The organism is Herbaspirillum sp. YR522, assembly GCF_000282575.1.
Classification (GTDB): Bacteria; Pseudomonadota; Gammaproteobacteria; order Burkholderiales; family Burkholderiaceae_D; genus Herbaspirillum.
The window spans coordinates 57,409-112,224 of the sequence record NZ_AKJA01000132.1; the positions used below are offsets into that span (position 1 = coordinate 57,409).

General features: G+C 63.5%; 57 protein-coding genes (2 of these 57 cut by a window edge). 22 read left to right on the forward strand and 35 right to left on the reverse strand.

Annotated features, from left to right (window positions below):
* The 8 genes from PMI40_RS18475 to PMI40_RS18505 all read right to left on the reverse strand — a co-directional run.
* Nucleotides 1-277 carry the beginning of a methyl-accepting chemotaxis protein gene (locus tag PMI40_RS18475; RefSeq protein WP_008118484.1) on the reverse strand. It extends 1,295 nt beyond the left edge of the window, so the window shows 277 of its 1,572 coding nt (coding positions 1-277); it begins with the start codon at nucleotides 275-277; its stop codon lies off the left edge, out of view.
* 238 nt (nucleotides 278-515) lie between these two features.
* A complete protein-coding gene (locus PMI40_RS18480) occupies nucleotides 516-5,468 on the reverse strand; it encodes a membrane-targeted effector domain-containing toxin (protein WP_008118486.1) in 4,953 nt (1,650 codons plus the stop codon).
* Between the two features lie 136 nt (nucleotides 5,469-5,604).
* Nucleotides 5,605-6,741, reverse strand: a complete 1,137-nt coding sequence (locus PMI40_RS24635; RefSeq protein WP_369770851.1) for a methyl-accepting chemotaxis protein — start codon at nucleotides 6,739-6,741, stop codon at nucleotides 5,605-5,607.
* Nucleotides 6,723-7,364, reverse strand: a complete 642-nt coding sequence (locus tag PMI40_RS24640; protein ID WP_008118488.1) for an MCP four helix bundle domain-containing protein — start codon at nucleotides 7,362-7,364, stop codon at nucleotides 6,723-6,725. Before PMI40_RS24640 ends, PMI40_RS24635 begins: the two co-directional genes overlap by 19 nt.
* Nucleotides 7,365-7,618: 254 nt before the next feature.
* Entirely contained in the window at nucleotides 7,619-9,661 is a 2,043-nt protein-coding gene (locus PMI40_RS18490) for a sodium:solute symporter family protein (RefSeq protein ID WP_008118489.1), read from the reverse strand.
* Entirely contained in the window at nucleotides 9,651-9,941 is a 291-nt protein-coding gene (locus tag PMI40_RS18495; protein WP_008118490.1) for a DUF4212 domain-containing protein, read from the reverse strand. The genes PMI40_RS18490 and PMI40_RS18495 overlap by 11 nt, the downstream gene beginning before the upstream one ends.
* Nucleotides 9,942-9,943: 2 nt before the next feature.
* Complete coding sequence (locus tag PMI40_RS18500) at nucleotides 9,944-11,512, reverse strand: sensor histidine kinase (RefSeq protein ID WP_008118492.1); 1,569 nt, start codon at nucleotides 11,510-11,512, stop codon at nucleotides 9,944-9,946.
* A 29-nt stretch (nucleotides 11,513-11,541) separates the two neighbouring features.
* Nucleotides 11,542-12,261 carry a response regulator transcription factor gene (locus PMI40_RS18505; RefSeq protein ID WP_008118493.1) on the reverse strand — a complete coding sequence of 240 codons (720 nt, stop codon included), beginning with the start codon at nucleotides 12,259-12,261 and terminating at the stop codon, nucleotides 11,542-11,544.
* A 374-nt stretch (nucleotides 12,262-12,635) separates the two neighbouring features.
* Between PMI40_RS18505 and PMI40_RS18510 the strand changes: the two genes are divergently transcribed.
* The 3 genes from PMI40_RS18510 to PMI40_RS18520 all read left to right on the forward strand — a co-directional run bounded on the left by PMI40_RS18510 (nucleotide 12,636) and on the right by PMI40_RS18520 (nucleotide 14,981).
* Entirely contained in the window at nucleotides 12,636-13,049 is a 414-nt protein-coding gene (locus PMI40_RS18510; protein WP_008118495.1) for a hypothetical protein, read from the forward strand.
* Nucleotides 13,050-13,256: 207 nt separating this feature from the next.
* Entirely contained in the window at nucleotides 13,257-14,210 is a 954-nt protein-coding gene (locus PMI40_RS18515; protein WP_008118498.1) for a Tim44 domain-containing protein, read from the forward strand.
* Between the two features lie 348 nt (nucleotides 14,211-14,558).
* Nucleotides 14,559-14,981, forward strand: a complete 423-nt coding sequence (locus PMI40_RS18520) for an OsmC family protein (protein ID WP_008118499.1) — start codon at nucleotides 14,559-14,561, stop codon at nucleotides 14,979-14,981.
* Between the two features lie 11 nt (nucleotides 14,982-14,992).
* Here PMI40_RS18520 and PMI40_RS24550 read toward each other — a convergent pair whose 3' ends face one another.
* The 6 genes from PMI40_RS24550 to PMI40_RS18545 form a co-directional block, all read right to left on the reverse strand.
* On the reverse strand, nucleotides 14,993-15,118 hold the full coding sequence (locus PMI40_RS24550; protein WP_008118500.1) for a hypothetical protein: 126 nt from the start codon (nucleotides 15,116-15,118) through the stop codon (nucleotides 14,993-14,995).
* A gap of 2 nt (nucleotides 15,119-15,120) precedes the next feature.
* Nucleotides 15,121-16,110: an aliphatic sulfonate ABC transporter substrate-binding protein gene (locus PMI40_RS18525; protein WP_008118501.1), complete on the reverse strand. Its 990-nt coding sequence runs from the start codon at nucleotides 16,108-16,110 to the stop codon at nucleotides 15,121-15,123.
* Complete coding sequence (locus PMI40_RS18530) at nucleotides 16,107-16,976, reverse strand: ABC transporter permease (RefSeq protein ID WP_008118502.1); 870 nt, start codon at nucleotides 16,974-16,976, stop codon at nucleotides 16,107-16,109. Before PMI40_RS18530 ends, PMI40_RS18525 begins: the two co-directional genes overlap by 4 nt.
* Nucleotides 16,969-17,955 carry an aliphatic sulfonate ABC transporter substrate-binding protein gene (locus PMI40_RS18535; RefSeq protein ID WP_008118503.1) on the reverse strand — a complete coding sequence of 329 codons (987 nt, stop codon included), beginning with the start codon at nucleotides 17,953-17,955 and terminating at the stop codon, nucleotides 16,969-16,971. Before PMI40_RS18535 ends, PMI40_RS18530 begins: the two co-directional genes overlap by 8 nt.
* Nucleotides 17,956-18,103: 148 nt before the next feature.
* Nucleotides 18,104-18,712 (reverse strand): sensor histidine kinase KdpD, encoded by a 609-nt coding sequence (locus tag PMI40_RS18540; protein ID WP_008118504.1) that lies wholly within the window; start codon nucleotides 18,710-18,712, stop codon nucleotides 18,104-18,106.
* 2 nt (nucleotides 18,713-18,714) lie between these two features.
* Complete coding sequence (locus tag PMI40_RS18545) at nucleotides 18,715-20,343, reverse strand: tetratricopeptide repeat-containing response regulator (protein ID WP_008118505.1); 1,629 nt, start codon at nucleotides 20,341-20,343, stop codon at nucleotides 18,715-18,717.
* A gap of 398 nt (nucleotides 20,344-20,741) precedes the next feature.
* Here PMI40_RS18545 and recA point away from each other — a divergent pair, with 398 nt between their 5' ends.
* The 6 genes from recA (at nucleotide 20,742) to PMI40_RS18575 (ending at nucleotide 26,688) form a co-directional block, all read left to right on the forward strand.
* On the forward strand, nucleotides 20,742-21,857 hold the full coding sequence (recA, locus tag PMI40_RS18550) for a recombinase RecA (protein ID WP_008118506.1): 1,116 nt from the start codon (nucleotides 20,742-20,744) through the stop codon (nucleotides 21,855-21,857).
* A 256-nt stretch (nucleotides 21,858-22,113) separates the two neighbouring features.
* Complete coding sequence (gene recX, locus PMI40_RS18555) at nucleotides 22,114-22,575, forward strand: recombination regulator RecX (RefSeq protein ID WP_008118508.1); 462 nt, start codon at nucleotides 22,114-22,116, stop codon at nucleotides 22,573-22,575.
* Nucleotides 22,576-23,093: 518 nt separating this feature from the next.
* Nucleotides 23,094-24,260, forward strand: coding sequence for an ADP-forming succinate--CoA ligase subunit beta (gene sucC, locus PMI40_RS18560; protein ID WP_008118510.1), 1,167 nt, complete (start codon nucleotides 23,094-23,096; stop codon nucleotides 24,258-24,260).
* A gap of 99 nt (nucleotides 24,261-24,359) precedes the next feature.
* Nucleotides 24,360-25,241 carry a succinate--CoA ligase subunit alpha gene (gene sucD, locus PMI40_RS18565; protein WP_008118512.1) on the forward strand — a complete coding sequence of 294 codons (882 nt, stop codon included), beginning with the start codon at nucleotides 24,360-24,362 and terminating at the stop codon, nucleotides 25,239-25,241.
* 99 nt (nucleotides 25,242-25,340) lie between these two features.
* Nucleotides 25,341-26,066: a TerC family protein gene (locus tag PMI40_RS18570; protein WP_008118515.1), complete on the forward strand. Its 726-nt coding sequence runs from the start codon at nucleotides 25,341-25,343 to the stop codon at nucleotides 26,064-26,066.
* A 118-nt stretch (nucleotides 26,067-26,184) separates the two neighbouring features.
* Nucleotides 26,185-26,688, forward strand: coding sequence for a pilin (locus PMI40_RS18575; protein WP_008118516.1), 504 nt, complete (start codon nucleotides 26,185-26,187; stop codon nucleotides 26,686-26,688).
* 357 nt (nucleotides 26,689-27,045) lie between these two features.
* Here the strand turns inward: PMI40_RS18575 and moaC are convergent, their stop codons facing one another.
* Nucleotides 27,046-27,555, reverse strand: coding sequence for a cyclic pyranopterin monophosphate synthase MoaC (gene moaC, locus PMI40_RS18580; RefSeq protein ID WP_040502395.1), 510 nt, complete (start codon nucleotides 27,553-27,555; stop codon nucleotides 27,046-27,048).
* A gap of 105 nt (nucleotides 27,556-27,660) precedes the next feature.
* Here moaC and PMI40_RS18585 point away from each other — a divergent pair, with 105 nt between their 5' ends.
* Nucleotides 27,661-29,223, forward strand: a complete 1,563-nt coding sequence (locus PMI40_RS18585) for a M48 family metalloprotease (protein WP_008118520.1) — start codon at nucleotides 27,661-27,663, stop codon at nucleotides 29,221-29,223.
* On the opposite strand, the gene PMI40_RS18590 is transcribed toward PMI40_RS18585, so the two are convergent.
* Genes PMI40_RS18590 through PMI40_RS18605 form a run of 4 tightly spaced genes read right to left on the reverse strand, consistent with a single transcriptional unit; the run spans nucleotide 29,220 to nucleotide 31,529 of the window.
* Nucleotides 29,220-29,819: a DUF2946 family protein gene (locus PMI40_RS18590; RefSeq protein WP_008118523.1), complete on the reverse strand. Its 600-nt coding sequence runs from the start codon at nucleotides 29,817-29,819 to the stop codon at nucleotides 29,220-29,222. The genes PMI40_RS18585 and PMI40_RS18590 overlap by 4 nt on opposite strands.
* On the reverse strand, nucleotides 29,812-30,825 hold the full coding sequence (locus PMI40_RS18595) for a YheT family hydrolase (RefSeq protein WP_008118525.1): 1,014 nt from the start codon (nucleotides 30,823-30,825) through the stop codon (nucleotides 29,812-29,814). Before PMI40_RS18595 ends, PMI40_RS18590 begins: the two co-directional genes overlap by 8 nt.
* 25 nt (nucleotides 30,826-30,850) lie before the next feature.
* Entirely contained in the window at nucleotides 30,851-31,288 is a 438-nt protein-coding gene (locus PMI40_RS18600) for a nuclear transport factor 2 family protein (protein WP_008118527.1), read from the reverse strand.
* A gap of 40 nt (nucleotides 31,289-31,328) precedes the next feature.
* Nucleotides 31,329-31,529: a zinc-finger domain-containing protein gene (locus PMI40_RS18605; RefSeq protein ID WP_008118529.1), complete on the reverse strand. Its 201-nt coding sequence runs from the start codon at nucleotides 31,527-31,529 to the stop codon at nucleotides 31,329-31,331.
* A 158-nt stretch (nucleotides 31,530-31,687) separates the two neighbouring features.
* Here PMI40_RS18605 and PMI40_RS18610 point away from each other — a divergent pair, with 158 nt between their 5' ends.
* From PMI40_RS18610 to PMI40_RS18655, 10 genes are all read left to right on the forward strand, one after another.
* Entirely contained in the window at nucleotides 31,688-32,446 is a 759-nt protein-coding gene (locus tag PMI40_RS18610) for an AzlC family ABC transporter permease (RefSeq protein ID WP_008118531.1), read from the forward strand.
* Nucleotides 32,443-32,769, forward strand: coding sequence for an AzlD domain-containing protein (locus PMI40_RS18615; protein WP_008118533.1), 327 nt, complete (start codon nucleotides 32,443-32,445; stop codon nucleotides 32,767-32,769). The genes PMI40_RS18610 and PMI40_RS18615 overlap by 4 nt, the downstream gene beginning before the upstream one ends.
* A gap of 172 nt (nucleotides 32,770-32,941) precedes the next feature.
* Entirely contained in the window at nucleotides 32,942-34,132 is a 1,191-nt protein-coding gene (locus PMI40_RS18620; protein ID WP_008118534.1) for a phosphoglycerate kinase, read from the forward strand.
* A 120-nt stretch (nucleotides 34,133-34,252) separates the two neighbouring features.
* Nucleotides 34,253-35,686, forward strand: a complete 1,434-nt coding sequence (pyk, locus tag PMI40_RS18625; RefSeq protein ID WP_008118537.1) for a pyruvate kinase — start codon at nucleotides 34,253-34,255, stop codon at nucleotides 35,684-35,686.
* Between the two features lie 25 nt (nucleotides 35,687-35,711).
* Entirely contained in the window at nucleotides 35,712-36,776 is a 1,065-nt protein-coding gene (fba, locus tag PMI40_RS18630) for a class II fructose-bisphosphate aldolase (protein ID WP_008118538.1), read from the forward strand.
* Nucleotides 36,777-36,855: 79 nt separating this feature from the next.
* On the forward strand, nucleotides 36,856-37,752 hold the full coding sequence (locus tag PMI40_RS18635) for a phosphoribosylaminoimidazolesuccinocarboxamide synthase (protein ID WP_008118540.1): 897 nt from the start codon (nucleotides 36,856-36,858) through the stop codon (nucleotides 37,750-37,752).
* Between the two features lie 4 nt (nucleotides 37,753-37,756).
* Nucleotides 37,757-38,254 (forward strand): 5-(carboxyamino)imidazole ribonucleotide mutase, encoded by a 498-nt coding sequence (purE, locus tag PMI40_RS18640; protein WP_008118542.1) that lies wholly within the window; start codon nucleotides 37,757-37,759, stop codon nucleotides 38,252-38,254.
* The gene (locus PMI40_RS18645; protein ID WP_008118544.1) at nucleotides 38,251-39,453 is read left to right on the forward strand and encodes a 5-(carboxyamino)imidazole ribonucleotide synthase; all 1,203 of its coding nucleotides are present in this window, start codon (nucleotides 38,251-38,253) and stop codon (nucleotides 39,451-39,453) included. Before purE ends, PMI40_RS18645 begins: the two co-directional genes overlap by 4 nt.
* Nucleotides 39,454-39,469: 16 nt before the next feature.
* Nucleotides 39,470-40,513, forward strand: coding sequence for an L-threonylcarbamoyladenylate synthase (locus PMI40_RS18650; protein WP_008118547.1), 1,044 nt, complete (start codon nucleotides 39,470-39,472; stop codon nucleotides 40,511-40,513).
* 259 nt (nucleotides 40,514-40,772) lie between these two features.
* A complete protein-coding gene (locus PMI40_RS18655; protein WP_008118548.1) occupies nucleotides 40,773-41,540 on the forward strand; it encodes an OmpW family protein in 768 nt (255 codons plus the stop codon).
* Nucleotides 41,541-41,613: 73 nt separating this feature from the next.
* Here PMI40_RS18655 and PMI40_RS18660 read toward each other — a convergent pair whose 3' ends face one another.
* Nucleotides 41,614-42,123: a flavin reductase family protein gene (locus tag PMI40_RS18660; RefSeq protein WP_008118550.1), complete on the reverse strand. Its 510-nt coding sequence runs from the start codon at nucleotides 42,121-42,123 to the stop codon at nucleotides 41,614-41,616.
* A gap of 155 nt (nucleotides 42,124-42,278) precedes the next feature.
* Here PMI40_RS18660 and msrA point away from each other — a divergent pair, with 155 nt between their 5' ends.
* Nucleotides 42,279-42,812, forward strand: a complete 534-nt coding sequence (gene msrA, locus PMI40_RS18665; protein WP_008118552.1) for a peptide-methionine (S)-S-oxide reductase MsrA — start codon at nucleotides 42,279-42,281, stop codon at nucleotides 42,810-42,812.
* Between the two features lie 76 nt (nucleotides 42,813-42,888).
* Here the strand turns inward: msrA and PMI40_RS18670 are convergent, their stop codons facing one another.
* The 6 genes from PMI40_RS18670 to purB all read right to left on the reverse strand — a co-directional run bounded on the left by PMI40_RS18670 (nucleotide 42,889) and on the right by purB (nucleotide 48,593).
* On the reverse strand, nucleotides 42,889-44,094 hold the full coding sequence (locus PMI40_RS18670; RefSeq protein WP_008118555.1) for a cyclopropane-fatty-acyl-phospholipid synthase family protein: 1,206 nt from the start codon (nucleotides 44,092-44,094) through the stop codon (nucleotides 42,889-42,891).
* Nucleotides 44,095-44,189: 95 nt separating this feature from the next.
* A complete protein-coding gene (gene pdxH / locus PMI40_RS18675) occupies nucleotides 44,190-44,825 on the reverse strand; it encodes a pyridoxamine 5'-phosphate oxidase (protein ID WP_008118557.1) in 636 nt (211 codons plus the stop codon).
* Between the two features lie 233 nt (nucleotides 44,826-45,058).
* The gene (locus PMI40_RS18680) at nucleotides 45,059-45,634 is read right to left on the reverse strand and encodes a YceI family protein (RefSeq protein ID WP_008118559.1); all 576 of its coding nucleotides are present in this window, start codon (nucleotides 45,632-45,634) and stop codon (nucleotides 45,059-45,061) included.
* A 72-nt stretch (nucleotides 45,635-45,706) separates the two neighbouring features.
* On the reverse strand, nucleotides 45,707-46,279 hold the full coding sequence (locus PMI40_RS18685; protein WP_008118561.1) for a YceI family protein: 573 nt from the start codon (nucleotides 46,277-46,279) through the stop codon (nucleotides 45,707-45,709).
* Between the two features lie 59 nt (nucleotides 46,280-46,338).
* The gene (locus PMI40_RS18690) at nucleotides 46,339-46,863 is read right to left on the reverse strand and encodes a cytochrome b (RefSeq protein WP_008118563.1); all 525 of its coding nucleotides are present in this window, start codon (nucleotides 46,861-46,863) and stop codon (nucleotides 46,339-46,341) included.
* Nucleotides 46,864-47,225: 362 nt separating this feature from the next.
* Nucleotides 47,226-48,593, reverse strand: a complete 1,368-nt coding sequence (gene purB, locus PMI40_RS18695; RefSeq protein WP_040502425.1) for an adenylosuccinate lyase — start codon at nucleotides 48,591-48,593, stop codon at nucleotides 47,226-47,228.
* A gap of 233 nt (nucleotides 48,594-48,826) precedes the next feature.
* Between purB and PMI40_RS18700 the strand changes: the two genes are divergently transcribed.
* Nucleotides 48,827-49,441: a glutathione S-transferase C-terminal domain-containing protein gene (locus PMI40_RS18700; protein ID WP_008118569.1), complete on the forward strand. Its 615-nt coding sequence runs from the start codon at nucleotides 48,827-48,829 to the stop codon at nucleotides 49,439-49,441.
* 90 nt (nucleotides 49,442-49,531) lie between these two features.
* Here the strand turns inward: PMI40_RS18700 and bfr are convergent, their stop codons facing one another.
* From bfr to PMI40_RS18740, 9 genes are all read right to left on the reverse strand, one after another.
* Nucleotides 49,532-50,011 (reverse strand): bacterioferritin, encoded by a 480-nt coding sequence (gene bfr / locus PMI40_RS18705; RefSeq protein ID WP_008118571.1) that lies wholly within the window; start codon nucleotides 50,009-50,011, stop codon nucleotides 49,532-49,534.
* Nucleotides 50,012-50,295: 284 nt separating this feature from the next.
* A complete protein-coding gene (locus PMI40_RS18710; RefSeq protein WP_008118573.1) occupies nucleotides 50,296-50,712 on the reverse strand; it encodes a biopolymer transporter ExbD in 417 nt (138 codons plus the stop codon).
* Nucleotides 50,712-51,443 (reverse strand): MotA/TolQ/ExbB proton channel family protein, encoded by a 732-nt coding sequence (locus tag PMI40_RS18715; protein WP_008118575.1) that lies wholly within the window; start codon nucleotides 51,441-51,443, stop codon nucleotides 50,712-50,714. Before PMI40_RS18715 ends, PMI40_RS18710 begins: the two co-directional genes overlap by 1 nt.
* 33 nt (nucleotides 51,444-51,476) lie before the next feature.
* Nucleotides 51,477-52,175, reverse strand: a complete 699-nt coding sequence (locus PMI40_RS18720; protein WP_040502398.1) for an energy transducer TonB — start codon at nucleotides 52,173-52,175, stop codon at nucleotides 51,477-51,479.
* A 9-nt stretch (nucleotides 52,176-52,184) separates the two neighbouring features.
* Complete coding sequence (locus PMI40_RS23430) at nucleotides 52,185-52,412, reverse strand: bacterioferritin-associated ferredoxin (protein ID WP_081496492.1); 228 nt, start codon at nucleotides 52,410-52,412, stop codon at nucleotides 52,185-52,187.
* A gap of 30 nt (nucleotides 52,413-52,442) precedes the next feature.
* Nucleotides 52,443-52,766 (reverse strand): hypothetical protein, encoded by a 324-nt coding sequence (locus PMI40_RS18725; RefSeq protein ID WP_008118578.1) that lies wholly within the window; start codon nucleotides 52,764-52,766, stop codon nucleotides 52,443-52,445.
* A gap of 97 nt (nucleotides 52,767-52,863) precedes the next feature.
* Nucleotides 52,864-53,052: a hemin uptake protein HemP gene (gene hemP / locus PMI40_RS18730; RefSeq protein WP_008118581.1), complete on the reverse strand. Its 189-nt coding sequence runs from the start codon at nucleotides 53,050-53,052 to the stop codon at nucleotides 52,864-52,866.
* A 202-nt stretch (nucleotides 53,053-53,254) separates the two neighbouring features.
* Nucleotides 53,255-54,361 carry a tRNA 2-thiouridine(34) synthase MnmA gene (gene mnmA, locus PMI40_RS18735; protein ID WP_008118582.1) on the reverse strand — a complete coding sequence of 369 codons (1,107 nt, stop codon included), beginning with the start codon at nucleotides 54,359-54,361 and terminating at the stop codon, nucleotides 53,255-53,257.
* Between the two features lie 36 nt (nucleotides 54,362-54,397).
* Nucleotides 54,398-54,816: the 3' portion of an NUDIX hydrolase gene (locus PMI40_RS18740; RefSeq protein ID WP_008118583.1), read on the reverse strand. 73 nt of this gene lie beyond the right edge of the window; 419 of the gene's 492 nt are visible here — the last part of the coding sequence; its start codon lies off the right edge, out of view; it ends in the stop codon at nucleotides 54,398-54,400.

Below are 54,816 nucleotides of genomic sequence, written 5' to 3' on the forward strand. Positions count from 1 at the left end.
CGAGTTCCTTCTTCAGGCGCTCGGTAATCGGCTTGCGCGTGGTCGCATCCGGCGCCAGCAGCAGATCGCGCACGGCCAGCGATTGCTCATAGAGCGAAGCATGCAGGGCCACGGCCAGCCGCGCTTCGACATTGTTGACATTGCTGATCGAGTTGAGCCGGTTGTTGACCTCGGCCATGCGATTGATGCCGATGGCGATGACCAGCACCAGCAGCACGAGCAGCACACCGAAGCCCAGGTTCAGGCGATGGACCACTTTCATCTTGGATAACGTCATCGTTGAATCCTTTTCGGTGTTGGCAGTTGGCAAGAGGTACTGGTGGCAGAAGATCGCGCTGCTGTCGCCCGACTGCTACCGGCAGCAGATGATCGCCTGATTCTAAAACCTTGCACTGCAGGGATGTAACGTAGAGGAGGCCCGGTTTTACCTCGTTGTTTGCTACACAGCCGCGACCAGCCTGGTTTTGTTTCCATCGCGCATCTTTCCGCGCAAGGCAGTCGATATGCCGATGCAGTTAGTCTTGCCGCTGCCAGCTCGGTATCGCGCCTGCATCGTCGACGGCCAGGTGGTAGTCGCCCAGGGCCAGCGGCGCGGGGGTGCCGGTCGAATGCACGAACAGGGACGGCGTTGCGGTGATCTCGTTGATGCCGGGAAAACCGTGATCCCTGACCCCGTGGCCAGCGCCCACGTGCGCCACCCATGGATGTGTTCTGTAATGGGCCTGGTCATGGCGGATGATCTGGTAGGCAACATAATTCATCGACGACGTGCGCGGGTGCGGTGAGACGAACTTGCGTGCCAGGTAGTCCGGTGCCGCGGCCGGGATATTGTCGATGGCACGAATTTCGATGCCATGCCGGCGCGCACGATCGAACAGTGCCAGCAGGCTGGCGCTGGGATGCCCATCGGCAAATTCGGCCACGGTGCGTGGCGTGGCATTGGCGTCGAGCCGGCGCAGTCGATCCAGCACATGGCCGGGGAAGTCGCCGCCACGATTGAACATGCGCAGCAGGTCACCATCGGCGTCGCGCTTGAAGACTTCGGTGTAGAGCGTTTTCACGCCGCTCGCTGCAAGCCGTTCGAGGTTGTCGTCGAGAAACCGGCGCGCCGCCGTGGTGGCATGGTTTTCGCCGACGACCAGTCCCCGCCCCAGGGCGCCATGACCGGTCTCGGGCGCACGGCGATAGGCCAGCTCGAACACGTCGTCGACACTGTGCAGTGCACCCAGGTAGGTGCGCGGCGGTGGCACGAAGCGGGCGAAGAATCCGGTCGCCGCCCGATCCAGCCTGACGGCCTGCGTCGCGACCGTATACCACCGGGGCGAATGGGGTGGCGCTGCGCTATGGGCGATGGCCTGGGCGTCGTAGGCGGTGGCATTGAAGACGCGCATGTCCAGCAGCACCGACAGCATCTTGTGTTCCGTGCGTTGCCAGGACGGCGGGCGCGAAGGACCGAGCGGGTAGCCGATCTTGCCATTGATGCGTTGCGCCGGCCTGAACCAGCGCGCCATGCGCGCGATCGGTTCGTTGCGCGATGTGCTGCGCACCAGGGCCTGGGCACTGCGGCTGCCGGCGGTCGCGATCACCGGATTGGCCGTGCGACGGATCTTGATTGGTGTCGGCAACAGCGTCAGGACCAGGTCTGCTCCCAGGCGCAGGCGGGCCGCCCGTAGCTCGCCTGCGGTCTTTCCCAGCGCCAGTTGGGCCAGGCCCTCGACGAAATCGACCGGCACGATGCGGGCATATTCCATCCAGCTTTCGCGGGCGCGGTCGGTTGCCGAGCGGATGAAATAGGCGGCATCGGCCATGGCACCCTGGCGGGCGATCTCCACCAGCGCCATGAACGGGTCACCGCCGATCTGGAGTTGCTGGTCCAGCAGGCCATGCAGCCGCTCCTGGCTGCGTCGCCGCACGATCGCATCGTGACGGCTCACGGGCCGCTGCCGTGCGCGTTGCGGATCGGCATTGAGCATCGCGGCGTCGTCGATGGTGCGCAGTATGTTGATGACGCCCGGGCTCAAGGTCAATCGCAGGCCGCCCGACGCGCGGCGCTCGTCGGCGTCCTCCCGTGCGAAGTGGGTGTGGGCGAAGTCGTCCAGGGCCGGCCCGTCGCGTCCCAGGTCGAGCAGGAATTTCCTGGCTGCCGCCAAGCCATCGAAGCAGCGGTACGGGAGCTCGTCACCGGCCAGGTAGAGCACGCGCCGATCGCTCGATGTACAGCGCAGGTGCAGGCAATCGCGGGCTGCATGGCCGGCCACCCGCAACGGATAGGCGAGCACCCCGGCGTCGGTGGCGACGGCCGGATCGAAGGCCGACATGACGAGCCGGTAATCGCGCTGGTCGAGTTGTCCTTCATGCAGCATCAACTGCGCCGCCAGCTGCGCGTGCTCGCGCGCCAGCCTGGCCAGCGTGGCGCCGTGCGCGGCGAAGTAGAGGGCGATCTGCCGCTGGTGGTGGGTGGCAAAGTCGAATTGCGTGCCGTCGATCAAGGCCGCCACCAGTACTTGCGGATCGACCACGTTATCGAATTGCTCGTCGTAGTATTGCGGCACGGCGTGCCCGTGCGACACCGTGAAGTAGCGCTGGCCGCCGTTGACCAGGCTGTGCCATGCATTGACGATGTCGATATTGCGATAGCTCAGCTGCGCCAACGGGATCGACGCCTTGCGCCGACGCAGCAGGCCGATATCGTTGAACATGTAGAAGGCCACATGCGATTGCGGCGGATGGTACTCGTTGAGCACCAGGTTATCGACGTCGGGTTCGCGCCCGGCAAACCGGTCGGGGAAGGTCTCGAGCAGGAAATCGCGCATGTATCGCGCACCGTCGGTGGCGATGTCCGGCGCGCGCTGGTGCCACAGCCCCTGCTCTTGTTCCTGGCGGCATGCCGCGCCCAGCAGGTGCTGCTGCACGTCCACCGGCAGCGCCAGCAGGCCCGTGGCCGGGGTGACGACGATATCGCTATCGCGATGCCAGGGCTGGTCCGCCTGGCCATGGGCGCGCAGTGCGGCCACCAGCGCATCCGGCCAGGCTCCGGACACGGGGTGCGCGGGCGGGTCGAGATCATCGTCGAAGAAACGATCGGCATCGTTCCAGGGCGACTCGAGAGGCGCCTGGGCGGTGTCCGGCGAGCGCCCGGCTGCGTCTTGCTGGCGCTGCGCCACACGGTGGAATATATCGCCGACGATACGCACCCGGCCATCGGCCAATGCCACCTGGCCGATCGCTTCGCCTTGGCCCAGCCTTAACAACAGGCTGTCGACACCTGCCTTGAACGAATCGGGCCGCGTTTGCCCATCGAAATGCGATGCCCACTGTCGACGCGCGATGGCGCTGGCGCAATCCTGTGCCATGGCCTGTCGCAGCGCGCGCATGTCGATGTATTGCTGCCACAGCGGCCACTGTCCGGGCCGGTACAGCAGGACCGTGCCGGTGCCATCCCGTATCGTGACCAGGTCGATCGACACCACGCCGCCCAGGTCGAGCAGGTGACATTGGATGTCGTGCAGGCCGGGCATGCCGAAGCCAGCCGCGGCGGTGACCAGGCGCAAGCCGGCCGCTGACAGGTGGCCGGTGTTGCACAGGTCATGCGCCGCCAGGCAGGCCTGGGCCGACAGGGCCAGGGCGTGGGCGCCATCGCCGCCAGACTGGGTCGTGCCATGCTCCGCCCAGTAGCGTTCGAGGGCGGAGCGGTGCAGCTGCGTGGCGTGGTGGTCGGCCTGCGCCAGCATCCGGGTCAGGTCGGGCCGGCTCAAGGGCACGGCTTGCCATGCCAGCTGCTCGGATTGCGTGCGGACCTGGTACACGCCGGCATCCGGAGCGACGCCGTCAAGCTCGTGCGGCAGCAGCGTATCGAGAAAGCACAACCGCAGCGGCCAGGCGGCCTGGTGTTGGTCAGCCGGCTCGAACTCGACCAACGCCAGGGCATGCAGGCTGGCCTGCACGCCTGCGCTGCGCAGCAGGTGCTTGAATTGCTCACGCCGCAACTGGTCATGATCGGGATAGCGCGACGCCAGTTGCCAGCGCCGCTGGCTGAAGTGTCGATAAAGCGTCGCATCGGCCGATGTCGATGGCGGCGATTGCACGGCCTGCTTGACGATGGCGCTCCAGGCCAGTTCGTTGCAGGGCATGGCGGCAGGCGTGTCGGGGTCCGGCTCGATCCAGTCGATGATCACCGCGCCGCGCTCGGCCATGGCCTGGCGTAGCGCGGAGCACCGCAACACCGGGTGGCGCCGGATGGCCGGAGCGAGCTGCCGCGACGGCGACATCAACCAGGCGTGGCGTAGGCGATGGCAGGCCCGCATGACCTGGGCGTGATCCAATGCCGAAAACGGAACCTGCAGCTGGCGCAGCAGCGGGGGCACCGTCTTCAGGTAGCCTGCGGGATCCTGGCCGGCGTTGTCGATGATGCGATTGAAGGCCTCCAGCGCCAGCCGTGGCAGGCCATGTCGCAGGAACCAGTCGTTACAGAATTGATGGATGCGCTGGGTGGCAATGGCCTCCCCACAGAGCCTGGTCCATTCGTGCGCAGCGCTGTCGGGGCCAGGATAGACCAGGCTGCGCGGCACCTGGCGGCGCTCCAGCACATGTGACCAGGCGTGGTCGGTGATGGTCCCGGCGACCTCGGGCGGGTACGCGTGCAGTGCATGGTGCCGTAGCCTGGCGATGGCCAGTTGCAGCTCCGGGCGACTCAATTGGCAGGCTGCGATCGGCAGCTGTACCTGGTCCGCAGCGGTGTCGTGGTGACCTGCCGCATCCAGCATGTACTGGTGGAAGTTGGAAGCGGCACGCGATCCGATCTCGACCACCAGGGTGGTCGTCACGCCGGTGTGCCAGGTGAGCAGATAGCGTGCATGTCCGGCCCGGGTGGCGGCGATATCGATGGCGATGGCCGGGCGGCCGGCGCCACCCCAGGCGGTGGCAGGGCCGAACATGTCGACGATCTGCTGCGGCTGGGCCGGCCTGGCGAAGACGATATCGATCATGCCCGGGGCCGTGCGCTGGCGTAGCCGGTCAAGATCGACGCGGATCTCGGGGTCGACATGCACTGTCATCGATGGCGGTGCCGGCATGGTCGCAAGCGCGACGTCGATGCGCGACTGGCGCAGCGCGCGGGCGCGTTGCGGCAGCGCGTGGAGTCGCCGCAGCAGCGCGACCAGGGGCGCACGGTGGCGCGAAACGAAATGGTAGTGCGCGCGCCCATGCGCTGTGCTCACCTCGACTTCGCAGTGGTTGCTTCCCCGTTCGCGATGAAGCGGCCGTGTCACATTGGCCAGGCTGAATCCTTCGGGCGAGATCAATTGCGCGGTCGGCACGGCAATGTCGATGTCGCTATCGTTCCATGCGCGCATCAGGTGCACCGTATAGCGTTCGAAAGGCGGACGTTCGGTGGTCGGGATCACCAGGCTCTGGTGCGCGCGCAGTTCGATCAGGTCACGATCGAGGGCAATCCTGGTACGGTCCGGCATGACAAGTCCCCCCACATGTTGGCAGGGGGGCGAGTGTCATGCAATCGACGGCAGCGAGCGGTTTCTCACCGTGCACGCAAGTCGAAAGTAAAAATAATGTCAGGCTTGCATCCACCGGGTTACCGTCTGGCCAAGCTCAGAACTGTTCCCAATCGTCTTCGCCCGCCGGTAGCGCCGAGCGTGTTGCCGGGCGCCGGCCGGCCCCCGGCGTGGCGGCTTGGACCTGGTGCGACGGCGCCGGCCTGGAGGACGGCACCGGCCTGGCCGGCGCGGTCGCCGATGCCGGCGCGGGCCGCGCCGGGGACTTCGCCGTGGCGGCCGACGGGTTGCCATCGAGGCGGAAGATGCTGACGATTTCCTGCAGCGTTGCCGCCTGGTCCTGCAGCGATTGCGCTGCCGCCGCCGCTTCTTCGACCAGCGCCGCATTCTGTTGCGTGACCTGGTCCATCTGCACCACGGCCTGGTTGATCTGCTCGATGCCCTCGGTCTGTTCACGGCTGGCCGAGCTGATCTCGGCCACGATGTCGGTTACCCGCTGGACGCTGTCGACCACCTGGTCCATGGTGTTACCGGCCTGCACGACCAGCTTGCTGCCGACGTCGACCTGGGCCACGGAGTCATCGATGAGTTGCTTGATTTCCTTGGCGGCCGCCGCCGAGCGCTGCGCCAGCGTGCGCACCTCCGAGGCCACCACCGCAAAGCCTCGTCCCTGCTCGCCGGCACGCGCCGCCTCGACCGCTGCATTGAGCGCCAGGATATTGGTCTGGAAGGCGATACCGTCGATCACGGCGATGATGTCGACGATCTTGCGCGAGGATGCGTTGATCGATCCCATCGTGTCGACCACCTGCTTGACCACCGCGCCGCCTTCGCTGGCCACGTTCGAGGCCGAGCTGGCCAACTGGTTGGCCTGGCGTGCATTGTCGGCGTTCTGGCGCACGGTGGAGGTCAGTTCCTCCATCGACGAGGCGGTCTCCTCGAGTGAACTGGCCTGTTGTTCGGTGCGCGAGGACAGGTCGAGGTTGCCGCTGGCGATCTGGCCCGAGGCGGTGGCGATGGTGTCGGTGCCGTGGCGCACCTGCGCCACGATACGTGCCAGCGCATCGCGCATCTGCTTCATCGCGAACAGCATGCTGCTGTTGTCGTGCGCCTGCAGTTCGACCTGCACGGTCAGGTCGCCGACGGCGATCTTCTGCGCGATATCGGCCGCATAGGTCGGTTCGCCGCCCAGCTGGCGCAACAACTTGCGGGTGATCACCAGCGACGCCGCCACGCCCAGCAGCAGCGCCAGCCCCCCATGACCAGCATCTGCAGGCGGGCGTTCTCGAACACCTGGCGCGCGCGCACGCCGGCCTCGATATTGGATTCGTCTTCCATCGTCGCCAGTGCCGCCAGGGTCTGGCGTCGCTGGATCTGCTGCGGACCGATTTCATCGGTGATCAGCATGCGCAGCGCGGCATCCTCGCCGGCGCGGCTGAGCTCGACGGCGCGCGCGAACAGGGCGCTGGTCGCTGCCGACTCCGAGCTTGCCTTGGCCAGCAGGTCCTTCTCGGCGCTGGTGGTCTGGCTGTCGACGCCAAACATCTCGCCCAGCCTGGCCTGGGCGCTCCGGTAGCGTTCGTCCTGCTTGATCAGGCCGTCGAGTTCGCGGTCGATGGCGGCGCGGTCGTTCATCAGCGCAACATTGCGAATGGCGATGGACTGTTCGAAGATGGCCGCACGCATGGTCATGACCGCGCGGATCTCTACGTTGTTGATGTTGACGATGTTCTCGACCTGCTGGTTGATCTGCACCATGCGCGCAATACCGATGGCGGTGATGGCGGCCAGCAACAGCAACACCAGGCCGAAGCCCATCGCCAGTTTGGACCCGACTTTCGAATTAGAGAATGACATGTGATTTCCCTCTGCGGACGAGTTATCACCATCCGCAGGCGCGGACGGTCTATTGTGCAGTGGATGTGCCGAGTCCCTACCTCGGCGGCAACGATTGCCTGGCGAAGGCGTACTGCGGGCGTGGTCGCTCTACGGCGCCGTGCCTCTGGTGCCCGGGCATTGTCTGCCCGGGTGATTCACAGTGATCGATCCTACCCAAATTAACGTGCGATGGAAATCTTCCTTTGCGCATCGGTTGCTGTTGCCGCTTGGCATTACGGTGCGCGAATGTGATCGACCAGCGCCATGGTGGCTTCGTCGGGCGGTGCCGTCAGCAGGCTGGCCAGCACCAGGGCGACAAAACCGGCCGGCACGCCGAACACGCCGGCCGAGATCGGCGCGATGTGAAACCATTGATCGGCCGCGCTGCCGCCGAAGGTGGGCATGGTGTGCAGCATGTAGTACACGCATACGGTAAAGCCGCACACGATGGCCGCCACCGCGCCGCTCTGGTTGGCGCGCTTCCAGAATACCCCCGCCACCAGCGCCGGGAACAGCGTGGAAGCGGCCAGCGAGAACGCCGCGCCGACCATCGACAGGATGTCGCCGGGCTTGAGCGAGGCCGCATACGCGGCCAACAGCGCCACTACCAGCAACAGCAGCTTGGAGATGGTGACCCGCTTCTGGGTCGAGGCCTGGGGATCGACCACCTTGTAGTAGATGTCGTGCGACAGCGCGTTGGAGATGGTCAGCAGCAGGCCGTCGGCGGTCGACAAGGCTGCGGCCAGGCCGCCGGCGGCGACCAGGCCCGAGATGAAATAGGGCAGGCCGGCGATCTCGGGCATGGCCAGCACGATGATGTCGCCGTCCAGTGAAATCTCGCCCAGCTGCACCAGCCCATCGCGATTGAGGTCGGTGACCGCCACCAGCGGATTGACCTTGTCGATGTTGGCCCAGTAGTAGACCCAGTCGGGCAGGTGGTTGTAGCTGCTGCCGACCAGCGAGGTATAGATGTCGTATTTCACCAGTACCGTCAGTGCCGGCACGGTGAGATAGATCAGCATGATGAAGAACAACGTCCAGAACACCGACTTGCGGGCCGCGGCGACGGTGGGCGTGGTGTAGTAGCGCATCAGGATGTGCGGCAGCGCGGCGGTGCCGAGCATCAGGCAGAACACCAGCGCCAGGAAGTTGTTGCGCTTGATGTCGGAACTGGCCGCGTCGCGCCCCGGGAAGGGTTCGGTCTGCGACACCGGCGGCAGCGCCCGCAGCAGGTTGGCGGCACGGGCGTCGCCCCAGCGGCGCTGCGCGTCTTCGACGCTTTTGGGATAGGACGACAGGGCGCGACTGGCGGCCTTGATCTCGGCCAGGGTCGCCTGCGGATTGCGCTTGACCTCGTCGATATGATGGCGCGCCTCGAGCCGGCCTTCTTCCCACGACTGTGGCAGGTTTTTCAGGCGCCGGTCGTAGTCGTCGGCGCGCGCCTGGAAGATATTGCGGATTTCCTGTTCCTTCGGGTCATCCCTGAGCTTCTGCTCGACGGCGTTGAGCTTGGGCAGCACCGCCCCATAGGCCACCGGCGGCACCGGCACCGTGGTGTGCTTGGCCGACAGCCAGATCACCGGCAGCAGGTAGGCCAGCAGGATGATGATGTATTGCGCCACCTGGGTCCAGGTGATGGCGCGCATGCCACCCAGGAAGGAACAGACCAGGATGCTGGCCAGCCCGAGGAAGATGCCGATCGAGAAATCGATGCCGGTGAAGCGCGAGGTGATCAGCCCCACGCCATATATCTGCGCGACGACATAGGTGAACGAGATCAGGATGGTGGCGGCCACGGCCAGGATGCGGATCAGGTTGCGGCCCAGTCGCCCCGGATACCGCGCCGACAGGAAATCGGCAATGGTGTATTGGCCGAACTTGCGCAGGTAGGGCGCGATCAGCAGCGCCACCAGGCAATAGCCGCCGGTCCAGCCCAGGATGTACGCCAGGCCGTCGAAGCCTTGCAGGTAAAGACCGCCGGCCAGGCTGATGAAGGTGGCCGCCGAGATCCAGTCGGCGGCGGTCGCCATGCCGTTGAACAGCGGTGGCACGCGGCGGCCGGCGACGTAGTATTCGGGCACGTCGGAGGTACGACATACCACGCCGATGGCCGCGTACAGGCCGATGGTGACGAACAGGAACAGGTAGCCGATCCAGGTGCGCGGCATGCCCTCGTGTTCCAGGATCGCCAGCACGCACAGGAAGGCGATGAAACCCAGGGTGTAGAAACCGTAGTAGCGCGCCAGGCGCCAGAAGAAAGCGCGATTACTCTCCATGACCCTGCTCGCGGTGTGCCAGTTGGTCGATGCGTCGCATGCGGCGCATGTAGAGGGCGACGATGGCCAGGTAGATCAGCATCATCCCCTGGGCCGCCATGTAGAACGAGACCGGCCAGCCGAACAGGTGCAACTGGTCCAGTTCGCGTGCGAACCAGATGCACAGGAAGGTGACCATGAACCAGGCCAGCAGCAGTAGCGCCGTCATGCGGCGCATGGCGGGCCAGGGATGAATGGGCTCGGCGGTGCCGTGCGGGGGCGGGTGGGGAAGCTGGTCCATGGTCAGCCGATGTCGTCGATCGAATGGGGGCGGGGCGTGAGCTGGAAGCCGACCCGGAACAGGCTGCCGGGATTGCGCGGGTCGGTGCTGCGCGGGTTGTTCGATATCTCCACCGTGGCCTGATGCTGTTGCGCGATCTCGCGCACGATCGCCAGCCCCAGGCCACTGCCGCTGGTGGGCGTGCCCAGCACCCGGTAGAAGCGCTCGAATACATGCTGGCGCTCGGCGGCGGCAATGCCGGGGCCATTGTCTTCGACCTCCAGGATCGCCAGGCCGCCGCCCTCGTCGACCCGGGCGCGCACGGTGACCCTGCCGTTGCCATCGTGCGGGGTGTAATGCAGGGCGTTGTCGAGCAGGTTGGAGATCAGTTCGCGCAGCATCAGCGCATTGGCCACGATGATGATGGGGTGGTCCGGTTGTTCGAAGCCCAGGTCGATGCGCCGGGTGAATGAGGTCGGCACCCAATCCTGCACCACGGTGCGCGCCAGTTCGCTCAACTCCAGCGACACCATGCCGCCGGCCTGCGATTGCTGGTTCTCGGCGCGGGCCAGTGACAGCAGCTGGTTGACCAGGCGGGTGGCGCTCTCGGAGCTCTTGGCCAGTTGTTCCAGCGAGCGCCGGATGTCGAGCTGGTCGTCCTGGCGCAGTGCCAGTTCGGACTGCATGCGCATGCCGGCCAGCGGCGTCTTCATCTGGTGGGCGGCATCGGCGATGAAGCGTTTCTGGATGGCGATGGTTTGCGACAGGCGTGCCAGCATGTCGTTGAGCGAACGCACCAGGGGCGAGATTTCTTCGGGCACCTGGCCCGAATCGATGGGACTGAGATCGTCCGGGCGGCGGTCACGGATGCGCTCCTGCAGTTCGGACAACGGCGACAGGCCGCGCGAGAGGGCAAACCAGACCAGTGCCAGTGCCACCGGCAGGATCACGAACTGCGGCAGGATCACGCCCTTGATGATTTCATTGGCCAATTGGGCGCGTTTTTCCAGCGTCTCGCCCACCTGGACCGTGGCCAGGCGCGGCCGGGGCGAAGCGTTGCGCTGGGCGGTACTGCGCCGCACGTCGACCTGCATGTAGGCGATGCGCACATCGCTGCCGTGCAGGATGTCGCTGCGAAACTGGACCGTGCCGACGGCGTTGCGGTCGTCGTCGGCCGGCGGCTGCGACATCTCGACATCGCCTTCGATATATTCGCCGTTGGGGCCGCTGATCTTGTAATAGATGTTGTCGATATCATCGGCCCGCAGCAGGTCGCGCGCCGGCACCGGCAGGCGCGCCACGATGCGCCCGTCGACTTCCGACACCTGCTGGGCCAGCACCGTGACACTGTCTTCGAGCGCACGATCGAAGGGTTGATTGGCAATCGATTGCGCAATCAGGTAGGTGATGGCGATACTCATGGGCCATAGCAGCAGCAGCGGCGCCAGCATCCAGTCGAGGATCTCGCCGAACAGAGAACGCTGGATGCGCTCCACCGGCTGGGTGGCGATGGCGGTGCGGCGTTTCTTGCGCGGCGCGGGCTGCGGCGCAGCGCCTTCGGGGGCAGGGTGGTCGACGCTCTCACGCGGCATGGGCATGCCCCGCGTGCGGTGTCATCGTTTCACGCGTCGCTGGCGGCCGGCGTGATCGGGGCGATCGCAGTGGCGCTGTTTTCGGGCAGCTTCTCGAGGCAATAGCCCAGTCCGCGTACGGTGGCAATGCGCACGCCACCGACTTCGATCTTCTTGCGCAGGCGATGGACATAGACTTCGATGGCATTGTTGCTCACTTCCTCTCCCCATTCGCACAGGTGATCGACCAGTTGCTCCTTGGAGACCAGGCGCCCGGTGCGTTGCAATAATACCTCCAGCAGGCCCAGCTCCCGCGCCGACAACTCCAGCATCTGTTGACCGATGTAGGCGATCCGCCCGACCTGGTCATACGACAGCGGACCATGGCGGATCACGGTCGGACCGCCGCCGGCGCCGCGCCGGGTCAGGGCGCGCACCCGCGCTTCGAGCTCGGACAGCGCGAACGGCTTGGCCATGTAGTCATCGGCGCCGAGATCGAGTCCCTGCACCCGCTGTTCGACCGAGTCGGCCGCCGTCAGGATCAGCACCGGCAGGCGCGAATTGCGCGAACGCAGGCGGCGCAGCACTTCCAGGCCCGACATGCGCGGCAGGCCGAGGTCCAGGATGAGCAGATCGAAATCCTGGGTCGACAGCGCCGAATCGGCTTCGATGCCGTTCTTGACACAATCGGCGGCGTAGCCGGAATGCCGCAGCGAGCGGGTCAGTCCATCCGCCAGCACGCTATCGTCTTCTGCAAGCAAGATGCGCATGGGTGTGATCAGCGGGTCGCCCCGGCCGATTTGTCTCGTGAGTTAGAATTATTGTGGTATTTTTACGCATATTCCACTAATTCATTAGTCATTGCAAATGAGGGCGGCGATGGATGGAAGCACAAGCGCGTCATTTGCGCGATACTGCAGCGACGCAGGCGACAGGGGTGTCGATTGCGACAACCTTACCGAAAAAAGTGTAACAGTGTCGACCATTGTGCGAATGCGGTATTGAAGTGTGCGATATTGCGCGCATATTCTCTTCAAGCATGGCGCCGATGTCGAAATGTCATTTAGTGTTGTAGTTGACGCGTTTTCGGTTGTGGGCTTTTTTTTGTTGTTATAATTTCTCGCATTCTCCGCTGGAAAATCTGATGAAACGTTTGTGGGTTCTGTTGCTGATCTGTCTGTTACCGGTGCAAGTATTTGCAGCGGTGCTGACGTACGCCAGCTCGGTTGCCTCCACCGATTTCTCGGCGCCAGCCGAGCTCAGCGTTGCCGTCAAGTATCTCGATTCCAAGCAGGTTGCGACCACTGCCGATCAGGCAGCGGTCGATTACGAGCAGCAAGTCGCCCTCGGCGACAAGGGCTCGGTCGGCGATGACGGCACCGGTTACGCCGACAGCGGCGAAGATTTCTCCACGCATGCAGGTATCGGCGACGAGCCGGTCCTGACCCAGACGTTGGCATCCTTGCCGCAAACTTCCCAGTTAGCGCCGGCGCTTCGCAGTGACGACGCCAGCCAGCCTCCTTTCCTGCCTCTCGCAGGTCGTCCGCCCCGGGCCTGATCGACTGTCGCTTGCGCGACTGCCTCGCTGCGCCCGCTGAATCGCTCCAATATTTCGAAGCTTCGTGTCGCGCGTCGGCAGTCCTGATCGCAAGTGACGTGTGTCGCCGTCTTCAACGACATGGCGATGCCTATTCTCGAATCATCTATTCAGCAATATCACGGCCGATGTGACCGCATCACATCAGATTCCATCCAGGAGATAGTAATGAAAAAAGCATTTGTCGCACTGATAGTGGCGGTCATGACACTGTCGGTAGGCATGACCGCAGTCGAAGCCAAGCGCCTGGGCGGCGGCGGGTCGATCGGCAAGCAATCGTCGTCGGCCAGCCGTCAGGCCCAGAGCCCCGCTCCCATGCAGCAGAACCAGGCCGCCGCGGCCAAGCCGGGTGCAGCAGCGGCTGCCCCTGCAGCGGCTGCCGCCAAACCGAGCATGTGGAAGGGCCTGCTGGGCGGGGCGCTTCTGGGCCTCGGCCTGGGCGCACTGCTGTCGAGCCTCGGCATGGGCGGCGCCCTGGCCAGCATGATCAGCACCATCCTCACCGTCGCGCTGATCGCGATGGCGGCCATGTTCATCTATCGCATGTTCCGTCGCAAGTCGGAAGCCTCGCAGCCGCGTGCGGCATGGGCCGGTGCCAACGGCAATGCGCCGTCTGACGTCAACGCCACGCCCCGGATCGGCTCGATGCTGGAAGCATCGCAACCTGCAACCGGCCCGCAAGGTGCAGGTTTCGGTGGCGGCTTCGGCAATGTCGAGGCGGCACCTGCCTATGGCATCCCGGCTGATTTCGACACCAACGGCTTCGTGCGTAACGCCAAGACCTACTTCATCCGTCTGCAAGCGGCGTGGGACAAGGCCGACATCAACGATATCCGCGAATTCACCACTCCCGAGATGTTCGCCGAACTGCGCCTGCAACTGCAGGAACGCGGTGCCTCGGCCAACCATACCGATGTGGTCTCGCTCGATGCCCAGGTGCTGGGCGTGGAGACCGTCGGTAACGATTATGTGGCAAGTGTGAAGTTCTTCGGCTTCATCAAGGAAGACGCCACCAGCTCGCCGGCGCAGTTCGCCGAGATCTGGAACATGTCCAAGCCGGCAGTCGGCCAGGGCGGCTGGGTGCTGGCAGGTATCCAGCAACTGGATCCGGTGCAGGCGTAAGGCACGAGCTTTCAGGTTTTGTAGTCCGTCAATGTTTGGCGCGGAAGGCGACGGTTAGTGGATGAGCGTCGCCAGTCCGTTTTACCGCCGGCTTATGCCGGCGGTTTTTTTATGCCTATTCCACGCCTTGCACCGATCCACCACGTACTCCTCCTGTACTCCTCCTGTACTCCTCCAGGCCGGGCGCCGAATGCGCATCGACATTGCGCCGGGCTCGTTCCCTTCTTCCTACGCATCGCTGCGTGCTTGTCCTATCGCCGCCGCTGTCCAGCTCACGCATGATCGATGTCTGCAATGCGTCGTAGCACGTCGCCATTTCGTCAGACCAACCATAGTGAAGGAGCCATCATGAAGCGCAAGGCATCGGCCGTTTGGAACGGTAACCTGAAAGAAGGCAAGGGCACGCTGACCACCGACAGCAAGACGCTGTCCGCGACCCAGTATTCGTTCGCGACCCGGTTCGAGAGCGGTGTTGGCACCAACCCCGAGGAGTTGATCGCAGCCGCTCACGCCGGATGTTTTTCGATGGATCTGTCGGCACGCCTTGACAAGGCCGGGCTGGGACCCAAGCGCATCGATACCGAGGCGACCGTCACCTTGGAGCCCAGCGATCCAGGGTTCAGCATCACGAAGGTCGAGTTGACGGTAAAGGTCGAGCTGGACGACAAGGACGAGCAGAAATTCAATGAAGCCGTGGCAGCGGCCAAAAACGGCTGCCCGGTGTCCAAGGTGCTCAAGGCCGACATCTCGGTCAATGCCGTGCTGGCCTGAGGCAAAGCCGGCTAGCGGGAGCGGTCGTGAGGCCGCTCCGGACGGTCGCGATGGCGACCCGCAGACAGCGGGAAAATCAGCGCCACGACCACCAGGCACACCAGCAACACCAGCGTGAGCTTGTCCAGATTATCCATTCCTATTTTCCCGGTTGCCAGATGGCGACGTCGGCCGTATCGACCTTCCTGGGCAGCAGCCCGGCATTGAAGAAGGCGTCGGCGATCCTTTGCTGTTCTCCCAGCGCTTCCTTGCGCACTGCACGCACTTCGTAGCTGCGCCGCCCGTTGGCCAGTTCGATGGTGTCGGCGTCCAGTCCCCACAACGGCGACAGGAAGGTCGCGGCTTCCCTGGCATTGTGCTTGACCCATTGGCCGGTGGCCTGCAACTGGTCGAATACCACCCGCAGCAGCCCAGGATGGGCATCGGCGAAGCTGGTCGAGGCCAGGTAATAACGCTGGTAATCGGCCACGCCGCGCCCATCCGACAGGATGCGCACTTGCGATTGCCGTTGCACGCCGGCCAGGAACGGATCCCAGGTTACCCAGGCATCGACGCTGCCACGTTCGAAGGCGGCACGGGCGTCGGCCGGCGACAGGTAGGCCGGATCGATGTCCGAGAATGTCAGCCCGGCCTGTTCCAGCGTGGCAATCAGCAGGTAATGTACGCCAGCGGCCTTGGTGACCGCGATCTTGCGCCGTTTCAGGTCGCGCACCGTGCGCACCGGCGAATCGGCGCGTACCACGATGGCCTGTGCCGAAGGAGACGGCGACTCCTGCGCCAGATAGGTCAGCCGGGCGCCAGCGGCCTGGGCGAATACCGGCACCGTATCGGCCACGTCGGCGCTGATGTCGACCCCACCCACGTTGAGCGCCTCCAGCAACGGTAGTCCGCTCGAGAATTCATGCCAGCTGACCTTGGTTGCGCCCGGGCCGAGCAGTTTTTCCAATGTGCCGCGGGCCTTGATGATGGTCAGCAGGGTGGACGACTTCTGGTAACCGATGCGTACCGCGCGCGCACCCGATTGGGCTTGGGCGAGTACGGGCAGGGCGGCGGCCAGTGCGGCCGCCTGCAGCAGGCGACGGCGTTTGGCGAGGGGCGAGAGGGAGGGTTTCATCAGATAAGCGGTCATTGTCGTGGTTGCTGTCGGTGTGCATCGCGCCAGCGCAGGCAGGCTTTTTCCAGGGCGCGCAGCAGGCTGTCGGAAAGCTTGCCCAGTATCGCCAGCACCAGGATGGCGGCCAGGACCAGGTCGGGGCGGCTGCTCTCGCGGCCATCCGAGAGCAGGTAGCCGACACCGCGCGTGGCGGCAATCAGCTCGGCTGCCACCAGGAACATCCAGGCCAGCGACAAGCCGCCACGCAGCCCGGCGAACAGGTACGGCAGGCAGCCAGGCAGCAGCACATGCCGGATCAACCTGGTGCTCGACAGGCCGCAGCTGGTTCCCAGCTCGACCAGTTTGTGGTCGATGTCGTGCAGGCCCGCCACCAGGTTCAGGTAAACCGGAAAGAAGGCGCCGATGGCAATCAGGACCACCTTGGGCGTCTCGTCGATACCCAACCAGAGCAGCAGCAACGGGATCCAGGCCAGGCTGGGAATGGCGCGCAGCGCTTGCAGGGTCGGTTCCAGCACCGCTTCGGCGCGACGGCTCAGGCCCACCAGGAAACCCAGCAGCACCGCCAGTGCGCTGCCGGCGGCGAATCCGGCCAGCACCCGCGCCAGGCTGGCCGCGACGTGGGGCGCCAGCTCGCCGCGGCGGGCCAGGTTCCACAGTGTCTGTGCCAGTTCGCTGGGCGGCGGAAACAGCCGCGCCGGGATGATCTCCAGCCTGGCGCCCAGCTCCGCCAGTGCAAAGAAGCTTAGTGGCAGCCACCAGCCGGTCAGGCGATTCGGACGGTAGCCGCCGTTGCGCGGCCAGCCACGCGCCACTCGTGCGCGCGTGTATCGCGGCAGCGGTGGAGCAGGCGTGACGGCTTGTCCGCTCACGGTGTCAGGCACGGATCACGCCCTGGCCGAAGGCCGGATCGATCAGTGCGCCTATGGTGCGGGGCAGGTCGGTGCCACTCTTGACCAGGTCTTCCTCAAGCAGGATCGGTGCGGCCGCACGCAGTGCGTCGACATGCTCCTGGCCGATCTGCGGATGCGAAAAATCGTTGCGCTTGAGTTGCAGGCGTGCCACTTGCGGCGACAGCCTGGATTCTTCAGAAAGCAGTGCCACGGTCTCTTCGGGATGGGCGACGATCCATGTGCGCGCCCGTTCGTATGCCGCGATCACGCGCTTGACCTGGTCCGGATGGCGCACGGCGAACGTGTCGCTCACGTTGAGGAAGCCGTAGGTGTTGAAGTTGACATTGCGGTAGATCAGGCGCGAGCCTGCTTCCAGCTCGCTGGCCGCCAGGTGCGGGTCGAGCCCGGCCCAGGCGTCGACCCGGCGTTGCTCGAGCGCGGCGCGGCCGTCGGGGTGCTGCAGGTGAACGATCTCGACGTCGTTCCTGGTCAAGCCGTTCTCGTGCAATGCGCGTAGCAGGAACAGGTATGGATCGGTCCCCTTGGTCGCCGCCACCTTCTTGCCCTTGAGCTCGCGCACCGACCTGATGGGCGAATCCCTGGCCACGGCCAACGCGGTCCATTCGGGGCGCGAATAGACATAGACGGCCTTGATCGGGTTGCCGTTGGCGCGCGCCAGCAGCGCCGCCAACCCAGCGGTGCTGCCGAAGTCGATGCTGTCGCTGTTGAGGTATTCCAGGGCCCGATTGCTGCCTTGGCTCAGCACCCACCTGAGCTCGGTGCCTTGCGCCTTGAGTTCTTCCTCGAGCCAGCCGAACTTGCGCAGCACCAGGCTTGGCGGCGAGTAATAGGCATAGTCGAGGCGAATGGTGCGCGGCGGCGTGGCCGCCAGGCCGATGCGCGGGGTCGTGCCCAGCGCGGCCAAACCGAGGGCGCTGCCGCCCAGGCGAAGAAAGTGTCTGCGTTCCATGGCTATCCGTTCTTGTCGTGAGAGGGCGAGGCTGCGTGGCAGACAAGCACTCTAAGCACGAATGACGGACGGCAGAACGACTATTTCCAAGTTTGTTTATGCGTTCGATGCATGTCCGCGGTGCAGGCCCGCCGCACCCGCAGGCCGATCAGGGCAGGCAGAGTTGGAACAGCGCACCGCCATCGGGATGGTTCGACAGGCGCGCCTCGCCTTGCTGGCTTTCCTTGTTGTGGGCGGTGGCGATGGCATTGCACAGGTCCATGCCGAGGCCGGTCGACGGTTTTTTTTCTTGCGCGCCCACACCCGGACCATCGTCGTGCACGGTGAAGATCAAGCCGCCCGCCGGATTCTTCTGGCAACCCAGTTCAATGCGGGTGCGGGCGAAACGGCTGGCGTTCTGCAAGGCCGCTTCCAGCGCCAGGGCCACCAGGTGTTCATCGAAGAAACCGACCATTGGCATGTTGGCCGGGTCGATCACGATCTGCGCCCCATGGCCATTGCGATTGGCCTGGTGCTCGCGCAGCAGGGATTGGAGGAAATCCAGCGGCGACAGTGCCTCGACCTGCGCCCGCAGGCCCTGCGAATCCGCCTTGTACAGGGTCAGGAAGGCAATCAGCTTTTCCTGCAGCGCCAGGCACGTCACATGCGCCTGCTGCGCCCGCGGCACATCATCGGTGAGGCGGCGCAGCTCGCCCTCGAGGTTGCCCAGCGAGTTCTTGATGTCGTGAATGATGATCGCGGCAAGTTTGGGATCCATGCTCAGCTCTTCGGGGCTACTTTGCTCAAGGTGTCGCGCAAGAACTTGTGCATCTTGGCTACGCGTTCGTTGCCTGGAATCAGGCGGTCCAGGGTGGCCAGGTAGCGGCGCACGCGCTTGACGTATTCGTCGTTCCAGCCGCGCTGGCTCATCCACAGCAGATGCAGCTGCGCCGCCGCCAGCAGCACGCCGGTGTTCTCGGGCATGCTGCTGAGCGCCTCCTGCAGCTTGGCCAGCGACTCGTCGGGCTTGGCGCTGCGCATGAGCGCATTGGCCTCGGCGATGACGCTCATGCAATGCTTGACGGCGCCGTCGATGAGTTCATCGGCCAGCGCTTGCTTGCCGGTGTCGGCCAGCACCTTGCGCGCCAGCGTCTGCAGGTTCTTGTTCTCGTGGTCGGACTTGACGGCGTCGGCGATCAGGCGCGCGCCTTCCTCGTCATTGCCCATCGAGAAGGCAGCCTTGGCCAGGGCCAGCGTGGCAAAGTCGGAAACCTCGCCGCCGGCGGCTTGCTTGGCGGTCTCGAAGGCTTGCTGGGCCGAGATGGTGTCGCCCAGTTGCACGTAGGCCTGGGCCTGGACCGCGGCCTGGGCCGAGGTGAACAACTTCGACTCGTCATAGCGACGCGGCGCGCTCTCGAGCAGGCGCAGGGCGGCGTCGGCGTCGCCGCTGTCGACGTGTACCTGGGCCAGCGAGAGCAGGTCGCCGGGCTGCGCCGTGAGCGATCCCTTGGTGTGCTTGAGCACGTTGTCATAGGCTTCGCGCGCCTGATCCAGGTGGCCGCTGCGGTAGGCGACTTCGCCCACCAGCCGGCTGCGTCGCGCCGACGGAATGATCTCGGACGACTTGGTCAGCGCCGCCAACGCGCCTTCCTGGTTGCCCTGCGCCTCGTCGATCTGCGCCAGCAGGTCGTAGGCGGCGATGAACTGCTTGTTGGCGGCCAGCACGTCCTCCACGATCACGCGGGCATCATCCATCTGGCCGGCCACGATATTGCAGCGGGCCAGGCCGATCTTGGCCCAGACCAGGTCGTCACGCATGGCCAGCGCCTGCGCGTAGACCTCGCGCGCCTCATCGATGCGGCGCAGCTCGATCAGCAGGGCGCCCTTGGTCTTCATGATCTCGACGATCCACTTGGGTGCCGTCTTGAGCACGTTGTCGCATTCGATCACGGCGCCGGCCAGGTCCTTGCGCTTCATCTTCTCGGTCACCGGGCGCATGGCATGCTGCTTCTCGAGCAGCCGGTCGACCCGTTCGGCGATGCGGCTGGCCGTGAGTGGCTTGAGCATGTAGGCATCGGGCTGGAACTCGGCCGCGCTGGCGACCAGGTTGTAGCCGCTCTCGGCGGTCACCATGATGAACATGGAGGTCGGCGAGAGCATGTTCTGGGTGCGGAAGAACTCCAGCAGTTGCTGGCCGTTGCTTTCCTTGTTGAGGTTGTAGTCGCAGATGATCAGGTCGTACATCCCCGCCTGGACGAAACGGATCGCTTCGTCTGGGGTGGCGGCCTGGTCCACCTTGGTCACACCGAGCTGGCCAAGGTGCATGCGCATGTTCTGGCGCATCGTCGGCATGTCGTCGATGATCAGGCAGCGCAGCGCGCTGATGTGGCTAAAGGGGACTAAACTCATGACAACCGTCTTTAAATCTCGTTATATATTGCTGCATCGGAATGTATCCCAGAACCGACCATCCCGGTAGCAAATATAGGGGGTTAATCTTCAGTCAATTCGAGGCACGGCCGAAGTGTGCCGGTTTTTCGCGCCTCGTGCAGCCCGGTCGGCGTAAATAGCGCCATTTCCGAATGCAAATGATGCCGTCTTTATAAGCCTTCCCATCCGGCCGCGCCAGTGCCGCGCCACTGTGCCGACAAATTACGTGACAAAGTGCTTGCGCCGGACACTGTTTTTTTATACAGTGTCGTTCATTGGCGTGACGCCTCGATTTCCGGGTTCCGATATCGAACTGCCAGCATTGTATGCTTGCCGTCCACGTACCTTCATCACGACCTTTTTGCCGAGAGAGATTTATGGAAGACAAGAAAGCTGCGAACAACTCTGAAAAGGGCAAGGCGCTGGCCGCCGCGTTGGCGCAAATCGAAAAGCAGTTTGGCAAGGGTTCCGTGATGCGCATGGAAGACGGCGCCGTCGCGGAAGAAGTGCAGGTCGTCTCGACCGGCTCGCTGGGTCTCGATATCGCGCTGGGCGTCGGTGGCCTGCCACGCGGTCGCGTGATCGAGATCTATGGCCCCGAATCGTCGGGCAAGACCACGCTGACCTTGCAGGCCATTGCCGAGATGCAAAAAATCGGCGGCACCTGCGCCTTTATCGACGCCGAACACGCATTGGACGTGACCTATGCCCAGAAGCTGGGCGTCAATCTGAACGATCTGCTGATCTCCCAGCCCGATACCGGTGAGCAGGCGCTCGAAATCACCGACGCACTGGTGCGTTCCGGCGCGGTCGACCTGATCGTGGTCGACTCGGTGGCAGCGCTGACGCCCAAGGCGGAAATCGAAGGCGACATGGGCGATTCGCTGCCCGGCCTGCAAGCCCGCCTGATGTCGCAGGCGCTGCGCAAGCTGACTGGCAGCATCAACCGCACCAACACTACCGTGATCTTCATCAACCAGATCCGCATGAAGATCGGTGTGATGTTCGGTAATCCCGAAACCACCACAGGCGGTAACGCGCTCAAGTTCTACGCCTCGGTGCGGCTGGATATCCGCCGCACCGGCTCGATCAAGTCCGGCGACGAAGTCATCGGTAGCGAAACACGGGTCAAGGTGGTCAAGAACAAGGTGGCGCCGCCGTTCCGCGAAGCGCACTTCGACATCCTGTATGGCGAAGGCACCTCCCGCGAAGGCGAAATCCTCGACCTGGGCTCCGAGCACAAGGTCGTCGAGAAGTCTGGCGCCTGGTACAGCTACGGCGGCGACCGCATCGGCCAGGGCAAGGACAACGCCCGTAATTACCTGAAGGAACATCCGGAACTGGCGCGCGAGATCGAGAACAAGGTGCGTGTGGCGCTGGGTGTGCGTGAGCTCTCGCCTGCTGCCGGCACGCCGGAGGCTGGCAAGCCGGCGTCGGGTAAGCCCGCTGCCAAGCCGGCGACCGATGGCAAGGCCGAAGCCCAGGCTTCCTGATCTTCCTGCCAGACCAGGCGGGACATGCCCTGGGGGATGCATCGGGCATGTCCCACAAGTAGTATTGCTTATTAATAGCTTGGTTGTTGCTCAGCCCTAGGAACGGGCGGGTTTGCCGCCTGTTTTTCCCTCGATTGCCTGTCGGGCTCGCCTGTATGGTTACTTCGGGCAGGGTTCCGCGGTGCGATCTGCAAGATCCATCCGACACATTTTCATCAGTATTCATCTGCATTATTGCCCGGGCTATCGAACGTCAATGCCTAGACCGCCGATCAGCCTGAAAGCACGGGCACTCAAGTACCTCTCTTCACGTGAGCATAGTCGCCTGGAACTTGCGCGTAAGCTTGCCCCTTACGCGCAAGATGGCGATGACATCGAAGCACTGCTCGACTGGCTTGAACAATCCCGATTCCTCTCGCAGGAGCGATTTTCCGAGTCGCTGGTGCATCGTCGCGCCGGCCGCTACGGCAACAATCGTATCTTTTCCGAACTGCATAGCCACGGTATCGAAGGCGAAGCACTTGCCGAGCTGCGACAAGACCTCAAGCAAGGTGAGGCCGCTCGCGCGGCCGAGGTGCTACGCCGTAAATACGCCGAGCCCGCGCCCGACGCCGAGACCCGGGCCCGGCAGCAGCGCTTCCTGATGCAGCGCGGGTTCTCGCATGACAGCATCAAGGCCGCACTCAAACTGGCCTGGCAGGATCAAGACGACCAGTAGCATTGCGCGGTCTGCCGGTCTTGGCGCCAGGGCGACGCCGGATATCGGGACTTCCGGTTCCAGCGCGCAAGCGAGCGGGCTTAGGTGATCAGCGGCACCGCGCCATATTGCTTTGTGATAGCGCTACCTACGCCCAGCCATGCCGGCCTGTGCTAAAATCCGAAGGTTTTTTGCTGCGGCGCGGGAGTCTGAGGAGATATCGCCCATTGCCGGTTGGTTAAAACGGCAAGTCGATGCAGGGCTGACGACGGCGGCGAAGACAGATAATGCGGATTGCTGGACGCCTGGCGTCATTGCGATCCCGGATATCAGACCAACTCATGCAGACGGCATGAACATGCCCAATTCTACGAATTCATTCGCAACCTGTGCAGCTCACGCCTGCGCCAGTTCTCATCCCGCCACGGATGCCACGCCCGCCTGCGGGTTGCGGTCTGCTTTCTCGTCAGCTGGCATCGCGCCGACGACATTTTCAATCCGGCAAGTCTTATTCATTTAGTGTCTAAAGGGAAGCTCCCATGAAAATCCATGAGTATCAGGGTAAAGAAATCCTGCGCCAGTTCGGCGTAACCGTTCCGCGCGGCATTCCTGTCACGTCCCTCGACGAAGTCGAAGCGGCTGCCAAGTCGCTGGGCGGCCCGGTATGGGTCGTGAAGGCCCAGATCCACGCCGGTGGCCGTGGCAAGGGTGGTGGCGTGAAGGTGGCCAAGTCGCTGGAACAGGTCCAGGAATACGCCAAGCAAATCATGGGCATGCAACTGGTCACGCACCAGACCGGTCCTGAAGGCCAGAAGGTTCGCCGCCTGCTGATCGAAGAAGGCGCCGACATCAAGAAAGAACTGTACGTGTCGCTGGTCACCGACCGCGTCAGCCAGCGCGTGGTGCTGATGGCATCGAGCGAAGGCGGCATGGACATCGAGGAAGTGGCCGAAAGCCATCCGGAACTGATCCATAACGTCATCATCGATCCGGCCACCGGCCTGACCGACGCCGACGCCGACGCAGTGGCAACCAAGATCGGCGTGCCTGCCGCATCGATCGCCGACGCCCGCAAGCAACTGCAGGGCCTGTACAAGGCTTACTGGGAAACCGATGCATCGCTGGCCGAAATCAACCCGCTGATCCTGACCGGCGACGGCAAGGTCATCGCCCTGGACGCCAAGTTCAACTTCGACTCCAACGCCCTGTTCCGTCATCCGGAAATCGTCGCCTACCGCGACCTGGACGAAGAAGACCCAGCCGAAGTCGAGGCCTCCAAGTTCGACCTGGCCTACATCTCGCTGGACGGCAACATCGGCTGCCTGGTCAACGGTGCCGGCCTGGCCATGGCCACCATGGACACCATCAAGCTGTTCGGCGGCGAGCCGGCCAACTTCCTGGACGTGGGCGGTGGCGCCACTGCCGAGAAGGTCACCGAAGCCTTCAAGATCATGCTCAAGAATCCCGGACTGAAGGCCATCCTGGTCAACATCTTCGGCGGCATCATGCGCTGTGACGTGATCGCCGAAGGCGTGATCACCGCTTCCAAGGCCGTGTCGCTGAACGTGCCGCTGGTGGTTCGCATGAAGGGCACCAACGAAGACCTGGGCAAGAAGATGCTGGCCGAATCCGGTCTGCCGATCATCTCGGCCGATTCGATGGAAGATGCGGCGAAGTCGGTCGTGGCTGCCGCCGCGGGCAAGTAAGAACTCATACATGCAAGTCTGCGCCGCTGCGGCCGCGCCCGATGCGACAAGACGCATCCGGGCCGCATGCGGTGCAGGCATCACAGACAAGGAAGAGAAATGTCGATCCTCATCAACAAAGACACCAAGGTCATCACGCAAGGCATCACTGGCAAGACCGGCCAGTTCCACACCCGCTTGTGCCGCGAATACGCCAATGGCAAGAATGCCTTTGTCGCAGGCGTGAACCCGAAGAAGGCCGGTGAAGATTTCGAAGGCATCCCCATCTATGCCAACGTCACCGAAGCCAAGAAGGCGACCGGCGCGACCGTGTCGGTGATCTACGTGCCGCCGGCCGGCGCCGCCGCCGCCATCTGGGAAGCCGTCGAGGCTGAGCTGGACCTGGCCATCTGCATCACCGAAGGCATTCCGGTGCGCGACATGCTGGCCCTGAAGGACCGCATGGCCAAGGCCGGTTCCAAGACCCTGCTGCTGGGCCCGAACTGCCCTGGTCTGATCACACCGGACGAAATCAAGATCGGCATCATGCCAGGTCACATCCACAAGAAGGGCCGTATCGGCGTGGTGTCGCGTTCGGGTACCCTGACCTACGAAGCGGTGGGTCAGCTGACCGCACTGGGCCTGGGCCAGTCGTCGGCGGTCGGTATCGGCGGTGACCCGATCAATGGTCTCAAGCACATCGATATCATGAAGGCATTCAACGACGATCCTGACACCGACGCCGTGATCATGATCGGTGAAATCGGTGGTCCTGACGAAGCCAATGCCTCGTACTGGGTCCGCGACAACATGAAGAAGCCCGTGGTTGGTTTCATCGCTGGCGTGACCGCGCCTCCGGGCAAGCGCATGGGCCACGCCGGCGCGCTGATCTCGGGCGGTGCCGACACTGCCGAAGCCAAGCTGGCGATCATGGAAGAGTGCGGTATCAAGGCCACCCGCAACCCGTCCGAAATGGCGCGTCTGCTCAAGGCAATGCTGTAATATCTGCCGACCCGGCGCCTGGCGCGCCGGCCCGGGTTTGCAAGACCTGCATGGGGAGCCGCGGCTCCCCATGTTTTTTCATGGATAACAAGGACGAGCATGGAATTTTTGGCAAACCTGAACTGGCTGGCCGTGGCCCAGATCATCCTCATCGACATCCTGCTCGGCGGCGACAATGCCATCGTGATCGCGCTGGCCTGTCGCAACCTGCCCGCCAATCTGCGCATGAAGGGAATCGTCTGGGGCACCGTCGGCGCCATCGCCATTCGCATTGCCCTGATCGCCTTTGCCGTGACCCTGCTCGAATTGCCTTTCCTGAAGTTGATCGGCGGCCTGCTGTTGCTGTGGATCGGCATCAAGCTCTTGAACGAAGACGAAGACCACGGCGAGATCGCCGGCAGCGACCGCCTGTGGAGCGCCGTCAAGACCGTGGTGCTGGCCGACCTGGTGATGAGCGTGGACAACGTCATTGCCATTGCCAGCGCCGCCGAGCAGGCCGGCGAGCACCAGATGCTGCTGGTGGTGTTCGGCATCGTGGTGAGTATTCCCATCATCGTCTGGGGCAGTACCCTGGTATTGAAGCTGATGGAGAAATTCCCGGTTATCATCACGCTCGGCGCCGCACTGCTGGGCTACATCGCCGGCGGCATGATCTTCAGCGACGCCGGCCTGCGCGAACACCTGCAGCAGTTCGTCGCCGACGGCGAGTTCATCGTCCCGGGCGCGCAGTTGCACGTAAGCTTGCCGGGATTGGTCGGGGCCATCGGCGTGGTGCTCACCGGGCTGACCCTGAAGCGGCGGCGGCAACGCGCGGCACGGCCTTGACCCAGCTCAGTGCGTGCATTGTCCGCTGCTGATAGCGTGACAGCTTGGAAGTAATTCGCTGGACGCAGCGGCGGCACTGCCGATACTGGCAGTGTCTTTTTCTTTTTTCGGGGATTCAATGAAACCGGTCGTGCACAACAAGCAGCAAACCATTGGCCAACAAGGCTTTACCCTGCTCGAACTGATGGTGGTGCTGGCCATCATCGGTATTCTCGCCACCATCGGCGCCAGCCAGTTCCAGGGATATATCGCCCGCGCCCGCGTCACCGAAGGACTCAATCTGGCGCAGCCCTACAAGTTGGCCGTGGCCGAGCAGATCACTGCCAGGGGCGGGATATTTACCGTGGCCCAGCTAGGCCTGCCCGCTTTCGTGGCGACCGCGGATGTGACGGACATTGTCGCCACGGGGATGGCTGCGCGAAATCAGGGTGGGGTGATCACGATCACCTTCGCCGAACGGGTGGGCGGAGGCGGGACCTTGACGCTCACCCCGATCGTCACGGGCAGCGCGATCCAGTGGTTATGTGCTGCCCGTGGCGTGACAGCGCCGGCAGACGCCAATACCGGCTTCGTCGCAGGGACCCTGCCACCAGCCGTGGCGCCGGCCAATTGCCGAGGTTGACCGGGGCTGCCCTGTAGCAAGGGCACCAGACCTGATGCCGCTCGGCCAGCTCTGAGCGGCATTTTTTTCGTTGATCGGAAACCCGTTTGTCCTGGTAGATCCGCCGGGATCGTATCGACGCGATCCGGCACTCCGATGGCAACCTCATGTGCGCCTTCGATACGCTGCGGAGCAGCTACTCAGTCCGAACGGGGGTAGAAAAAGGAAATCAGGGGCACGACCGCTCGGTATTTTTTGATCCACCCAAAACCCGTTCGTCCTGAGTAGATCCGCAGGATCGTATCGAAGGCCTGCCGATGGCAGCCTCAGGCCCGCCTCGATAAGCAGCTCGGTCCGAACGAAAGACACAAGCAGAAATCAGGGCCGCGCCATCGTGATATCGCTCTTGCCGCCACGTTTCTCGGTAACGCAGATATCGCTCATCACCATCGTCTTGTCGACCGCCTTGCACATGTCGTAGACGGTCAGCAGGCCGATCTGTACCGCCGTCAGCGCTTCCATCTCGACCCCGGTCTGGCCGGTGGTCTCTACCCTGGCCGTGCACAGCACCGCGGCGTCGCTGCCGCGCGTGTCGAATTCGACCGATACATGCGTCAGCGCCAGCGGATGGCACAGCGGAATCAGGTCGCTGGTGCGCTTGGCGGCCATGATGGCGGCGATGCGGGCGATGCCCAGCACGTCGCCCTTGCTGGCGGTGCCGTTGTCGATGATGGCCAGCGTCGCCGGCTGCATGCGGATCACGCCGCTGGCCACGGCCACGCGGCGCGTTTCGGGCTTGGCGCCCACGTCGACCATGTGCGCCTGGCCGCTGCTGTCGAAATGGGTCAGGCCGTCGTTGTCGGCCGAGGGTTTGCTGCTTGTGCTCATGAGGTCGGGAGATGAGGAACGTTGGATCAGAGCGGGTATCATAGCAGCCTGTCTCCGGGGCACCGTGCCTCGACCCGACTGGTATTCCTTGTCCAGATATCGCCCATGGCCCGATCCGACCACCCAGCCGTTCGTCATCGTTCCCAGCAGCGCCGTGCCCGCAACGGCCTGGCGCGCACCGTCACGGCCGTCATGCTGCTGCTGGCCAGCGTGCCGTTGACGATGGCCCCCGTCGCCGGCGTGGCGCAGAACCTGCCGACGCTGGGCGACACCGAACGCGAAGCGCTGTCGCCGCTGACCGAGCGCAAGCTGGGCGAGCAGATCATGCGCGATATCCGTGGTGACCGTGACTTCGTCGACGATGGCCCGGTCTCGGAATACCTCAACAACTTCGGCTTGAACCTGGTCTCGCTGCACCCCGAGGTGCGGGGCGAGGCCGGCTTCGACTTCAACTTCTTCATGGTGCGTGACCCGACCCTCAACGCCTTCGCGCTGCCGGGCGGGTTCATCGGTGTCAACAGCGGCCTGGTGGTGGCGGCGCAATCCGAGTCCGAACTGGCCGGGGTGCTGTCGCACGAAATCGGCCACGTGGCGCAGCGCCACATCGCACGCATGCTGGGCCAGCAGAAGCAGAACTCGATGATCCAGCTGGCGGCCATCGTGCTGGGCGCGCTGGCAGGGGTTTCGAAGGCTGGCGGCGACGCCGCCATGGCCACCATGATGGGGGGCACCGGGCTGGCCGTGCAGCGCCAACTCAACTTCAGCCGCGACGCCGAGCGCGAGGCCGACCGTGTGGGCCTGCAGATCATGCGCGATGGCGGTTTCGATCCGACCGGCATGGTCACCTTCTTCGGCCGCCTGCAGGCCGCCTCGCGCAATTTCACCGATGTCGTCCCGCCCTACCTGCTGACGCACCCGCTGACGACCGAACGGATCGCCGACATCGAGGCCCGCATCCGTGACCAGCGCTATCGCCAGCGGCTCGACAGCCCCGATTTCCAACTGGTGCGCGCGCGCACCCAGGTGCTGCAGAACGACTCCAGCCAGGGCCTGCGCGACCAGGCCGAGCGTTTCGCCGGCCAGGCCCGGCAAAACAGCAAGCAGCAGGTGGTGGCGGCCCGCTACGGGCTGGCCTACGTGTATTACCGCCAGAACAAGCTGGAGCAGGCCGAGGATATGCTCCAGCAAGCCATGGACGCGGCCCAGCCGATGAAGCCGGGCATGATGTTCCTGAGCCTGGAAATCGATATCAAGGTCGCGCGCAAGCAGGGGGAGCAGGCCCTGCAACTGGCCGATGCGATGCGCAAGCAGTTTCCGATCTCGCGCGTGGCGGCGCGCCAGTACGCCGACGCCCTGCTGGCCTTGAGGCGCTACGACGAAGCCACGGCCTACCTGCGCGACCAGGCCCAGCTTTATCGCTCCGACCCCCAGATCCAGCAGCGGCTGGCCAAGGTCTACGCGGCGCAGGGCAAGCAGGCACTGCAGCACATGGCGCTGGCCGAATCGTATGCGCTCAACGGCGGCTTGTTGTCGGCGCTGGAGCAACTCAATATCGCGCGCCGGGCGCCCGACGCCACCTTCTACGACCAGGCGATGATCGACGCGCGCGAACGCGAATGGAAGGAGCGTTGGAAGGATGAGTCCAGGGAGCTGAAGGAGCGCAGCTAGCGGGGCAGGGCGACAAAGCCGAAATGCTGCGCCAGCTGGCGCGAATCGGTGGCCTCGACGGCCAGCGATGCGCCTGCCAGCTCCAGCCTCACTTCCTGTCCGTGATCGCCTTCGATCCATTGCAGCAGCGCGTCGTCGTCGCGCCGCCCGGCCACCTTCAGCGCCGGCAGCAACCGCACCATGTCGCGATCGTCGAGAGCACCGGTCCGCGGTCCCTGGCGCAGGTAGAGCCGGCCATTCTCGTCCATGGCGGCGCTGTCCCACTGCGGCACCGGCTCACCCGTATGCAGGACCAGCACCGGTTCGCCCGACGTTGGCGTGGCCTGGGTATGGATGATGAAGGGCGTCAGTTCCAGGTCCACGAAAACCCGCTGCGGCCCATTCTGGAAATACCAGCGGCCCTGTTCGTCGTGGCCGTAGTTGCGGTTGATGAATTCCAGCAACGCGGGATGGACAATGCGCTCGCCGGGCAACGCCAGTTGCTGGGCGCGTTCGTCGCGCATGCGCCAGGCGCCGCGGGCGTCGAGGCGCAGCCAGCCGAAGCAGTGGGGCACATTGGGCCACTTGGCCATGGCCTGGCGCACGACCTCATCCATGGTGGGCCTCCCGGCCGATACCGATCGATGCCGGCGCCGCCGCGACCGGTGCGCCGGCCTTGCCTTCCAGGAAGTCCAGCAGTCGTTGCGGCAGCCAGTCGAGCCGGCCCGGGGCGGCGCCGTTGGCGAAGCCGACATGCCCGCCATGCTCGGGGTAGTCGAGCAATACCTGGGGCGCCGCCGTTTGCGGCAGATGCTGCGCCGGCAGGAAAGGATCGTTACGGGCGTTGAGCACCAGGGTGGGCACGGTGATGTCGTGCAGCACGTGACGCGCACTGGCGCGATGCCAATAGTCATCGGTGTCGCGATAGCCGTGCAGCGGGGCGGTGACCACGTTGTCGAAGGCGTACAGGTCGCGTGCGGCCATGAGCGCCTGGCGATCGAACAGGCCCGGGAACTGCGCCAGCTTCAACAGGCTCTTGCTGCGCATGGTGCGCAGGAACACCCAGGTGTAGAGGCGGTTGAAACCGCTGGCCAATGCCGCGCCGCCGCCGGCCAGGTCGAGCGGCGCCGACACCGCGCAGGCGGCATCGACGATCTCGGCCTGGTGCTGCGATTCGCCCAGCCAGCGCAACAGGGCGTTGCCGCCCAGCGAGACCCCGGTGGCGTAGAAGTGGGTTGCACCCAGGTCCTGCTGGCGTTGCTTGAGGCGGCGCAGGATCCAGTCGAGCTCGGCCGAGTCGCCCGAGTGATAGAAGCGCGGCGCCAGGTTGATCTCGCCCGAGCAACCACGAAAGTGCGGTATCGCGCCATGCCAGCCGCGACGCTTGATCTCGGCCATCAGGGCGCGCGCGTAGTGACTGTCTGAAGAGCCTTCCAGGCCATGGAACAACACCACCAGCGGGCGGCCGGGCAGGCCGTCGACAAAGTCGACGTCGACGAAATCGTCGTCGGGCGCGCTCCAGCGCTCGCGACGAAACGCCACTTCCGGCTTGCGGATGAAGGTCGCCGGGTAGATCGTCTGCAGATGACCGCCGGGCAGCCAGCGGGGCGCAATATAGGGCATGGGTAAGGAGTCGGTGTCGGTCCGCCTAGTGCAGCATGGTGCCGCTGGCGGCGGACTCGACCGGGGCCGCACCGGGTGCCACCGAGGCATGGTGCATCACGATGCGCCAGCCTTGCGTGGTCTTCAGGTAGACGTTGGTCGCCACCACGTGGACGTCGGGCGTGGCGTGTTGCGCGCCGTGGTCGATTTCCTCGATCACGCTATGGACCGAGGTCATCATGTTCTGGGTCGCGTGCAGCTGCCGCGCCCGGATCCGCAGGCCGCCATTGCTGAGGATGTCTTCCCATACCGAGCGGATCTCGGCATGGCCCACCAGGCGCTGGGCGCCCGGGTGGATGCAGACGATCTCCTCGTCCTCGGCCCACAATTCCATCAGGCCATCGAGGTCGGCGCGAGCCAGCGCATCGTAGAACGCGGCTTCGATATCGTCGGGTGAACCATGGATCAGTTTGGCGTGCGGCATTGCAATCTCCGGAAGACAAGGGCCTGGAGCCCCTTCGATCTCAGTGGTGGGAGACCACGCTGCCAGGCTTGAGCTGGTACTGGGTACCGCAGTAAGGACACTTGGCCGCACCGTGGGCGTCCAGTTCGAGGAACACGCGCGGATGCGACGACCAGCTGGTCATGTTGGGATTGGGGCAGTGCGCCGGCAGATCCTTGCCTTCGAGTTGTACCACTGCCTGGGGTGCTTGAGCCTGGCTCATTTTATTCTCCGTGGGGAACGCTGTTTTGGGAACGAAACCTAAGCCGCCATTTTAGCGGATTCAAGCGAGCAAAAACTTTCATCTGTAGAATGTCGGGGCGTAGCCGAGAATGCAGCAGCCCCTGCGCCATCATCGATTTATAAAAATGAGTTCCAACAATGCATGAGGAGACACGCGGCGCTGCATTGGCAGACGCACGCCGCATCGAAAAGGAAGCCTTCCAGGAGGGCTGGCGCGCCAGCGCCTCCACCGTTGCGGCGGTGTTCGCCTGGGGCGTGGTCTCGGGCATGGCCATGGTCAAGTCCGGCATGAGCATCTTCCAGTCGCTGGGCATGAGCCTGATGGTGTTTGCCGGCTCGGCCCAGTTCGCCGTGCTGCCGCTGCTGGTGGCCGGCGCACCGCTACTGGTGGTGTTCTTCACCGCCATGATCGTCAATCTGCGCTTTGTCATCTTTTCTGCCGCCATCGCACCGCATTTCGAGCATCTACCCTGGTACCGCCGGATCTGGTACGGCTATTTCAATGGCGATATCGCCATGGGTTTCTTCCCGCGCCGCTTCGGTCCGGACACGCTGGGCCAGCCGGCAGGCAAGATCGGTTATTTTTCTGCCATCAGCTACCCCGGGTGGTTGGGCTGGCAATTGGGCGCCGTCATCGGCATCCTGCTGGCCAGCCAGATTCCCGAGAGCTGGAATATCGGTTTTGCCGGTACCCTGGCGCTGATCGCCATCATGATCCCGATGACCAACAACCTGGCGGCGCTGGCCGGGGTGGTGGTGTCGGGCGCGGTCGCCGTGCTGGCCATCGGCCTGCCGTACCGCCTGGGATTGCTGCTGGCCATGGTGCTGGGCATGGCGGCCGCCCTGGTGGCCGACAAGTTGCTGTTCCGCAATGCCTCCGACGAGGCCGGGACATGAGCGACTGGTATGTATGGGGTGCGATCGTGCTGATGACGGTGTCGACCCTGATCACCCGCAGCGGCTTCTTCTTGTTCGGGCACGCGGTCAAGCTGCCGCCGCGCCTCAAGCATGCGCTCAGCTACGCGCCGGCAGCGGCCATGGCCGCCATCGTCATCCCGGACCTGGTCGTGGTGGCCGGGACCGGGGCCGATATCAGCCTGGCCAATCCCAAGCTGCTGGCCGGCATCGGCGGCGCGCTTTTCTTTGCTGCGACGCGACATCTCCTGGGAACTATTGTGGCCGGGATGACACTCTTTACAGTGCTGAGGTTGGTGCTCTGAAAAGACGGCATTTCCTTTCGGAAACAGCCGTGTCGAACCGGGCACCATCGCCCTGCGCCCCATGCCAGTCGTAGCGCAGCCGCCGCCCATCCAGGCCCAGAAAAGCGTCAGGAATGCGGCCGGCTGGAGTAAAATACGGCTTTTTTCGCCCCTCTCAACGAATTCCCACCTTATGAAATTCAACCGACTGAGCGACCTGATTTCGACCAACCAACTGCAAGGCAAGCGTGTCTTCATCCGCGCCGATCTGAACGTGCCCCAGGATGATGCCGGCAACATCACCGAAGATACGCGTATTCGCGCCTCGGTACCGGCGATCCGCGATGCCGCCGCCGCCGGTGCCGCAGTGATGGTCACGTCCCACCTGGGACGTCCGGTGGAAGGCGAATTCAAGCCGGAGGATTCCTTGGCACCGGTCGCCAAGCGCCTGTCCGAATTGCTCGGCTTCGAGGTCAAGCTGGTGGCCAACTGGGTCGACGGCGTCGACGTGGCGCCCGGCCAGGTGGTGTTGCTCGAGAACTGCCGTCTCAACCCGGGCGAAAAGAAGAACAGCGACGAGCTGGCGCAGAAGATCGCCAAGCTGTGCGATGTGTATGTCAACGATGCCTTCGGCACCGCCCACCGCGCCGAAGCCACCACCCACGGCGTGGCCAAGTTTGCGCCGGTGGCTTGCGCCGGTCCGCTGCTGGCTGCCGAACTGGATGCCCTGGGCAAGGCATTGAACCAACCCAAGCGTCCGCTGGTGGCCATCGTGGCCGGCTCCAAGGTCTCGACCAAGCTGACCATCCTCAAGACCCTGGCCGACAAGGTCGACCAATTGATCGTCGGCGGCGGCATTGCCAACACCTTCCTGCTGGCGGCCGGCCACAAGATCGGCAAGTCGCTGGCCGAGCCAGACCTGGTGGGCGACGCCCGCGCCATCATCGACCTGATGGCCAAGCGCGGTGCGTCGGTGCCGATCCCGGTCGACGTGGTGGTGGGCAAGGAGTTCTCGCCCACGGCGGCGGCGACCGTCAAGGCGGCCGACGACGTGGCCGACGACGACATGATCTTCGACATCGGCCCCAAGACCGCGGCCCAGCTGGCCGAGCAACTGGGCGGTGCCGGTACCATCGTCTGGAACGGTCCGGTAGGCGTGTTCGAATTCGACCAGTTCGGCAAGGGCACCGAGGTGCTGGCTCAGGCGATCGCCAGGTCCGACGGGTTCTCGATTGCCGGTGGCGGCGACACGCTGGCCGCCATCGCCAAGTACGACATTGCCGACAAGGTCGGCTATATCTCGACCGGTGGCGGTGCTTTCCTGGAATTCCTGGAAGGCAAGCCGTTGCCGGCGGTCGAGATCCTGCTGCAACGCGCACAATAAGCGCGCAGGCCTGGAATCAGCATTACCTGCGGGGGGCAGTCCCCGGATGGGAAACCATGGTCCGGCCGATACCCGGGAGACGGGTTGGTCGGGCTTCCATAACTTGTCGCAAAGGTTTTCATGTCAAGAGCAACAAAAATCGTCGCAACCATCGGTCCTGCTTCCAGCGACCGTGACACCCTGACCCGCATGATCACCGCCGGCGTCGACGTCGTGCGCCTCAATTTTTCGCATGGCAAGCCCCAGGACCACATCGACCGCGCCACGCTGGTGCGCGAAGTGGCCGACGAATGCGGCAAGAAGGTCGCCATCATGGCCGACCTGCAAGGTCCCAAGATCCGCGTGGGCAAGTTCGAACAGGGCAAGATCTTCCTGGCCAATGGCGACAAGTTCATCCTCGATTCCGATTGCCAGCTGGGCAACCAGGAACGCGTAGGCCTGGACTACAAGGCGCTGCCGCGGGACCTCAAGGGCAACGACGTGCTGCTGCTCAATGACGGCCTGATCGTGCTCAAGGTCGAGCGCGTGATCGGCAACGAGATCCACACCGTGGTCAAGATCGGTGGCGAGCTGTCCAACAACAAGGGCATCAACCGCCAGGGCGGCGGCTTGTCGGCGCCGGCCCTGACCGCCAAGGACATGGACGACATCAAGACCGCGATGAGCTTCCAGGCCGACTACGTGGCGGTGTCCTTCCCCAAGAACGCGACCGATATGGAGATGGCGCGCCAGCTGTGCAACGTGGCCGGCGAGCCGTCGGCGCATAAGCCCATGATGATCGCCAAGATCGAACGCGCCGAAGCGATCCCGCTGTTGCAGGAGATCCTCGACGCCTCCGACGGCATCATGGTCGCGCGTGGCGACCTGGCCGTGGAAGTGGGCAATGCCGCGGTGCCCGGGTTGCAGAAGCGGATGATCAAGATGGCACGCGCGTCCAACAAGCTGACCATCACCGCGACCCAGATGATGGAGTCGATGATCGTCAATGCAGTGCCCACGCGCGCGGAGGTGTCGGACGTGGCCAACGCCGTGCTCGACGGCACCGATGCCGTGATGACGTCGGCCGAGACCGCCTCCGGCAAGTATCCGGTCGAGACCGTCGAGGCGATGGCCGCGATCTGCCTGGAAGCCGAACGCTCCGAGGATTACCAGCTCGACGCCGATTTCCTCAACCTGCGCTTTACCCGGGTCGACCAGTCGATTGCCTACGGTGCGCTGTTTACCGCCCATCACCTGCGGGTCAAGGCGATCGCCGCCCTCACCGAATCCGGTTCGACGGCGCTGTGGATGAGCCGTCACAACATCGATATCCCGATTTTCGCGATTACCCCGAATGTCGCCACCCGCCGCAAGGCCGCCTTGTTTCGCAACGTGCGCACCTTCGAGCTGGCCCAGTGCGTCGACACCGAAACCATGCTCAAGGCCGCGCAGGACCTGCTGCTCGAGCAAGGCGTGGTACAGAAGGGCGATCATGTCGTCGTTACCTGGGGCGAGCCCATCGGCCAGGTCGGCGGCACCAATGCCTTGAAGATCCTCAAGGTAGGCGAGTACTGATTTTTAACGTTCTGGAGTTCAACTCATGCCTCTCGTATCCATGCGTCAATTGCTGGACCACGCTGCTGAAAACGGCTACGGTCTGCCAGCATTCAACGTCAACAACCTGGAACAAGTCACCGCCATCATGCAGGCGGCCGACGAAGTTGGCGCGCCAGTCATCATGCAAGCCTCGGCAGGCGCGCGCAAATACGCCGGCGAAGCTTTCCTGCGCCACCTGATCTCGGCGGCGGTCGAGGCCTATCCGCACATTCCGGTGGTGATGCACCAGGATCACGGCCAGTCGCCGGCGGTCTGCATGGCCGCGATCCGCTCGGGATTCTCGTCGGTGATGATGGACGGTTCGCTCGAAGCCGACGGCAAGTCGGTCGCCAGCTATGAGTACAACGTCGAAGTCTCGCGCAAGGTGGTCGAGTTCTCGCACGCCATCGGCGTGACCGTCGAAGCCGAACTGGGCGTACTGGGTTCGCTCGAGACCATGAAGGGCGACAAGGAAGACGGCCATGGCGCCGACGGCACCATGACCCGTGAGCAGCTGCTGACCGATGTCGACCAGGCCGCCGACTTCGTCAAGCAGACCCAGTGCGACGCGCTGGCCATCGCCATCGGCACCTCGCACGGCGCCTACAAGTTCTCGCGCAAGCCGACCGGCGACATCCTGGCCATCGACCGCATCAAGGAAATCCACGCGCGTATCCCCAATACCCACCTGGTGATGCACGGTTCGTCGTCGGTGCCGCAGGAGCTGCTGGCCGAGATCCGCGAATTCGGTGGCAACATGAAGGAAACCTACGGCGTGCCGGTCGAAGAGATCCAGGAAGGCATCAAGCACGGCGTGCGCAAGATCAACATCGACACCGACATCCGCCTGGCGATGACCGGCGCCATCCGCCGCTTCTTCATCGAGAATCCCGAGAAGTTCGACCCGCGCGACTACCTCAAGCCGGCACGCGAAGCCGCCAAGCTGGTGTGCAAGGCGCGTTTCCTGTCGTTCGGCTGCGAAGGCCAGGCTGCCAAGATCAAGGCGCTGTCGCTGGACAAGATCGCAGAGAAGTACAAGAAGGGTGAGCTGTCGCAGATCGTGCAGTAACCATCTGCAGTTCACGCATCAACCGACCGGAGTCGCCGATCATGGCGATTCCGGTTTTTGACTTTACGGAAATACCACCATGAGCAGCCTCTACAAATCCTCGATCACCTCACTGCCACTGCTTGGCACCGGCAAGGTCCGCGAAAACTACGCCGTCGGCGACGACAAGTTGCTGATCGTGACCACGGACCGCCTGTCGGCCTTCGACGTCGTCATGAACGAGCCGATTCCGGGCAAGGGCCGGGTCTTGAACCAGATGAGCGATTTCTGGTTCGACAAGCTGGGTCACATCGTGCCGAACCACCTGACCGGCATCGATCCGGAATCGGTAGTGGCACCGGGCGAAGTGGAACAGGTACGAGGACGTGCCGTGGTGGCCAAGCGCTTGAAGCCGATCCTGGTCGAGGCCGTGGTGCGCGGTTACATCATCGGCTCGGGCTGGAAGGACTACCAGGCCACGGGCGCGATCTGCGGCATCAAGCTGCCTGCCGGCCTGCAGCAGGCGTCCAAGCTGGAAGCCCCGATCTTTACGCCGGCGGCCAAGGCCGAGCTGGGTGAGCACGACGAGAACATCTCGTTCGACGAGACCGTCGAGCGCATCGGCGCAGAACTGGCCAACAAGATCCGCGATGTGGCCATCGCGTTGTATGTGGCGGCCGCCGACTACGCCGCCACGCGCGGCATCATCATCGCCGACACCAAGTTCGAGTTCGGCCTGGACGACAATGGCGTGCTGCATCTGATGGATGAAGTGCTGACCGCCGACTCGTCGCGCTTCTGGCCCGCCGACAGCTACAGGGTCGGGATCTCGCCGCCGTCGTTCGACAAGCAGTTCGTGCGCGACTACCTGGAAACGGTCGACGGCTGGCAGAAGACGCCACCGGCGCCTGCGCTGCCGGCCGATGTGATCGAAAAGACCGGCGCCAAGTACCGCGAGGCGCTGGAGCGCCTGACCGGCCAACAACTCAAGGATTGACATCATGAATGCACCTGTCAAGCCGGTCGTGGGCGTGGTCATGGGTTCGTCGTCCGACTGGGATGTGATGCAGCACGCGGTCAACATCCTCAAGGAATTCGGCGTTGCCCATGAAGCCCAGGTCGTATCGGCGCACCGCATGCCGGACCAGATGTTCGCCTATGCCGAGACCGCCCGCCAACGTGGCTTGCGCGCCATCATTGCCGGCGCTGGCGGCGCCGCCCACCTGCCGGGCATGATCGCGGCCAAGACCATCGTGCCGGTGCTGGGCGTGCCGGTGCCGTCGAAATACCTGCGCGGCGAGGATTCGCTGCTGTCGATCGTGCAGATGCCCAAGGGCATTCCGGTGGCCACCTATGCCATCGGCGAAGCCGGCGCGGCCAATGCCGCCTTGTCGGCCATCGCCATGATGGCCGTCACCGACGATGCCCTGGCGGCCAAGCTGGAAGCGTTCCGCAAGACCCAGACGCAAGTCGCCCTCGATATGAAATTGCCCGTATGACCTCGCAGTCCGCTCAACCGTCCCACCGTCCGGCCGTTCCCTCCACCACCCCCGCCACCTGGCTGGGCGTGATGGGCGGCGGCCAGCTGGGCCGCATGTTCGCCCATGCCGCGCAAGCCATGGGTTTCAAGGTGGCCGTGCTGGAACAGGACGGCAACTGCCCGGCCGGGCAGGTCGCCGATCGCCTGTTGCAGGCGCCGTACGACGATGCCCCGGCCCTGGCCGAGATGGGCAGCCTGTGCGCGGCCGTCACGACCGAGTTCGAAAACGTGTCGGCCAGCAGCTTGTCGCAACTGGCCGGCCGGACCTTCGTGGCACCGGCCGCCAGCGGCGTCTCGATCGCCCAGGACCGCACCGCCGAGAAGGCCTTCTTCACCGAATGCGGCAGTCGCTCCGGGGTGTTGCCGGCGCCGCACCGGGTGATCCAGGGCGAAGCCGATATCGCCGGCGTCGCCGACGACCTGCTGCCGGGCATTCTCAAGACCGCGCGCATGGGCTACGACGGCAAGGGCCAGGTGCGGGTGCGCACGCGCGACGAGCTGCGCTCGGCCTATGCCGGCATGAACGGCGTGACCTGCGTGCTGGAGAAGATGCTGCCGCTGGCCTATGAGGTCTCGGTGCTGGTGGCGCGTGGCGATGATGGCCAGGCAGTGGTGTACCCGATCGCCGAGAACGTGCATCGCGACGGCATCCTGTTTACCACCACCGTACCCGGTCCCAACATTGCCGCCGATGTCGCCCGGCGCGCGCAGCAGGCGGCCTTGCAGATCATCGACGGGCTGCACTATGTGGGTGTGCTGTGCATCGAGTTCTTCGTGCTGCAGGATGGCGCCCTGGTGGTCAACGAGATGGCACCGCGGCCGCATAACAGTGGCCATTACACCATCGATGCCTGCGTCACCAGCCAGTTCGAGCAGCAGGTGCGGGCCATGGCGCGCCTGCCGTTGGGCGATACCCGCCAGCATTCGGCGGCGGTGATGCTCAATATCCTGGGCGATATCTGGTTCGACGGCGACACCGTGCGTGAGCCGGCATGGGACCAGGTGCTGGCGCTGGCGGGTGCGCACCTGCACCTGTATGGCAAGGCCGAGGCGCGACGCGACCGCAAGATGGGGCACGTCACCTTTACCGGTGCCACGCTGGAGGCGGCGCAGCAGCAACTGCTGGCCGCCTGTGCCATCCTGGGCATCCGGGCCTGAAACCGGCAGGACCGTCATGAACCAAGACCGACAGAACCCGCCGGCCATCGACCAGGCCGCCATCGCACTGGCCGCGCGCCAGCTCGAACAGGGCGCGCTGGTGGCTTTTCCCACCGAGACGGTGTATGGCCTGGGCGGCGACGCCGAGAATCCAGCGGCGATCGCGGCCATCTACGCGGCCAAGGGGCGGCCGGCCAATCACCCGGTGATCGTGCATGTCGCGCCCGAGGCCGATATCGCTTACTGGGCCGCGACGGTGCCGGTCGAGGCCAGGCAACTGATTGCCGCCTTCTGGCCCGGTCCGCTGACCCTGATCCTCAAGCGTGCCGCGCATATCCCGGATGCCGTCGCCGGCGGCCAGGATTCGGTCGGGTTGCGTTGTCCGGCGCATCCGGTCGCACAGGCCTTGTTGCGCGAGTTCCGGGGCGGCAAAGGCGGCGTGGCGGGGCCCTCGGCCAACAAGTTCGGTCACGTCAGCCCGACCACTGCGGCCCATGTGCGGGAAGAGTTCGGCCAAGGCGCCGGCAGTCCATTGGCCTATGTGCTCGATGGCGGACAGAGCGAGGTCGGGATCGAATCGACCATCGTCGACCTCAGCCGTATCGACACCCATGGCCCGGTGCTGTTGCGCCCAGGCCAGATCAGCGCGGCGCAGATCGCCGCCGTGCTGGGCGTGACGCCGCGCTTGCCGGATGCCGGCGCGCCGCGCGCCTCCGGCACCCTGGATGCGCACTACGCGCCGCACACGCCAGTGGTCCAGGTGGCCGCTGCCGATCTCGACGATGTGCTGCGGCGCCTGGCCGGGAAGGGACGGCGAGTGGCTTTGATCCATCGCCGGCCAGGCCACGGTGATGTCCTGGCGCAGCGCCCGATGCCGGCCGAGGCAAACGCGTATGCCCATGACCTGTATGCCGCGCTGCGCGACATGGACCACACGGGCGCCGACCTGATCGTGGTGGAGGCGCCACCCACCGACACACAGTGGCAAGGCATCAATGATCGATTGCGCCGCGCGGCCTTCGATTCGCAAGGGATACTGGCGCGGTTGCTGGAGCATTGATGCTGTCGTTGCTGACTGCATGGTCAGTAACGGTTGCCAAAAGAAGACAAAATGCCGCATCACGCGACGCCGTCTATACAAATCGTTACAAAGCTGGCATATTAACGCCGAAGAATAGCACGCGCGTTCTTTTTGAACGCAGTGCCAGGATCAAGAAAAATACAATAACGAAAGCGGAGAGCCATCCGCAGTATTGCCCGCCGATGCAGCGACCGGGAATAACAAAGTTGGGCATATGCCCTCAACCATGGAGACAACAATGCAGAACCAATTTTCCTTCTTGCCGAAGATCGCCGCACTGACCGTGATGGCCGCTTGTGCTGCCCCTGTCATGGCGCAGCAGGCTGGTGACAACGTCATCGGCGTGGGCTGGTTTCACCTGACTCCACAGGATTCGAGCGAAGGCCTGACCGGCACCGGTGGTGCAGTCAATGGCGTGTCGCGTCCGAACTCCCATTCCACGGTCAGCAATGCCGACACGCTGGGCCTGGCCTTCACCCACTTCTTTACCGACAACGTGGCGCTGACGCTGGATGCCGGTATCCCCCCCAAGTTCCGCCTGAGCGGGCAGGGCGACCTGGCAGGATTGGGTCAGCTGGGTAGCGCCAAGCAGTGGAGCCCGGCGCTGGTGGCCAAGTATTACTTCGGCACGCCGCAGAGCACCTTCCGTCCGTTCCTGGGCGCTGGCGTGACCTACGTGTGGTATTCGGACGTGAGCCTGACGCCGCAATTCCAGAGTGCCGCAGCCGGTGCCAGCATCAACCCGGCCCTGGCCGGCGGTACCGCGACGGCTTCCTTGAGCAGCTCCTGGGCACCGGTGGTCTCGGCAGGCGCCAACTACAACTTCAACAAGAACTGGTCACTCGGCTTCTCGGTGTCGTACATCAAGCTCAAGACCGATGCCGACATCACGGCCACCCCGACCGCGACCGGTCGTGCAGTGCTGGGTTCGGCGCCGCTGCGCTATCGCACCTCCATCACGCTGGATCCGATCGTCACCTTCCTGTCGCTGAACTACAAGTTCTGATTCTGCAAGATCGTCGTCGAGAAAAAAGCGCCCCAAGGGGCGCTTTTTGCATCCGGCCGGTCGCCACGCCCTGTCATCCGGCGTCGGTCTTGATGAAGCGCCCGTTGTGAAACACCAGTGCCGGCTGCGGGCGTACCTCGCAATGTTCGACTTCACCGACGAAGATGATGTGGTCACCCTCGGGGTACTGGCTGCGGTTATGGCATTCGAACCAGGCCGAGACGCCGTCGAGCACCGGCTGCCCGGTGCGCGACAGGGTATAGTCAACGCCGGCGAAACGGTCTTCGACCTTGCTGGCGAATTGCTGTGCCAGGTGAGCCTGCTCGGCGCCCAGGATATTGATCACGTAGTGTGAATTGCCGCTGAACACCGGCAGGCTGTTGGCGCGCGTACCCAGGCTCCACAGCACCAGCGGCGGATCCAGCGACACCGAGTTGAAGGAGCTGGCGGTGAGGCCAAGCAAGCTGCCATCGGCCAGCCGGGTGGTGATCACGGTGACGCCAGTGGCGAATTGCGATAGCGCCTGGCGAAAATGACCGGCATCGAATTGGCGCGTGTCGGCGCGTGGATAACGTGTGTGCATCAGTGAGCGAAATGGGCAGGGGCAGAGATACCTGGCGTCATGATACCGGATCGCGACGACCCTGGCCCGTCGGCGGCGCGGGCGCCGGCATTGCAATTGTCCGGTCGGCCCCGATTTACGTTACAGTTTCAACACAGGAATAACGGGAGTCGATCATGGCAAGCCAAATCGCGGTATTGGGTGGAGGCTGCTTCTGGTGTCTGGAAGCGGTGTACCAGCAGGTCAAGGGAGTCACGGCAGTGGAATCGGGTTATACCGGCGGCAGCGTGCAGAACCCCAGCTACGAGCAGGTCTGCGGCGGCCAGACCGGGCATGCCGAAGTGGTGCGGCTGAGCTTCGATGCCGAAGTGATCAGCTTTCGCGAGTTGCTGGAGATCTTCTTCACGATCCACGACCCGACCACGCTCAACCGCCAGGGCAACGATGTCGGCACCCAATACCGGTCGGTGATCTATTACCAGGACCAGCAGCAGCATGAAGTCGCCAAAAAGGTCATGGCCGAGATGGCGCTGGTATGGGATGCCCCCATCGTGACCGAACTGAGCCCGCCCGACACCTATTACAGGGCCGAGGACTACCATCAGGATTACTTCCGCCAGCATCCCTTCCAGGGATACTGCGCCTTCGTGGTGGCCCCCAAGCTGGCCAAGTTCAGGCAGGTGTTCGCCGCCAAGAGCCGCGACGACTGAGCCGCCACCGGCGCGCCATGAAAAAAGGACAGCCGGCTGTGCGCCGCTGTCCTTTTTTCATCCGCTGGCCGCCGCTTCAATGGTGGTAGATATAGTTGCGCGACCATGGCAGGCCCTGCGCGCCACGACCGGCCTTGGTGCAGACGATCTGGTACAGCGAGATCCAGTCGCTGTCGAAGGCATAAGCGCTGCCGGCCAGATAAACGCGCCAGATACGGTAGCGCCGTTCATCGGTCACGCGCCGGATGGCCTCGGTGTTGGATTCGAAGTTCTCGGCCCAGACACTGCAGGTGCGAGCGTAGTGGCGGCGCAGGTTCTCGACATCGAAGGCTTCCAGCCCGCCTTGCTGCAAGGTGTGCAGCACGGTGCTGATGTGCGGCAACTCGCCGGCCGGGAAGACATATTTGTCGATGAATTCACCGGCGCCGTAGGGCGACTCGCCATTGTTGATGTCGGTGCTGGTGATGCCATGGTTCATGGCCATGCCGTCGTCGGCCAGCAGCTTGTTGATCTGGCTGAAATACATCGGCAGGTTCTTGATGCCGACATGCTCGAACATGCCCACGCTGGTGATGCGGTCGAAGCTGCCGGTGACATCGCGATAATCCTGCAGCCTGATCTCGATACGGTCGGACAGCCCCGCTTGCTCGACGCGCTCGCGGGCCAGGTCGTACTGGTTCTGGGACAGCGTCACGCCCACGCAGCGGGCGCCGTATTTCTGGGCCGCGCGCAACACCAGCGCCCCCCAGCCGCAACCGATGTCGAGCAGCGTCTGCCCGGGCTGGAGCCGGATCTTGTCGAGGATGTGGTCGATCTTCTTGACCTGCGCCGTGGCCAGGTCCTCGTCGCCGTTCTCGAAGTAGGCGCACGAATACACCATGTTGGGGTCCAGGAACAGCTTGTAGAAGTCGTTGGAGACGTCGTAGTGATACTGGATCGCCTCGGCGTCCTTCTTCTTGGAGTGTGCCACGCTGCGCACCAGGCGGCCGAACTTGCCTTCGGCCTTGAGCGTGTTGGAGGCCAGCGCGCTGGCCACGCTGATGATGTTCTTGACCGCACCCTCGACCTCGATCTTGCCTTCGACGTAGGCTTCGCCCAGGTTGGACAGCGACGGGTTGAGCAGCGAGGTGATGGCCGAGGCCTGCGGCACCTTGAGGGTCACTTCGGGTGCGCCATTGCCGAAGTCATATTGCTGGCCGTTCCATAGGACCAATCGCAGGGGCAGCGCGGATGCGGTGCGTATGCTGTCTACCCAGGCGTCAAGCTTCTTTTCCCAAAACACGATTTTCCTCCGCGTAGTGACGTGAATGCTTGCAGTGTCCGGCACCGCCATGTCGATGGCGCCGGACCTTCACAACCCCGCGAATCGTGTTCGCTTCAGGGTTGCAGGCGTTGCCGCTGCCAGGCGCCGCTATCGCCGCGAACGTAAAGTACGCGGTCGTGCATGCGCGAGGGACGGCCTTGCCAAAATTCGATGCGCTCCGGGATCACACGGTAGCCGCCCCAGTGCGCGGGGCGCTGCGGATGTTGGCCGGATTGCTGCGTCGTCGTTTCGAATTGCCGTTCCAGGGTGGCGCGGTCTGCCACCGGTTGGCTCTGGCTGGAAGCAATCGCTCCCAGCTGGCTGGCCAGTGGACGACTCGAGAAATACGTATCGCTCTCTTCGCGGGTGACGCGTTCGATCTTGCCCTCGATACGCACCTGGCGTTCGAGTTCGACCCAATGGAACAGCAACGCGACAAATGGGTTGGCGGCGACTTCCCTTCCCTTGCGGCTGTCGTAGTTGGTAAACCAGGTAAAGCCGTTCTGATCGAATTGCTTGATCAGGACGATGCGCGAAGACGGTCTTCCATCGGGCCCGACAGTGGCAACGCTCATCGCGTTGGGTTCGGGTATCTGTGCTTTGATCGCTTCATCGAACCAGGTTGCAAATTGCGCAATCGGATCGGCGGCGACTTCGAGTTCGGACAAACTGGCGCGGCTGTAGTCTTTACGGAGGTCTGCTATCGACATGCTACTTGGTCCTTTTGGAACAGCGCTAGAGTAGCGCGTTTTGAAAAGTTCTGCAGGCAAGCAGAACAGTGAATGCGAGCCATTGTGCGCCAAGCGGCGCCTTGATTCAATGATCCGGGACAAGTGCGATGCAGGCCGATGAGTTGTCGAGGTGCGCGCCAGGCCGTGCGCGTCGCCCATGAAAAAGCCGGCGCCAAGGCGCCGGCTCCAGGACCCGCAACTGCGCGAGTCGATCAGTTGGTCTTGACCGCTTCGACCTGGATGGCCAGCTTGGTCTGGGTCGAGAAACCATACTTGACGCCATAGTCGATGCCGAAGTCGGCGCGATCGAAGGTGGCCGACGCGTCGCCGCCGCACACTTCACGCTTCAACATCGGGTGCTGGATGCACTTGAACTTGTTCAGTGTCAGGGTCACGGGCTTGGTCACGCCGTGCAGGGTCAGGGTGCCTTCGACAGACGCCGGCTGGTCGCCGTCGAACTTGATCGCAGTACCCTTGTAGACAGCGGTCGGGAACTTGGCCACGTCGAACATTTCGGCGCTCTTGGCATGATCGTTCATCTTGGTGTTGCCGAAGTCGATCGATGCGGCGTCGATGGTGATATCGACGGTGCCGGTCTTGGCCGCGCGATCCAGGGTCACGGTGCCGCTGGTCTTGGTGAACTTGCCGCGCCAGACCGACACGCCCATGTGGTCAGCCTCGAAGCTGGGGTAGGTGTGGCTGGGATCGATCGAGTAGGTGTCTGCGGCAAAGGCCGAGCCGACGGTGCCGGCGGCGATCAGGGCGAGGAGGGCGTGGTTCAGTTTCATTTATCGTTCCTTAGGTAAGTCCGCTTCGGGGGATGCGGGGTGTTTATCCGATGACTGCGTGGTGGGCGGGTGTCAGGGCGTGGCGACGATGTGGAACTTGATGCTGACTTCGTCGGCCACCATGCCGGTGTCCTTCCATTCGCCCTCACCGATGTTATAGGTCAGGCGCTTGATCGGCAGGGTGCCGTCGAATACCTGGCCGGCGCCTTCCTTCTTGACCGCCAGCGGGAAGGACACGTCGGTGCTCTTGCCCTTGATGGTCAGCTTGCCGGCCACATCGAAGCGGGTGCCGGCGGCGGCGCCCGCACTGGGCTTGATGGAGCTGGTCACGAACGTGGCCTTGGGAAACTGGGCGCCGTTGAACCATTCCTTCTTCTGCACTTCCTTGTTGTACTCGGCGTCGCCCAGGTCGAAGCTGGTGACGTCGATGTCGACGCTGGCGCGCCCTTCGGCCGGCTTGGCCGGATCGAAGTCGAGGGTGGCGGTGAATTTCTTGAACTTGGCTTCCACCGGTACGTTCAACTGCTTGAAGGTGGCGCTGACGGCGCTCTTGGTCGCATCGACCTTGAGCGGAGCGGCGTGGGCCGCGCCCGCCAGCGTCAGGGCGACTGCGACCAGGGTGGAGTTGAGCAGGTGCTTTGTCATGGATGATCTCGTCGGACTAGGGGCTGGTTGGACCAGCGTTAAGTGATTGACGTTGAACGTCATGGAAGGATGCGACGGAACAGATTGTCGCGATCGATGAATTGGTGCTTGAGGGCGGCCAGTACATGCAGGCAGAACGCGGCCAGCAGCGTCATGTTGAGCACATAGTGCAGGTCCTTGAGCCAGGGCTTGAGTTCTGGATTGGGGGCCATGAAGACCGGCAGCGGCACGATGCCCAGGTACACCACCGGCACGCCGGCCGACAGGCTGTAGACGTAGCCGGAAACGGGAATGGCGAACATCAGCACGTACAGCGCCACATGCATCCAGTGCGCCATTGCCTGTTGCCACGTCGGCATGTGCGCCGGATAGGCCGGCGCCTGGTGCGTCAGGCGCCACAGCAACCGCAGGCAGGCCAGGGCCAGCACGGTCACGCCGATCCATTTGTGCCACGAGAAGTATTTGAGCTTGGTCGGGGTCAGGCCCGGGATATTGACCATGGTCAAGCCCAGTCCGAAGGCCGAGATGATCAGCAGGGCGATGAGCCAATGGAGCAGCACGGCGGGTTTGGTATAGCGATCCATAGCGAGCGAATTTTATTGTTGCGGTTGGAGCCATGCGTGGCAGATTGGTTTCTGGCGAAGCCAGGCTCGCGATCCGGTGAGGTTATAGTCAATGCAGAGCTATCGGGGTGCGTTGCATCATGCCACTTTTTTTCAGATTGTGAGTATAAATACGTTTGGAGCACTGCATTACCTATCCAAATCGAATTTCACTAGTCCGTTTTTGTTGACAATCCAGCCGTGGCCGCACGCCGAGGCCGCCTCCGTTCTGGATGTCGCGCGCCCAATAAAAATGGCGCACCGGATGGTGCGCCATTGAACGGCAGGCGGGACGATTTGCGAGCCGGCGGCAGCCAAGGGCCGCCGCTGCGCCATCGACCTGGTCAGATTGCCTTGGCCAGCGCCACGGCACTGCCGATGTAATTACCTGGCGTCATCGCCAGCAGGTGATCGCGGGCGTGCTGCGGAATGGCCAGGCCATTGATGAAATCACGCAGGCCATCCTTGGAGATGCCCTTGCCGCGTGTCAGTTCCTTGAGCTGCTCGTACGGATTCTCGATGCCATAGCGGCGCATCACGGTCTGGATCGGCTCGGCCAGCACTTCCCAGGTAGCGTCGAGGTCATCGGCCAGGCGCTGCGGGTTCACTTCGAGCTTGTTGAGGCCGCGCAGGCAGCTGTCATAGGCCAGCAGGGTATAACCGAAACCGACACCGATATTGCGCAGTACGGTGGAGTCGGTCAGGTCGCGCTGCCAGCGCGATACCGGCAACTTCTCGGATAGGTGCTTGAGCACCGCGTTGGCCATGCCCAGGTTGCCTTCCGAGTTTTCGAAATCGATCGGGTTGACCTTGTGCGGCATGGTCGAGGAGCCGATTTCACCGGCCTTGGTTCGCTGCTTGAAATAACCCAGCGAGATATAACCCCAGATATCGCGGTTCAGGTCCAGCAACACGGTGTTGGCGCGGGCGAAGGCATCGAACAGTTCAGCCATGTAGTCATGTGGTTCGATCTGGATGGTGTACGGGTTGAACACCAGGCCCAGGCGCTGCTCGACCACGCTCTGCGAAAAACCGGCCCAGTCGAGCTCGGGGTAGGCCGACAGGTGCGCATTGTAGTTGCCGACGGCGCCGTTCATCTTGCCCAGGATCTCGACCCCGGCGATGCGCTTGATGGCGCGCTGCAGGCGGGCCACGACGTTGGCCATTTCCTTGCCCAGCGTCGTCGGGCTGGCGGGCTGGCCGTGGGTGCGCGATATCATCGGCAGCGCCGCGTGTTCGTGCGCCAGCTCGGTCAGCTTGGCGACCAGGCCTTGCAGCGCGGGCAGCATGACGTTGTCGCGGGCAGTCTTGAGCATCATGCCATGCGAGGTATTGTTGATGTCTTCCGAAGTGCAGGCGAAATGGATGAATTCGGAGGCGGCCACCAGCTCGGGCACGTCCTTTACCTTTTCCTTGAGCCAGTATTCGACTGCCTTGACGTCGTGGTTGGTGACGGCTTCGATTTCCTTGATGCGGGCCGCATCGGCTTCGGTGAAGTCGGCTGCCAGCTTGTCCAGCAGGGCGCTGGCGGCGGCAGGGAACGGCTTGATCTCGTCCAGGCCCGCTTCGGACAGCGCTTGCAGCCACGCGATCTCGACCTTGACGCGGTGGTGCATGAAACCGGCTTCGGACAGGATGGGGCGCAGCTTGTCGGTCTTGGAAGCGTAGCGGCCGTCCAGGGGGGACAGGGCAGAGAGAGCGGAGAGGGACATGATCGGAACGGAAGAGATGCGTTGATTGAAGATTGGCGGGAATGCGACCTTGATCGACATTCGTACCCGAATCGCCTGAACCGGGATTTTACCATCGGCCGCCAGCGCGGCCCAGTTCTGCCGCTGCCCCGCTGCCCCGCTGCCCCGCTGCCCCGCTGCGTCACGCAGCTGCCGGGCCGATTGAGCCATCGGTGCCGATGCTATAATCGCGGCGGATCATTACTCTAAATATTATGCTCAAGCTCATTGGCTCTTACAGTAGTCCGTACGTACGTAAAGTACGCGTCGTGATGGCCGAGAAAAAAATCGATCACGAATTCCTGCTTGAGGATGTCTGGAGTGCCGCTACCACGATCCAGAAGAGCAATCCTCTGGGCAAGGTGCCGTGCCTGCTGATGGACGACGGCGGTGCCATGTTCGATTCGCGCGTCATTGCCGAATATCTCGATACCTTGACCCCGGTATGCAAGCTGCTGCCTCCGCACGGCCGGGATCGCGCCGAGATCAAGTGCTGGGAAGCACTGGCCGATGGCCTGATGGACGCGGCCGTGCTGGTGCGTATCGAGAAGACCTTGCGTCCCACCAAGCAGCAGAGCCCCGAATGGATCAAGCGCCAGTGGAGCAAGGTCGAGGCCTCGCTGCGGGCGATGGCCGAAGGCCTGGGTGAAAAGCCGTTCTGCGTGGGCAATCACTACACCTTGGCCGATGTCGCCGTCGGCTGTGCGCTCGGTTGGCTGGCGTTCCGTTTCCCGGACCTGGCCTGGCGCGAAGACTATCCCGCCCTGGCCAAGCTGTTCGACAAGCTTTCCGAGCGGCAATCCTTCAAGGACACCACTCCTCGCGGTTGAGCCAGGCACGCCGCCAATGCAAAACGCGCTTCATGGGAAGCGCGTTTTTTTACGCCTGCCGGATCGGGCGACGATCGCGGCCAGCCTGCATCAACCCTCGCTGGGCGACATCTGGCTCTGCAGATAATTCTGGATGCCGACCTTGGAGATCAGGTCGAGCTGGGTTTCGAGCCAATCGATATGTTCTTCGGTGTCGTCCAGGATCATCAGGAACAGGTCGCGCGAGACATAGTCGCCGTGCTGTTCCGAAGTGGCGATGCCTTCCTTGACGGTCTTGTGGGCAGCGCGTTCCAGCTTCAGGTCGCATTCCAGCATTTCGGCCGTGTTCTCGCCGATCATCAGCTTGTGCAGCGCTTGCAGGTTGGGCAGGCCGTCGAGCATCAGGATGCGGTCGATCAGCTTGTCGGCATGTTTCATCTCGCCGATCGATTCGGCATATTCCTTGGCGGCAATCTTGTCGAAGCCCCAATGCTTGTACATGCGCGCGTGCAGGAAATATTGATTGATCGCGGAAAGCTCGTTGGTCAATTGCGCATTGAGCAACTTGATGACTGCTGGATCGCCTTTCATGGGAACCTCTGGAAAATGTTGTTGAGTGCGGTACGCCGTGCAGGACCGGTTGTCGATGTGTCCATTGTTTGCAGCAGGCGGGAACGGCCGAATCTTAACGCAGGCGTTTCGAATCTTCACCATTAATTAGCGCGAATCATTCTTGCCCGTGTTTGAGTCGTGGCTGGCGCGGCGCCGGCCGGTGCTCGGGCAGGGCCCAAGAAACGGATAAAGCCTCCGACGCCGAAGGCGCGGGAGGCTTTATCGTGCAACCGGCGAAGGCTTGCCGGTCACCAGCGAGAGGCTTATTTCTTCTCGGGATCGGTCACGAAGCCGATCTTGCCGAGTCCGCCGGACTGGGCTGCGGCCATTACCTGCGCCACCTTTTCATACTGGGTGGTGCGTTCGGCGCGCAGATGCAGTTCCGGTTGCGGCTGCTTTTGCGCCGCGGCGGCAATACGCACGCTCAACTGGTTGCTATCGATCTTTTCTTCGTTCCAGAACACGTCGCCACCGGCATCGATGGAAAGATTGATGCTTTCCGGCTTGACGTCGTCAGGCTGGCTGCTGGCCTTGGGCAGGTCGATCTTCACCGCATGGTTCATCACCGGAATGGTGATGATGAAGATGATCAGCAGTACCAGCATCACGTCGACCAGCGGCGTGGTGTTGATTTCCGGGTTGAAGTCGTCGTCCGAGTCGGACAGTGAACCCATTGCCATTACGCTCTCCCGACAGCTGCCAGCTTGGCCTTGGTGCCGTTTTTCTCGGATTCTTCCGATGCTGCACGGGAGCCGGTGACAAACAGCGCATGCAGGTCGAAGCCGAACTTGTTCAACTTGGCGATGGTGGTCTTGTTGCCGCGTACCAGCGCGTTGTAACCGAAGGTGGCGGGAATCGCCACGGCCAGGCCCAGTGCGGTCATGATCAGGGCTTCGCCCACGGGACCGGCGACCTTGTCGATGCTGGCCTGGCCGCTGGTGCCGATCGATACCAGCGCGTGGTAGATGCCCCAGACGGTGCCGAACAGGCCGACGAACGGCGCCGTCGAACCCACCGATGCCAGCACGGCCATGCCCGTCTGCAGCTTGCCCGACGCTTCATCGATGGCCTGGCGCAGCGACAACGTGACCCAATCGCTGACCGACAACTGGTCATGCAGGTGACCCTTGTGTGCGGTGTGATGACTCATGGCGGTCACGCCGGCCTTGGCCACTTCGGAAAACGGGTTTTCGGAACCCAGCGTGGCCACGCCTTCCGGCAGGCTGGTGGTGTCCCAGAATTGATGACCGGCGGCTTCCGATGCCTTGCGGAAGCGCAGCAGCTGAAATGCCTTGGTGATGATCACGTACCACGACGCGATCGACATGGCCAACAACAGGACGGCGACGCCCTTGGTGACGAAATCTCCTTGTGCCCAAAGGCTTTCCAATCCGTACGGACTAACTTCCATGATGACTTCCTTAGCTACTGTGATGGTTAAAAATCAGTTCAACTTGAAGGCAATGCTGCCGGTGGTGGCGACGACGATGGCACGGCCATCCTCGATATAGGGTTTGTAGACCGCGCGCATCACGGCGCGGCGCGCCTCTTCGTCCAGTCGCGGAAAACCCGACGACTTGGTGATCTCGACCTTCTCGGCGCGGCCGCTGGTGTTGACCGTTACCTTGAAGTTCACCACGCCTTCTTCACCCATGCGGCGCGATACGGCTGGATAGTTGGAACGCGGCGGCTCGATGTATTCGATGCCGGAGGTGATCTGCTTGGGCAGCACCGGCCCTGGTGGGGCGGCCGGGGCCGGCGTCGGCGCGGCGGCTACCTGCGGTGCCGGCTCGGCCGGCGCCGGCGGCTGTGGCGGTGCGGTGATGGCAGTCGGCGCCGGTGCTTCCGTGACCGGGATCGGCTTGGGGGGCTGCACTACCTTCTTGACCGTCTTGACCACCTTCGGCGGGGTCGGCTCGGCCTTGGGGGGCGCCGGTTCGGGCGCCTTCTCGGGCACGATGAAGGTAGCGATCACTTCTTTCGGGATGGTGCTGGCGACCTGGTGGATCAGGCCGCTCTGGAGCGCATAGAAGAAGGCGGCGTGCAACAGGATGATCAGGCCAAGGGGGCCGATCTTCTTGACCTGGCGCATCAGCGCACTGGGGGAACCGTTACTCATAAAAGGAGATGGAATGGCGTTCATGAATTCTAACTACGCTGCTGCCATCGATGCATGGAAGATCACCGGGCGCGCGTTTTGATGTGCTTGATTGGTCTTGCTGAGACATTCACGGAGGACATTCTTGGCGCAAGAATGGCATTTGCCGCAGCAAGTGCCAACGCCGAGTTGCTCGCGCAACTCGGCCATGGACGTCATGCCTGCATCAACCGCCTGATGGATCTTGCCTTCGGAGATGTTATTACAAACACATACGATCATTGTACGCCTTGCCGCCTGTTTTATCAGGCCCTATGCCGATCTCGCCCCAGATACGATGCGCGAGAAGAAGTTGAATTTCTCAGGCTGAGGCATCGTCCGTTCGACTACTGTGGCCCACTGTTCCGACAATTGCTGGCATGTTGCCCGCAATACCGGCGCCAGGTTGGGCAGGTCCGCCAGCGCCTTGAGGTGCCTTTCGATGACTGACGCCAGTTTGACGCAGCTCTGCGAGCCCTGCTGGTTGTTGGCGGTGTAGTGCGACATCAGATGCAGTACGGCAGAAACCAGAAGTTCAGGTTGGGCCGGCGCGCTGTTGGGTTCCACGAAGGCAGGTTGCATATTGTCGGTAACCATCAAAGTCTCCTCACTTGGCTAGCTTTGCTGGCTCACGTCAACACCACATCAACGCTGGCTGGCCGGTTATCTACCGTACATATCGATCACTACCGCCTCAGGCGGTCAGGATCAGCTTGTTCAGCTGGGTCAAACGCAATTTGTAGATGCGCCCGCCATGGTCGATCTCGAGCTCGCGCATTTGTCGGAACAGGTCCGTGCTCTTGATACGGGTAATCGGAGTACCGTTGGCGGTCGTTCCGGGCTTGTTGCGACGGTCCACACCGTGATCATTCAGTTGGCTCATGACACCTCCTATTAAATGCGAACAATTCTTATTTAGATTATTTGTCATTTGCGCCGAGAATGCAAGGTTTTTATCAATGAGATTGATTATTTTTATCGTCTCGAGTTTCCGCGCGCCACGCGAGGGTGGGATTTGGTTGTCAAAATGAAAACGCCCCGCAGCCGGATGGCATGCGGGGCGTCGTTTGTTGATCGGCGCAAACTCAGTCGGTGCGGGCACCGCTTTCGATGATGCCGCCACCCAGGCAGATCTCGCCGTCGTACAGTACTGCCGACTGGCCGGGAGTGACTGCCCATTGCGGAGTGTCGAATTCCAACGAGAATTGGCCCTCGCCGCCGGTGAACGCGCAGGCCACGTCGCTTTGCCGGTAGCGGGTCTTGGCCGACAGCGCCCCGGCAGCGGGGGGCTGGCCGGCAATCCAGCTGAGCTGGCCGGCCTGCAGCGAAGGCGACAGCAGCCACGGGTGGTCGTGGCCCTGGACGATATAGAGCGTATTGGCATCCACATCCTTGCGGGCGACATACCAGGCATCGCTGGTGCCCTGCGCGTTCTGGTGCGCCTTGATACCGCCGATGCCGATGCCCTTGCGCTGCCCCAGCGTATAGAACGACAGGCCGACGTGCTGGCCGACGGTATCGCCCTCGGCGGTCTTGATCGGCCCCGGCTGGTAGGACAGGTAGCGGTTCAGGAATTCGCGGAAAGGGCGTTCGCCGATGAAGCAGATCCCGGTCGAATCCTTCTTCCTGGCATTGGGCAGCTTCAGCTCTTCGGCGATGCGACGTACCTCGGTCTTGTGCAGCTCGCCCAGCGGGAACACGGTGCGCGACAGTTGCGCCTGGTTCAGGCGGTGCAGGAAGTAGCTCTGGTCCTTGCTGGCGTCGAGCGCCTTGAGCAGTTCGAAATGGCCGGCGGCGTTCTGGCGTACCCGCGCATAATGGCCGGTGGCGATGAAGTCGGCACCCAGCTTCATGGCATGATCGAGAAAGGCCTTGAACTTGATCTCGGCATTGCACAGCACATCGGGGTTGGGGGTGCGCCCGGCCTGGTACTCGCGCAGGAACTCGGCGAATACCCGGTCCTTGTACTCGGACGCGAAATTGACGGCCTCGATATCCACGCCGACCACATCGGCCACGCTGACGGCATCGATCCAGTCCTCGCGGGTCGAGCAATACTCCGAATCGTCGTCATCTTCCCAGTTCTTCATGAACAGCCCGATGACTTCATACCCCTGCTGCTTCAGCAGCCAGGCCGAGACCGATGAATCGACCCCGCCCGACATGCCGATGACCACTCTTTTCTTGCTCATATCACATTGCCTGTAGGTAATTGCCGCACGGTGCGCTCAAGCCTCATCCAGGGCGCCGATGGCGCTTGGATCGGTGTGCACCAGGTCCAGTGGCGCGCGCTGGCCGCGCAAATAATCGTCCACGCAGCGCAGCACCAGCGGGCTGCGATGGCGTTCGGCGCACGCTGCCAGTTCGTCGCGCGTGAGCCAGGTGGTGCCGACGATGCCATCGTCAAGGGGGCGGTCGAGCGCCGCGCCGGCCTCGCCGGCGAACGCAAAGCGCAGGTAGGTGACGCTCATGCCGCCGCGCGAGGATGACACATTGCGCGACAGGTAGCTTCCCACCAGCGCCGTGGGCGTAAACACACGCGCCGATTCTTCCAGCGCTTCGCGCGCTACCGCCTGCAGCAGCGACTCGCCAGGCTCCAGGTGCCCGGCCGGCTGGTTGATGCGAATGATGCCGCCACTTCGTTCTT

What these genes read in the sequence shown, in the direction of transcription:
- PMI40_RS18490 (WP_008118489.1), bottom strand. Translation starts at nt 9,661, where the DNA reads ATGGAGAGTAATCGCGCTTTCTTCTGGCGCCTGGCGCGCTACTACGGT.
- PMI40_RS18645 (WP_008118544.1), top strand. Translation starts at nt 38,251, where the DNA reads ATGACCTCGCAGTCCGCTCAACCGTCCCACCGTCCGGCCGTTCCCTCC.
- PMI40_RS18685 (WP_008118561.1), bottom strand. Translation starts at nt 46,279, where the DNA reads ATGACAAAGCACCTGCTCAACTCCACCCTGGTCGCAGTCGCCCTGACG.
- PMI40_RS24640 (WP_008118488.1), bottom strand. Translation starts at nt 7,364, where the DNA reads ATGTCATTCTCTAATTCGAAAGTCGGGTCCAAACTGGCGATGGGCTTC.
- PMI40_RS18700 (WP_008118569.1), top strand. Translation starts at nt 48,827, where the DNA reads ATGCTCAAGCTCATTGGCTCTTACAGTAGTCCGTACGTACGTAAAGTA.
- PMI40_RS18535 (WP_008118503.1), bottom strand. Translation starts at nt 17,955, where the DNA reads ATGGAACGCAGACACTTTCTTCGCCTGGGCGGCAGCGCCCTCGGTTTG.
- PMI40_RS18690 (WP_008118563.1), bottom strand. Translation starts at nt 46,863, where the DNA reads ATGGATCGCTATACCAAACCCGCCGTGCTGCTCCATTGGCTCATCGCC.
- PMI40_RS23430 (WP_081496492.1), bottom strand. Translation starts at nt 52,412, where the DNA reads ATGATCGTATGTGTTTGTAATAACATCTCCGAAGGCAAGATCCATCAG.
- purB (WP_040502425.1), bottom strand. Translation starts at nt 48,593, where the DNA reads ATGTCCCTCTCCGCTCTCTCTGCCCTGTCCCCCCTGGACGGCCGCTAC.
- fba (WP_008118538.1), top strand. Translation starts at nt 35,712, where the DNA reads ATGCCTCTCGTATCCATGCGTCAATTGCTGGACCACGCTGCTGAAAAC.
- PMI40_RS18515 (WP_008118498.1), top strand. Translation starts at nt 13,257, where the DNA reads ATGAAAAAAGCATTTGTCGCACTGATAGTGGCGGTCATGACACTGTCG.
- mnmA (WP_008118582.1), bottom strand. Translation starts at nt 54,361, where the DNA reads ATGAGCAAGAAAAGAGTGGTCATCGGCATGTCGGGCGGGGTCGATTCA.
- recA (WP_008118506.1), top strand. Translation starts at nt 20,742, where the DNA reads ATGGAAGACAAGAAAGCTGCGAACAACTCTGAAAAGGGCAAGGCGCTG.
- purE (WP_008118542.1), top strand. Translation starts at nt 37,757, where the DNA reads ATGAATGCACCTGTCAAGCCGGTCGTGGGCGTGGTCATGGGTTCGTCG.
- PMI40_RS18600 (WP_008118527.1), bottom strand. Translation starts at nt 31,288, where the DNA reads ATGCCGCACGCCAAACTGATCCATGGTTCACCCGACGATATCGAAGCC.
- PMI40_RS18590 (WP_008118523.1), bottom strand. Translation starts at nt 29,819, where the DNA reads ATGGATGAGGTCGTGCGCCAGGCCATGGCCAAGTGGCCCAATGTGCCC.
- PMI40_RS18710 (WP_008118573.1), bottom strand. Translation starts at nt 50,712, where the DNA reads ATGGCAATGGGTTCACTGTCCGACTCGGACGACGACTTCAACCCGGAA.
- PMI40_RS18605 (WP_008118529.1), bottom strand. Translation starts at nt 31,529, where the DNA reads ATGAGCCAGGCTCAAGCACCCCAGGCAGTGGTACAACTCGAAGGCAAG.
- PMI40_RS18725 (WP_008118578.1), bottom strand. Translation starts at nt 52,766, where the DNA reads ATGGTTACCGACAATATGCAACCTGCCTTCGTGGAACCCAACAGCGCG.
- hemP (WP_008118581.1), bottom strand. Translation starts at nt 53,052, where the DNA reads ATGAGCCAACTGAATGATCACGGTGTGGACCGTCGCAACAAGCCCGGA.
- sucD (WP_008118512.1), top strand. Translation starts at nt 24,360, where the DNA reads ATGTCGATCCTCATCAACAAAGACACCAAGGTCATCACGCAAGGCATC.
- PMI40_RS18610 (WP_008118531.1), top strand. Translation starts at nt 31,688, where the DNA reads ATGCATGAGGAGACACGCGGCGCTGCATTGGCAGACGCACGCCGCATC.
- PMI40_RS18540 (WP_008118504.1), bottom strand. Translation starts at nt 18,712, where the DNA reads ATGGATCCCAAACTTGCCGCGATCATCATTCACGACATCAAGAACTCG.
- PMI40_RS18570 (WP_008118515.1), top strand. Translation starts at nt 25,341, where the DNA reads ATGGAATTTTTGGCAAACCTGAACTGGCTGGCCGTGGCCCAGATCATC.
- PMI40_RS18635 (WP_008118540.1), top strand. Translation starts at nt 36,856, where the DNA reads ATGAGCAGCCTCTACAAATCCTCGATCACCTCACTGCCACTGCTTGGC.
- PMI40_RS18525 (WP_008118501.1), bottom strand. Translation starts at nt 16,110, where the DNA reads ATGACCGCTTATCTGATGAAACCCTCCCTCTCGCCCCTCGCCAAACGC.
- PMI40_RS18680 (WP_008118559.1), bottom strand. Translation starts at nt 45,634, where the DNA reads ATGAAACTGAACCACGCCCTCCTCGCCCTGATCGCCGCCGGCACCGTC.
- msrA (WP_008118552.1), top strand. Translation starts at nt 42,279, where the DNA reads ATGGCAAGCCAAATCGCGGTATTGGGTGGAGGCTGCTTCTGGTGTCTG.
- PMI40_RS18615 (WP_008118533.1), top strand. Translation starts at nt 32,443, where the DNA reads ATGAGCGACTGGTATGTATGGGGTGCGATCGTGCTGATGACGGTGTCG.
- PMI40_RS18715 (WP_008118575.1), bottom strand. Translation starts at nt 51,443, where the DNA reads ATGGAAGTTAGTCCGTACGGATTGGAAAGCCTTTGGGCACAAGGAGAT.
- PMI40_RS18495 (WP_008118490.1), bottom strand. Translation starts at nt 9,941, where the DNA reads ATGGACCAGCTTCCCCACCCGCCCCCGCACGGCACCGCCGAGCCCATT.
- pyk (WP_008118537.1), top strand. Translation starts at nt 34,253, where the DNA reads ATGTCAAGAGCAACAAAAATCGTCGCAACCATCGGTCCTGCTTCCAGC.
- PMI40_RS18520 (WP_008118499.1), top strand. Translation starts at nt 14,559, where the DNA reads ATGAAGCGCAAGGCATCGGCCGTTTGGAACGGTAACCTGAAAGAAGGC.
- pdxH (WP_008118557.1), bottom strand. Translation starts at nt 44,825, where the DNA reads ATGTCGATAGCAGACCTCCGTAAAGACTACAGCCGCGCCAGTTTGTCC.
- PMI40_RS24550 (WP_008118500.1), bottom strand. Translation starts at nt 15,118, where the DNA reads ATGGATAATCTGGACAAGCTCACGCTGGTGTTGCTGGTGTGCCTGGTG.
- PMI40_RS18720 (WP_040502398.1), bottom strand. Translation starts at nt 52,175, where the DNA reads ATGAACGCCATTCCATCTCCTTTTATGAGTAACGGTTCCCCCAGTGCG.
- bfr (WP_008118571.1), bottom strand. Translation starts at nt 50,011, where the DNA reads ATGAAAGGCGATCCAGCAGTCATCAAGTTGCTCAATGCGCAATTGACC.
- PMI40_RS18655 (WP_008118548.1), top strand. Translation starts at nt 40,773, where the DNA reads ATGCAGAACCAATTTTCCTTCTTGCCGAAGATCGCCGCACTGACCGTG.
- PMI40_RS18660 (WP_008118550.1), bottom strand. Translation starts at nt 42,123, where the DNA reads ATGCACACACGTTATCCACGCGCCGACACGCGCCAATTCGATGCCGGT.
- sucC (WP_008118510.1), top strand. Translation starts at nt 23,094, where the DNA reads ATGAAAATCCATGAGTATCAGGGTAAAGAAATCCTGCGCCAGTTCGGC.
- PMI40_RS18510 (WP_008118495.1), top strand. Translation starts at nt 12,636, where the DNA reads ATGAAACGTTTGTGGGTTCTGTTGCTGATCTGTCTGTTACCGGTGCAA.
- PMI40_RS18575 (WP_008118516.1), top strand. Translation starts at nt 26,185, where the DNA reads ATGAAACCGGTCGTGCACAACAAGCAGCAAACCATTGGCCAACAAGGC.
- recX (WP_008118508.1), top strand. Translation starts at nt 22,114, where the DNA reads ATGCCTAGACCGCCGATCAGCCTGAAAGCACGGGCACTCAAGTACCTC.
- PMI40_RS18500 (WP_008118492.1), bottom strand. Translation starts at nt 11,512, where the DNA reads ATGCCGCGTGAGAGCGTCGACCACCCTGCCCCCGAAGGCGCTGCGCCG.
- PMI40_RS18480 (WP_008118486.1), bottom strand. Translation starts at nt 5,468, where the DNA reads ATGCCGGACCGTACCAGGATTGCCCTCGATCGTGACCTGATCGAACTG.
- PMI40_RS18545 (WP_008118505.1), bottom strand. Translation starts at nt 20,343, where the DNA reads ATGAGTTTAGTCCCCTTTAGCCACATCAGCGCGCTGCGCTGCCTGATC.
- PMI40_RS18620 (WP_008118534.1), top strand. Translation starts at nt 32,942, where the DNA reads ATGAAATTCAACCGACTGAGCGACCTGATTTCGACCAACCAACTGCAA.
- PMI40_RS18595 (WP_008118525.1), bottom strand. Translation starts at nt 30,825, where the DNA reads ATGCCCTATATTGCGCCCCGCTGGCTGCCCGGCGGTCATCTGCAGACG.
- PMI40_RS18505 (WP_008118493.1), bottom strand. Translation starts at nt 12,261, where the DNA reads ATGCGCATCTTGCTTGCAGAAGACGATAGCGTGCTGGCGGATGGACTG.
- PMI40_RS18650 (WP_008118547.1), top strand. Translation starts at nt 39,470, where the DNA reads ATGAACCAAGACCGACAGAACCCGCCGGCCATCGACCAGGCCGCCATC.
- PMI40_RS18585 (WP_008118520.1), top strand. Translation starts at nt 27,661, where the DNA reads ATGGCCCGATCCGACCACCCAGCCGTTCGTCATCGTTCCCAGCAGCGC.
- moaC (WP_040502395.1), bottom strand. Translation starts at nt 27,555, where the DNA reads ATGAGCACAAGCAGCAAACCCTCGGCCGACAACGACGGCCTGACCCAT.